Genomic DNA, 55,993 nt, shown 5'->3' on the forward strand with positions numbered 1-55,993 from the left:
CTCTCCGTGCTTCTCATCGTCGGCTTTGCGTACTTCTACACCTCCATGGTGTTCAACCCCGATGAGACGGCCGACACGCTGCGCAAGCAGGGCGGCTTCATCCCTGGCGTTCGTCCGGGCTCAGCCACCTCGGCCTACATCAAGAACGTGTTGAACCACATCACGCTTCCTGGTGCCATCTTCATCGCGATCGTGGCCGTCGTTCCGTCGATCATCTTCACCTTCACTGGCAACTCGCTGGTGCAGGCCTTTGGCGGCACGTCGATCCTGATCATGGTTGGCGTGGCCCTCGACACGATCTGCCAGATCGAGAGCCAGCTCAAGACCACCAACTACGAGAACCTGCTTATCAAGTAGGTCTCGGACAAAGAGTCTTTGCGGGGTCGTCGCCTTCGGGCGGCGGCCCCGTTTGTTTTGCGGTAGGCTGGAGGGACGGAATTCTCTGATGCGCATCGGCGCAGAAAGAAGGCACGCATGAACATCGTTCTGCTCGGCGCCCCCGGTGCCGGTAAGGGTACTCAGGCCCAGAAGCTCGTCGAGGAGTATGGCGTTGCCCACATCTCCACCGGCGATCTGCTCCGCGCTGCCGTCAAGGCCGGCACCAAGCTGGGCATCAAGGCCAAGTCCTACATGGACAACGGCCAGCTCGTTCCCGACAAGCTCGTCGTCGACCTCGTGACCGAGCGTCTCGACGCCGATGACGCCAAGAAGGGCTTCATCCTCGACGGCTTCCCGCGCAACACCGCTCAGGCCGTGACGCTCGACTCCGCTCTTGCCGAGATGGGCCGCAACCTCGACGCCGCTCTGCTCGTCGACGTTGCCGCCGACGTCATCGTCAAGCGCCTGTCCTCGCGTCGCACCTGCAAGGAGTGCGGCTACACCGCTCCCGCCGGCGTCGACACCTGCCCCTCCTGCGGCGGCGAGATGTACCAGCGCGACGACGACAAGCCCGAGACGATCCAGAAGCGCCTCGACGTCTACGAGACGCAGACCTCTCCGCTCGTCGAGTACTACCGTGGCAAGGGCCTGCTCAAGTCCGTCGACGGCGACCGTCCGGTCGACGAGGTCTATGCGGACGTCAAGGAGCTCCTCGGTCTATGCTAAAGATCAAGACCACGGCAGAGATTGAGGCCATGAAGCCGGCCGGAGCCCTCTCCAAGCTGGCACTTCGTCGCGTTGGCGCGATGATTCGCCCGGGCGTCGACACCCTCGAGCTCGACCGCGTTGCCGAGAGCATCATCCGCATGCACGGCGGCACGCCCGCCTTCAAGGGCTACGGCGGATTCCCTGCCAGCATCTGCTGCTCGGTGAACGACCAGATCGTCCACGGCATCCCGTCTGCGGCCACCGTGCTGCAGGAGGGCGACATCGTCTCCATCGACACGGGCGCCATCGTGAACGGCTGGGTGGGCGACAACGCCTGGACCTTCTACTGCGGCAATCCCAGCGTGGCCGACAAGGGCCTGTGCGAGGTTACCCGCGACTGCCTCAAGGCCGGCATCGCGGCCGCCGTCCCCGGCAACCGCCTGGGTGATGTGGGCCATGCCGTCCAGAGCCTTGCCGAGGCCAATGGCTACGGTGTGGTACGCGACTACGTGGGGCACGGCGTGGGTCGCGCCATGCACGAGGAGCCCAACGTCCCCAACTACGGCAAGGCCGGCAGGGGGGTCAAGCTTCAGGTGGGCATGGTCATCGCCATCGAGCCCATGATCTGCCTCGGCGGCTACGAAAGCCACGTGCTCCCCAACCGCTGGACCGTCGTCACCAACGACGGGCTCGCTGCGGCCCACTACGAGAACACGATTGCCATCACCGAGGATGGCCCCGTGATCCTCACGGCAGACGCCGACGGCCCCTGGTGCGACATGATGGGTGGTACGGGCAGCGACGTGGGCGAGCACTAGCCACGCCTGGCTACAGAAGTTGTGGAGAACCCGCGCTGCATGGACGTAGCGCGGGTTTTTCGTTATGATGTTCAGTCGCTGTGTCATGTATCGAGGAGAAGGTAGCACGCAGTGAGCAAACAGGATGCAATCCAGCTTGAGGGCAAGGTGCTCGAGCCGCTGCCCAACGCGATGTTTAACGTTGAGCTCGAGAATGGCCACACCATTCTCTGCACCATCTCGGGAAAGATCAGGATGAACTACATCCGCATTCTTCCCGGCGACAAGGTTGACGTGGAGATCTCCCCGTATGACCTGCAGCGTGGCCGCATCACCTACCGCTACAAGTAGGGGTTCGGCAGGACCACCCGGTCCAAACCGCCGCGCAAGCGGCACACAGCCTTGGATATTCTCGCCAGCGGCTGGGCGTTCATATAGGAAAGCAAGACACACCGAGAGGAAGAACGATGAAAGTACGTCCTTCGGTCAAGAAGATGTGCGACAAGTGCAAGATCATCCGTCGCCACGGTAAGGTGTACGTGATCTGCGAGAACCCGCGCCACAAGCAGCGTCAGGGCTAGGAGAGGAGCACAAGTTGGCCCGTATTAACGGCGTCGACCTCCCGCGCGAGAAGCGCGTTGAGATCGGACTTACCTACATCTACGGCATCGGCCGTACCGCCGCTTCTAAGATCTGCGCCGAGACTGGCGTTGACCCCAGCACCAAGGTGCGTGACCTCACCGAGGATGAGGTCTCGAAGATGCGCGATTACATTGACGCTAACTACACCGTCGAGGGCGACCTCCGTCGTGAGACGCGTCAGAACATTGCCCGCCTGATGGAGATCGGCTGCTACCGCGGCCTCCGTCACCGCAAGGGCCTCCCCGTCCGCGGCCAGCGCACGCACACTAACGCTCGCACCCGCAAGGGCAAGAAGCGTCAGGTCGGCGGCAAGAAGAAGAAGTAGGGGAGACTGACTAATGGCTACTGCTAAGAAGGGCGCCCAGGCTCGCGGGCGCATCAAGCGTGCCGACCGTAAGAACATCTCTGTCGGTCAGGCTCACATCAAGAGCACCTTCAACAACACGATCATCTCGATCACCGACCCCCAGGGCAACGTGATCTCCTGGCGCTCCGCCGGCATGGTCGGCTTCAAGGGCTCCCGCAAGTCCACCCCGTTCGCCGCTCAGATGGCTGCCGAGGCTTGCGCCAAGGAGGCCATGGAGCACGGCGTCCACAAGGTCTCCGTCTTCGTCAAGGGCCCCGGCTCTGGCCGCGAGACCGCCATCCGCTCCCTCCAGGCTGCCGGCCTCGAGGTTTCGAGCATCCAGGACAAGACCCCCATCGCGCACAACGGTTGCCGTCCGTGCAAGCGTCGCCGCGTGTAGGTAAGGAAGGAATCTAACTATGGCAGTGGATAGGACTCCTGTCCTTAAGAGGTGCCGCGCGCTCGACATTGACCCGATCGTGATGGGCATCAACAAGAAGTCGAACCGCCAGCCCAAGCGCCAGCGCCGCAACGAGAGCGAGTACGGCCGTCAGCTCCGCGAGAAGCAGAAGGCCAAGTTCATCTACGGCGTGCTTGAGAAGCAGTTCCACATGTACTACGAGAAGGCTCTGAAGATCGAGGGCATTACCGGTGACAACCTGCTCACCATCCTCGAGAGCCGCCTCGACAACGTGGTCTTCCGCCTTGGCTTCGCCCGCACCCGCAAGGAGGCCCGTCAGACCGTCCGTCACGGCCACATCACCGTGAACGGCAAGCGCGTCGACATCCCCTCCTACCGCGTGAAGGCCGCCGACGTCGTGGCTGTCGCCCCCAAGTTCAAGGACCTGCTTCCCATCAAGGAGGCCCTGATCTCCTCTGAGCACATGGCCGTGCCTGCTTGGCTCGAGGTCGACATCGAGAAGCTGACGGGTACCGTCCTGCAGCTCCCGACGCGTGACCAGATCGACCTTGATCTCGACGCCCAGCTCATCGTCGAGCTCTACTCCAAGTAGTAGAGACCGGTTGGAGGTTTCTATGTCCGATTTCATCCGTCCCAACGTGACGGTAGAAGAGGTCAGCGACAACGTTGCCCGCGTCGTTGCCGAGCCGCTTGAGCACGGCTATGGCGATACCCTGGGCAACTCGCTCCGCCGCGTGCTGCTCTCCTCGCTCGAGGGCGCCGCTGTGGAGGCCATCCAGATCGACGGCGTACAGCACGAGTTCACGACGGTCGAGGGCGTCTATGAGGACGTCACCGACATCGTGCTGAACGTCAAGGGCCTTGCTTTCAAGAGCCTTGGCGTTGGCGACGAGGCCACGGCCACCATCTCCATCGATGGCCCGGCCACGGTGACTGGCGGGGACTTTGACATCCCCTCCGAGTTCAACCTCGTTAACCCCGAGCACGTGATCTGCACGCTCTCTGAGGGCGCCCACCTTACGATGTCGATGCGCATCGGCACCGGTCGTGGCTACGTCTCTGGCGAGGACAACGAGCATGACGACGACCCCATCGGTCTGATTCACGTCGACTCGCTCTTCTCGCCCGTGCGCCGCTGCGCCAAGGCCGTCGAGCCTTGTCGCGTGGGCCAGCACACCGACTACGACAAGCTCGTTCTCGAGATCGAGACGAACGGTGGTGTGTCTCCCCGCGAGGCCGTCGTCGAGGCCGCGAACATCATCAACCAGCACATGGCTGCGTTCATGTCCCTGGCCGATGAGGGTGAGCAGGCCGAGGAGCCGTCGATCTTCGCCGCTGGCCAGACCGATGACAACACCGAGCTTGACAAGCAGATCGAGGACCTGGACCTGTCCGTGCGCTCCTACAACTGCCTGAAGCGCGCTGGCATCCACTCCGTCCGTCAGCTCGTCGAGTTCTCCGAGAACGACCTGCTCAACATCCGCAACTTCGGCGTCAAGTCCATCGAGGAAGTCAAGGACAAGCTTGAGTCGATGGGCCTGAGCTTCAAGGCTTAAGCGCCGCTACATCGCATAGGAGTAACTGACTATGAGGCACTACAAGAAGAGCGGGATGAAGCTTGGCACCGACGCCGCCCACACCAAGGCTATGAAGAAGAGCCTTTGTCAGGCGCTGTTCGCCAACGACCGCATCAAGACGACCCTGCCGCGTGCGAAGGCCATCCGCACCGACGTGGACCGCATCATCACCTGGGCCAAGCGCGGCGACCTTCACGCTCGTCGTCTCGCCATCGCCAAGCTCGGTGACAAGGAGCTCGTCCGCGAGGTCTTCGAGAAGGCTGCTCAGGGCATGTGGGCCGACCGCAACAGCGGCTACACCCGCATCATGAAGCTCGGCCCCCGCAAGGGTGACAACGCCGAGGTCGCCATCATCGAGATCATCACCGAGCCGGTTGCTGCCAAGGCCCCCAAGGCCGAGGCCACCAAGGTGACCAAGGTGGAGGAGGCTCCCGCCGAGGAGCAGTCTACCGAGGAGACCGCCGAGTAGGCGAGGCTCTCGCAACGAGGCAACTCGTAAGGTACTGTAGGAGGGTCCGGACGCTTCGTTCGGACCCTCTTTTGCATTGAGCCCTGCTTCTTGCTCCGCCACGTGGACTGGAATGGTTGGTCTTTGGGTACGCTGGCGGGCTGCGGGCTGTCTACCCGTCGCACCCGTGCGGCTGAGCCTGGCTCGGCCAAGAAGCATGCGTCTTGCCGAGTCTACGGAAGGCATTCCGCAGACCTGATGTTTGGAGCAACCATGTTCGACCCCGCGATCGTCCAGCCGCCTCACCGCCCCTCGCTCGAGGAGCGCGCTCTCGAGGAGGGCACGCTCGACGGCACGCTTGTGCTCAAGCTTGGCTATCGCGGAGCGGGCTTCGCGGGCTTTGCCGCACAGCCCACCCGGCGCACGGTGGCGGGCGAGGTCACGCGCGCGCTCGAGACCCTGCTCCGGCGCGAGGTGGACCTTACCTGCGCGGGCCGCACCGACGCGGGCGTCCATGCCATCGCCCAGTACGTGAGCGTCCCCGTCACGGTCGAGGAGCTCGCGCTGCCCGACCGCAGGCTCATGCACGGGCTGGGCGCCCTGCTGCCCGACGACATCGCCCCCCAGGCCCTCTATCAGGCTCCCGCGGGCTTCTCGGCACGCTTTGACGCAACTTCGAGGAGCTACCGGTACCGCATCGTAGACGGGCCCGCCCGCCCCGTGCTTGCCTGGGACCACGCGTGGTGGCTCAAGAGCACCCTTGACGAGGTGGCCATGTACGAGGCGGCTCAGGCGCTGGTGGGGGAGCATGACTTCAAGAGCTTCTGCAAGGCCACGAGCGCCGAGGGCAAGCCCACGCATCGATATGTTTCGCGCGTCGACGTTACGCGCGAGGTCGAGTGCGGCGAGAGCGTCGTGTGTATCGACGTCGTGGGCAATGCGTTTCTTCATTCGATGGTGCGCACCATCACGGGCACGCTCGTCGAGGTGGGCCGCGGTCATCGCGACGCCCCCTGGGTGGCTGAAGCCCTGGCCGCGTGTGACCGCAAGGCGGCGGGCCCCTGCGCTCCGGCGAAGGGACTCACCTTCGTGGGGGTAGACTATCCCCAGAATTTGCTCACGCCCTGGGAGTAGGGGCGCCGTGCGAGGGGAGCCATCATGTACGAGAGGCCCGACGTTCCCAAGGACAACCCCAATCGCAACAAGGTCGCAGCGGTGGTGCTGTTCGTCGTTGCCGTGGCTCTTGCCCTGCTTGTCTCGACGCTATGGAGGCTCGCCAACTCGTCGAGCGCGCTGGGAAGCCATGAGGTGAGCGACGCGCTTGCGTCCGCGACGGTGCAGGAGGGCGGCGCGCGGGCCCTAGCAGACGCCGCGGGCGCCACGGTCACGGGCGACGAGGTCGAGACGGTCCTGTTCGTGATCGTGCCCGACTCCTCCTCGACAGACCTCTCGGGCCTCTACGTGGCCTCGATCGACTCCACCCAGGGGGCGGCCAAGCTCACGTCGCTTGCTCCCGAGGCGCAGCTTGCGCTCGACTCCGGCATCGCCTCGTTGCATGAGGTCTATGCCTCGCAGGGGCTCGGAGGCCTTGCGGGCGGCATCGCCTCTACCTGCGCCGTGCCCATGGACCACGCGGTGACGATGACGCAGGTGGGCTGGGACGCCTTTCTGCAGACGGCCGCGGGCGGCAGCTCGGCGCTCGCAAGCCATGCCACCGAGCTTCTGGGCGGCATCGTCTCGAGCGACCTCGACGCCACGGGCCTGCTCGACATCGCCAAGCGCGCCGTCTCGCTGGGGCTCTCCGCCTCGGACGTGGCGAGCGTGGGCGCCACCGAAGACGGCCAGCTCGACGCCGTCGCGCTGGCGAGAACCGTGGGTGTCATCGCCTAATCTTTGATGTGTGCGCCTTGCGCAACAAATGCGCAGATTAACTGGACATACCCCAAGGGGATGTGGCTGGAAGTGCGTCGATGGTAGTCTTCCGTGTGGGCAGAAGCGCCCACGAACCACGCGTGAAAGAAGACTTGATGGCACACAGCGAGAAGAGGGTCCCCAAGGTTTCGGTCATCATCCCGGCCTATAACGTGGACCGCTTCATTGGGCGAGCCATCGAGAGCCTCCAAAACCAGACGATGCGCAACTTCGAGCTGCTCATCGTCGACGATGGCTCCACTGACCGCACCGGCGAGGTCGCCGACCGCATGGCCGAGCGCGACATTCGTATCGACGTCATCCACACCAAGAACCAGGGGGCCGCCGCTGCGCGCAACACCGCGCTCGACCGCGCCCGCGGCGAGTTCGTGCACTTCGTCGACGGCGACGACTGGGTGGAGCCCACGATGCTCGCCGACCTCGTTAAGATCGCCGAGGCGGATGACCTCGATCTCGTGATCGCGGGCTTCTACATAGAGACCTACTACGGCAGCGGCGACCAGCACACCTCCGAGCTCAAGAGCCAGCCCTCGTGCACCTTTGGCTCCAAGGAAGAGTTCCGCGCCTGCGCCTGGCGCCTCTTCGACACGAATCTGCTCTACACGCCGTGGAACAAGCTCTTCCGCCGCTCGTACCTCGAGCACATCCACGCGCGCTTCAAGCCCACGTTCTGGGACGACTTCCCCTTCGTGCTCGACGTCATCCGCGACATCGAGCGCGTGGCCGTGACCGAGCGCGCCTACTACCACTTCATTCGCCTGCGCGCCGAGAGCGAGACCGCCCGCTGGCGCTCGAACATGTACGAGAAGCGCGAGGAGGAGCACGGCTGGATGCTCGACCTCTACGAGCACTGGGGGCTCGCCGGCGACCCGGCGAGCACCGAGATGGTGCAGCGCCGCTACGTCGAGCGCCTGGTGGGCTGCATCGAGAACGTGTGCAACCCCAGCTGCACCCTCTCTGAGGCCGAGAAGCTCGAGCAGATCGACGCGATGATCAGCAGCGAGCGCGCCCAGCTGGCCGTCTCCATCGCCCAGCCGCACTCGAAGATGATGGGCCTCATGCTCATCCCCGTGAGGCGCCGCGACGCGCGCATGGCGCTTGCCGAGGGCCGCTTCATCTCGTTCGTGAAGCGCCACAACACCAGGCTCTTTGCCACGCTCAAGGCAAATCGCTAGGAAGGGCCGCCTCCGGGCGGCTTTTTCATAGGCACCGGTCGTATTAATATGCAAAATATTGCATGAATATGATATCGATATACAGATTCGCGCAAATCGATACGGCCGCGCTCCTCCACAATGGCTATAATCGAAAAGCATTGCGTCCCGAGCGGGCGCAAGGGACGCCTGAGCGCTCGGCCACGTGGCCGGGTTTCGATAGTGAGGAGCGCTGCATGTCGTACAAGGTTGGAGTTGTGGGAGCGGCGGGGTACGCGGGAGCCGAGCTCGTGAGGCTACTGCTGGGCCACCCCGAGTTCGAGCTGTCGGTCATCACGTCGAATGCCGACGCGGGCACGCCGCTCGCCGCCGAGTACCCCGCCTTCGCTGGCGCAACCGACCTCGTGTTCACCACGCACGACGACCCCGCGGTGCGCGCGTGCGATCTGGTCTTCCTGGCCGTGCCCCACACGGCCGCGCTTGCCCAGGTGCCGTCGCTGCTCGAGGCGGGCATCACGGTCGTTGACCTCTCGGCAGACTACCGTCTGGCCGACAAGGACGTCTACGAGCAGTGGTACAACGCCAGGCACACCTCGCCCGAGTTGCTCTCCACGCGCGCCTTTGGCCTGCCCGAGCTCTTTGGCGACGACCTCGCGCGCGCCCACGAGCTGCACGAGGCCGGCAAGCCCGCCCTCGTCGCCTGCGCCGGCTGCTATCCCACAGCCACCTCGCTTGCGAGCGCCCCGGCCGTGCGCGCCGGCTGGACCCACGGCCTCGTCATCGTCGACGCCAAGAGCGGCGTCACGGGCGCGGGCAAGGGCTGCAACGCCAAGACCCACTTCTGCAACGCCGACGAGGACGTCATGGCCTACAACGTGGGTAAGCACCGCCACACGCCCGAGATCGAGCAGATCTTGGGCAAGCCCGGCGAGGTCGTCTTTACCCCACACCTCGTGCCGCAGAAGCGCGGCCTGCTCTCGACCGTCTACCTGCAGCTCACCGACGAGGCCGCCGGCATGAGCCTTGACGACATGCTGGCCTGCTACCACGCGCTCTACGATGGCCACCCCTTTGTCCAGGTGCTGCCGGCTGGCACCCAGCCGCGTACCGCGAGCGTCGTGGGCACCAACGTGGCCCAGGTGGGCCTGGCCATCAACGCCCGCACCAATACGCTCATCTGCACCGGCGCCATCGACAACCTGTGCAAGGGTGCCGCCGGCCAGGGCGTGCAGTGCGCCAATATTGTCTTTGGCCTCGACGAGAAGGCCGGCCTGTCGAACATCGGCATGGCTGTCTAGCTCGCATCCATTCGTCCTGTCCGTCTTAGCTACCGGAGGAGCGCCATGCAAGAGACTCCCATGCCTAGCCTCAGGGTCATCGAGGACGGAGGCGTTGCGAGCCCCGCGGGCATCTACGCGGGCGGCATCCACGCCGGGTTCCGCGCCGACCCCAACCGTCTCGACCTGGCCCTGGTCGAGGTCGACGAGGGCGCCGTCGCCGCAGGCGCCTTCACCACCAACAAGTTCTGCGCCGCTCCCGTGACCGTCTCGCGCGGCCACCTGGGCGAGGACGGCTGCGCCGCCGTGCGTGCCGTCTGCATCAACTCGGGCAACGCCAACGCCGCCACGGGCGAGGAGGGCCTGGAGTGCGCCGAGGCCACCTGCGAGCTCGTCGCCAGGGAGGTGGGCTGCGCGCCCGAGCAGGTGCTCGTTGCCTCCACGGGCGTCATTGGCCAGCTGCTTGACCTTTCGCCCTTCAAGACCGGCGTGCCGGCCCTGCACGAGAAGATTGCCGCGGCTGCCGCTGCGAGCGAGGACGAGGACGACGAGGCCCGCCTGGCTGGCGGCCACGACGCCGCGCACGCCATCATGACCACCGACACCCACCCCAAGGAGTACGCGGTTTCCTACGAGGCCACGGGCGCCCTTGCGGGCCAGACCATCATCGTGGGCGGCATGTGCAAGGGCTCGGGCATGATCATGCCCAACATGGCCACGATGATCTCGATTATCTCGACCGACGCGCTCGTCGAGCCCGAGCTGCTCCACGAGGTCCTGGTGAGTGTTGTCAAGAAGACCTTCAACAAGGTGACGGTCGACTCCGACACCTCGACCAACGACACCTGTATCGCCATCGCCACGGGCAAGGCCGCTCTGGACGGCTGCTCCATCGAGGCCGGCACCCCCGAGGCCGATGAGTTCGCCGCCGCCGTGAACGCCGTGTGCCAGCACCTCGCCCGCGAGATCGCGGCCGACGGCGAGGGCGCGAGCAAGCTCGTGACCGTGACCGTGGCCGGCGCCGCGACCGACGAGGACGCCGACACCGCCGCGCGCGCCATCGCCAACTCGCCGCTGGTCAAGACAGCCATCTACGGCCACGACTGCAACTGGGGTCGCATTGCGATGGCCCTGGGCAAGTGCGGCGTTGCCTTTGACCAGCGCGACGTCGACATCGACATCATGGGCATGCCCGTGTGCCGCGACGGCCTCACGGTTGCCTTCGACGAGGACGAGGCCCTGCGCCGCTTCGAGGAGCCCGAGATCACCATCTGGGCAGACCTGGGCGCCGGCACCTGCGAGACGACCGTCTGGACCTGCGACCTCACGCACGAGTACGTCACGATCAACGGAGACTACCGCACGTAGGGCGCACCCCGCCCGGGCCGCCTGCGCGGCCGCCAAGAACCCAGCTCCCGCAAGGAGGGACGCATGAAGTACGCAATCGACACGAGCAAGCGCGCGAAGGACACCGACGAGCGCACCGGCCAGGTGCTGTTCGAGGCGCTGCCGTGGATCAAGAACATCACGGGCAAGACCGTCGTCATCAAGTACGGTGGCGCGGCCATGGTCGACGAGAAGCTGCGCGCCGACGTCATGAGCGACATCGTGCTGCTCAAGATCCTGGGCGTGAACGTCGTGATCGTCCACGGAGGCGGCAAGGCCATCAACCGCGCCTTCGACGCCCTCAACTTCCCCGTCGAGTTCAAGGACGGCCAGCGCGTCACGACGCCCGCCGCCATGGACGTGGTGCGCCAGGTGCTCGTGGGCGAGGTCAACCAGGACCTCGTGGCCTCGATCAACCGTCACGGCAACCTTGCCGTGGGCGTCTCGGGCGCAGACGCGGGCACCATCCTGTGCTCGACGCTCAACCCCGACCTCGGCCGCGTGGGCAAGATCGAGCACGTCGACACCACCTATCTCGAGACCCTCATCAAGAGCGAGTACATCCCCGTGGTGGCCACGGTGGGCGTGGGCGAGGACGGCGGCTACTACAACATCAATGCCGACGTCGCCGCCGGCTACGTCGCTGCCGCCATCGGAGCCCAGAAGATCGTCTACCTGACCGACGTCGACGGCGTCTACATGGACTTCTCCGACAAGAACTCGCTCATCTCCAACATGAGCCTGCGCGAGATGGAGGAGATGCTCGCGAGCGGCACCGTTGACAAGGGCATGATTCCCAAGCTCGAGAGCTGCTGCTACGCGCTGCACGCCGGCGTCTTCCGCAGCCACGTCATCAACGGCAAGACCCCGCACTCCCTGCTCATCGAGCTGCTCACCGACAAGGGCATTGGCACTACGATGCACTCCTCCGAGGAAGCCCTCGAGTACGACGCCCACCCGCTGGGCACGCTCGCGAGCCGTCTGGCCGTGAACAACTAGCAGGTAGATGCCGCGTGTGGGCAGCGCCCGCGCGCAAGACGAAAGGACCACATATGTCCCTGGAAGAGGCTAAGAAGCTAGACGACGCCTACGTGATGCACACGTTTGGCCGCTACCCCGTCGAGTTCGTGGGTGGCCACGGCATGCGCGCCGTCGACTCCGAGGGCCGCGAGTACCTCGACTTCCTTGGCGGCATCGCCGTGAGCTGCCTGGGCTACGCCCACCCCGTGCTCGAGGCGGCCGTGACCGAGCAGGCCTCCAGGCTGCTGCACATCTCGAACTACTTCCACATCGAGCACCGCGGCGAGGTGGCGAGGCGTCTCTCGCAGCTCGCCAACGCCGGCGACGGCGACCCGGCCGCCGCGAGCCCCGACGCGCCTCAGCAGTGGCGCGCCTTCTTTGGCAACTCGGGTGCCGAGGCCAACGAGTGCGCCATCAAGCTCGCCCGCCTGTGGGCCAAGCGCGGCGGCAACGGCGGCTTTGACATCATCTGCCTCAACAAGAGCTTTCACGGCCGCACGATGGAGACCATCGCGGCCACGATGCAGGGTTGGGCCCAGGACCCGTTCCAGCCGCTGCCCGGCGGCTTCATCGCTATCGACGCCAACGACGTCGAGGCCCTGCGCGAGGTGTTTGCCCAGCGCGGCTCCAACATCTGCGCCGTGCTCCTCGAGCCTATCCAGGGCGAGAGCGGCGTGCACCCCATGACGCAGGAGTTCATGGAGGAGGTGCGCCGCCTCACGAGCGAGAACGGTGCTCTCATGATGTGCGACGAGGTCCAGACGGGCCTGTTCCGCACGGGTCACGCGCTTGCCTTCCAGGGCTACGGCGTGACGCCCGACGTCTTCACGCTGGCCAAGGCCATCGCCGGCGGCCTGCCGATGGGCGCCTGCGTCGCCAGGGCCGAGATCTCCGAGGCCTTCCACCCCGGCGACCACGGCTCCACCTTTGGTGGCGGCCCGCTTGTCTGCGCCGCGGCCGACGCCGTGCTGGGCGAGCTCACGACTGGCACAGCTCCCGAGGGTAAGCCGGGCGAGGGCTACCTGCCGCACGTGTGCGAGGTGGGCGCCTACCTGGCCGACAAGCTCGCCGAGCTGCCTGGCGTGGCCGAGGCGCGCGGTGCCGGCCTCATGCTTGGCGCCGAGCTGGCCGAGGGTCTGCCCGACGCGCACGACCTCGTGGCCCGCGCGCTCGAGCGCGGCGCGATTATCAACGCCACCGGTCCCACGACGCTGCGCTTCCTGCCACCGCTGGTGTGCACGAAGGCCGACGTCGACGAGCTCGTCTCGATCCTGGGCGACATCCTGGCCTAGACGGCTTCCTGCGCGCCTGCGTGGGTGTCCCGCGTGCCCAGCGCGACAGACTGGCTCCCCTGGAGGGCACAGGTAGTCGCGTTGGACGCGCAAAAACGAAATGGACGGCCCCGCAAGCGCGAATGCTTGCGGGGCCGCTTTGCGTTACAGGCTGTTGGTAAAGGCATGGAAGGCCTGCTCGCCCGCCTCGTTCCACTTGAAGACGCCGGCGTCCTCAAGCACGTGCGAGAAGACCTGGCCCACTTCGTCTTGCAGCACGGCGTCGGCCTTGCCCGCGGCGACGTCTGCCCCGCGGCGTGCGGCGACCTCGCGCGCCCATGCGGCGTGGGAGGCCGTGAGGGGGTTGGCATCCAGGGCGTCGAGCTGGCCCGCCTCGAGCAGGCGGCTCACCTCGGCAAGCTCGCGCGAGAGGCGAGGCGGCAGGATCGCGAGGCCCATGACCTCGATGAGGCCGATGTTCTCGCGCTTGATGTGGTGGTACTGCGCATGGGGGTGAAAGACCCCCAGCGGGTGCTCCTCGCTCGTGACGTTGCAGCGAAGGGCGAGGTAGACCTCGTAGATGGCGCCCCCGGGCTGGCCGGCCTCGCCCACCCTGCGCACGACGGGCGTTACGGTGTTGTGGGGCGTGCCGTCCGTGCCGGCCGCGATGACGCCCGCGGCCTCGCTGCTCCAGCCGCGCCAGAGGTCGATGACGTGGACGGCCGCGTCGAGCGCCTGCTCGCGGCTGCGGGTGCGCAGGCGAATGACGCTGAGCGGCCAGTGCAGCACCTCGGCCGAGACGTCGGGGAAGGCATCCATGGCAAACGTCCAGGCGGTCGCGGCCCGCATCATCGCGAACTCGTGGGCGCCTCCCTGGAAGTGGTCGTGCGAAAGGATCGAGCCGCCCACGATGGGCAGGTCCGCGTTGGAGCCAAAGAAGTAGTGGGGGAGCAGGTCGACAAGCTCGAGCAGGTTCGAGACGGTGGCGCGGTCGATGTGCATGGGGCGGTGGGCCGCGCTCATGGCGATGCAGTGCTCGCCAAAGTAGGCATAGGGGCTGTACTGCAGGCCCCAGCGCTCTCCGCCCAGCTCGAGCGGCACGATGCGCAGATTCTGGCGCGCCGGGTGGGCGCCGCGCGGCGAGTCGTCGCCGCGACCGGCATAGCCCTCGTTCTCGATGCAGAGCTGGCAGGCAGGGTACCTCTCGCTGTCTTGCGGGGCGGCGCCGGCACGGGCGATGGCACGCGGGTCCTTCTCGGGCTTGGAGAGGTTGATCGTGATCTCGAGGTCTCCCCAGGTGGTGGGGGTCTTCCACTTGATGTTGCGCGCGATGGCCGACTGCCTCACGTAGCCGTTGGCGCAGCACAGGGCGTAGAACCAGTCCGTCGCGGCCTTGGGGCCACGGGCGCTTTCGAGGGCGTGGAACTGGCACGCGACCTCGCTGGGGCGGGGCGTGAGGGCGCCCATGACCTGGCAGGCGAGGGCGTCGCAGGCGCTGGGCGAGCGCTCGATGACGCCGTTCATCAGGGCGTGGTGCACGAGCGTGTTGAGCAGGTCGTCGAGCGTAAGCCCATCTGCGTCCTGCTCGGCCGGCTGGTCCTCGTCTGCGGGCTGGGTCCAGGGCCTGGGCGCGGCCGGACCCTCGGCGTCCACGGCGGCGAGGACGGCGTTGTAGGCCCAGATGCGGTCGGCCGCCTCGATGAGGCGGTGGCGCGTGGCGTACTCGACGAGCTCCTGGGCGGTGGTGGCCAGCACCTGTTCGTTGCCTACAGCCATGCCGCGCTCGCCCCCTCGCCGCTCACGACGTAGCGACGGCACGACCTCTCGCCCAGCCAGGCGTCCATCTGGGCACAGAAGGCGTCGAGCTGCTCGAGCGGCACGAAGGCCTGGATGGTGCCGCCAAAGCCGCCGCCGTGGATGCGCACCGCGCCGTCGCCCTCGAGCAGGTGCTCGGCCGCGCCCAGGGCAAACATCGCGGGCTGCTCGTGGCCAAGATCGGCCGCGACGTTTTGCAGGTACATCGCCGAGCTGGCGCCGCTCTCGCGCGTGAGCTCGAGGAGCGCCGCGACGTCGCCGATGTTGAGGGCTCGCCAGCGCCTCTCGACCAGCTTGTCCTCGTGCCAGTAGTGGATGCAGCGAAGGACGGCGCGGTCGCCAAACTCCTGGCGAAGGGCGGGCAGCGCCGCGTCGAAGTCCGCGCGGCTCACCTCGCAGAGGCGCTCGTGGCCCAGCCGGACCGCGATGGCCTGCATCTCGCCGGGGATGGCGGCGTAGTCGGCGGTCGAGGCGGCGTGGTCTGCGCCCACCTTTACGAGGACGAGCGCGTAGCCAAAGTCCTCGAAGGCGAGGTCGAGCTTCTTGGTGTCGGGCTCGTGGGCGTTCGCGAAGTCCATGAGGGCGAGGCCGCCCAGGCAGACGGCGGCCTGGTCCATGAGGCCGCAGGGCTTGCCGTAGTAGGCGTTCTCGGTGCGCTGGCACATCTGGGCGAGGGCCACGGGCTCGGCTGCCTGAGCGCCCCAGAGCGCCTCCATGGTGCGCCCGAGCAGCGCCTCGACGGCCGCCGAGCTCGACAGGCCGCCGCCCGAGGGGATGTCGCAGCACATCGCGAGGTCAAAGCCGCGCGGACTGATGCCGGTCGCGGCTGCGATCTCGTGGGCCATGCCGCGCACGAGACTTGCGGTGGTGCCGCGCTCGTCCTCGCGCGCGTCGGTGCTCACGAGGTCGAGCTCGAAGGCGGGGTAGCCCTCAGAGGCCACGCGCACGAGCGTGTCGGTGCGCGGGCGGGCGACGGCGTGCGCGGCGACGTCGAGCGCGCAGGCGATGACGCGGCCGCCCTCGTGGTCGGTGTGGTTGCCGGCGATCTCTGAGCGGCCGGGTGCGTAGGCGGCGACGGCGGGCGCGTCGCTTGGCCCAAAGGCTGCCGAGAAGAGCTGCTCGAGGTGGGCGAGGGTTGTGGGCACGATGACGTTGGACATGGCTGGTCCTTTCTTGCGCTTTGGCCGCTTGCGGCCGTGAGCTGGTGTTCATTGCGGGGCGTGGCGTTGCCGCGTGTGGTCGCTGACGATCGCAAGTGGCTGTGGTCGCTGTGCCGCGCCGCCCCTCGCTAGCTGGCCGAGATGCGGTAGACGATGGTCTGCTCGTAGGGGTGGCCGGGCTCGCAGGTGGGTTGCTCCCACGCGGGGTGGTGGATGGCGTCGGGCCAGAACTCGGGCTCGAAGGCAAAGCCGCTCTGGCCGCGGTAGGAGGCGCCGTCCTTGGCGTGGTCGTCGCCCAGCCAGTTGCCGGCGTAGAGGTGCGCCCCGGGCGTGGTGATGGCGACGTCGAGGGTGCGGCCGCTCGCGGGGTCCTCGGCGTGGAGGGTGGGTCGCGGCCTGCCGTTGGGCTCGTAGCCGTCGACGCACAGGCAGTGGTCGTAGCCGTGGGCTATCGCGAGCTGCGGGTCATCTGCGTCGATGTCTTGGCCGAGCGGCTTGGGCACGCGGAAGTCGAACGGCGTGCCTGCTACCTCGCGCACCTCGCCGGCGGAGACCGAGTCCTCGCGAAGCGGCAGGTAGCGGCTGGCGTTTATCTGGATGAGCTGGCCGCGCGCGCTGCCGCTCGCGTGCCCCGCGAGGTTCCAGTACGTGTGGTTGGTCATGTTCACGTAGGTGGGCACGTCCGTCTCGCACCGGTAGCGCACGGTGAGCGCGGCGCCGCCCTCTTGCGCGGGCACGAGGGCGTAGGTGGCCGTGAAGGTGCGCGCGCCCGGAAGGCCCAGCTCGCCGTCGTTGAGCGTGGTCGAGAAGGTCACGGCGTTGGCCTCGTTGTCCATACGGGCGGCCCAGACGCGCTTGTGTAGGCCCGCGGTGAGGCTCGTGTGCAGGTTGTTGCGCTGCTCGGGGCCGTCGTTTTGGGGCAACTGGTAGGTGTTGCCTTCCAGGGGCACCTCGCCCGCGTCCGTGCGGTTTGCCACGGGGCCGATGGTGGCGCCAAAGCAGGCGGGGTTGTCGAGGTAGCCGTCGAGGCTGCCAAAGCCCAGGACGACGTCTGCGACCCTGCCCGCGCGGTCGGGCGCGGTGAGCCCCAGAAGCGTTGCGCCAAAGTCGCTGACGCGGGCCGTGACGCCCGCGCACGCGAGCTCGTAGGCGCGGACGGGCGTGCCGTCTGGGGTGGTGCCAAATGCGAGCGTGCGAACCATGCTGCCCCTCTCGACGGATGCGCCAGCGCGCAGGTGCCGGCGCCGTTGTTCTCACTTGATATATTAAATTTTAACGAGAAGGAAGGGACATACAACGCCCGCGCGGCGAGCGTGCGTGCCGGGCGGGCGAGCGCGAGCTCTTCTCGGCCAAAGAAAGCGCCCACCTCGCGTGTGCGAGACGGGCGCAGGCGTGCGTTATGCGGCTTGCAACGCGTGGTGGCCTAGAAGTCGGCGTTGCCCACGGTGCGCGGGTGCGGCAGGACGTCGCGGATGTTGCCCACGCCGGTCAGATACATGACCAAGCGCTCGAAGCCCAGACCGTAGCCGGCGTGCTTGCAGGAACCGTAGCGGCGCAGGTCAAGGTAGTACTTGTACTGCTCGGGATTCATGCCCAGGTCCTTGATGCGGGCCTCGAGCAGATCCAGGCGCTCCTCGCGCTGGGAGCCGCCGATAATCTCGCCGATACCGGGCACCAGGCAGTCGGCGGCGGCGACGGTCTTGCCGTCCTCGTTCATGCGCATGTAGAACGCCTTGATCTCGGCCGGGTAGTCGGTCACGAAGGTCGGGCGCTTAAAGTGCTCCTCCGTCAGGAAGCGCTCGTGCTCGGTCTGCAGGTCGATGCCCCAGCTGACGGGGTAATCAAACTGGTGGCCAGCAGCGACTGCCTGCTCCAGGATTTCGACGGCCTCGGTATAGGTAACGCGGGCAAAGTCGGAGTTGGCGACATGGTCCAGGCGCTCGAGCAGACCCTTGTCCACAAACTTGTTGAGCATGTTGAGCTCGTCGGGGCAGGTGGCCATAACGTCCTTAAGGACGTACTTGAGCATGGCCTCGGCGTTATCCATGTAGTCGTTAAGGTCGGCAAAGGCCATCTCGGGCTCGATCATCCAAAACTCGGCGGCGTGGCGCGTGGTGTTGGAGTTCTCGGCGCGGAAGGTGGGGCCAAAGGTGTACACGTCGCCAAAGGCCATGGCAAAGTTCTCGGCATTGAGCTGGCCGGACACGGTGAGGCTTGCATGCTTGCCAAAGAAGTCCTGACTCCAGTCGACCTCGCCGGACTCGGTGAGGGGCGGATTTTTGGGGTCGAGCGTGGTCACGCGGAACATCTCGCCGGCGCCCTCGCAGTCACTCGTGGTGATGATGGGGGTGTTGACGTAGACAAAGCCCTGCTCCTGGAAGAAGCGGTGGATGGCGGCAGCCGCGACAGAACGGATGCGGAAGACGGCGCGGAACAGGTTGGTGCGCGGGCGCAGGTGCTGTTGGGTGCGCAGGAACTCGACCGTGGCGCGCTTCTTCTGCAGCGGATAGTCGGCCGCGCAGGTGCCCTCGACGGTGATGGTTTGGGCGGTGAGCTCGAAGGGCTGCTGGGCCTCGGGCGTGAGCTTGAGCGTGCCGGTGCAGATGAGTGCGTTGTAGCCCGACAGATGCGAGATCTCGTCGTAGTTGGCGAGCGTCTCGCGGTTCATGACAACCTGCAGGTCCTTGAAGCAGCTACCGTCGTTGAGCGTGACGAAGCCAAAGTTCTTCATGTCGCGGACGGACTTGGTCCAGCCGGCGACGGTGACGGTGGTGCCGCCGAGCTGCTCGGCGGTGCGGTACAGCTCGACGATCTTGGTGCGGTCCATGTCTTCTCCCTTTTGTGACGGGCGGCGGTGCCGCCCGATACCCGCGAACGGGTGTGAATTCCGAAGAGAATGATACCAGCGAGGGGCCGATGAGGCTGCTCTCGCTGGCATCTGGCCGCGCGCAGGATATAATGCGCCGCGGATTTTAAGCTTTACGAGGGAGAATGCATGGCTACAGGACTCGAGGGAAACATCAGGCTCGTGGCGACCGACCTCGACGGGACGCTGCTCATTGGCGGGCGCAACCTGCCCAGGCCCGAGGCGTTTGCCGTGATCGAGCGCGTCTGCGACGCCGGCGCGCTGTTCATGGCCGCGAGCGGCAGGCAGTACGCGAGCCTGCGCCACCTCTTCGAGCCGGTGGCCGATCGCATTGGCTACCTGTGCGAGAACGGCGGCGAGGTCGTCTGGCAGGGCGAGACGCTCGTGCGCCACACGATGCCGCGCGAGCTCGCGCTCGACATCTGCCACCTCATCGACGAGACGCCGGGCGCGGCCTACGTGCTGTCGGGCGAGCGCCACGCCTATGCGAGCGAGAAGACGCCCGAGCTCATCGAGCACATGCGTACCGCGAAGGGCTACGACATCAGCGCCGTGAGCCGCCCCGAGGACGTGCGCGAGGCGCTCATCAAGGTGTCGTTCACGGTGGACCCCGAGCGCAACGAGCAGGTGCGCGAGATGTTCGCCGACTGCTTTGGCCGCGACTGCGAGGTCGTAACCTCGGGCGCCGAGTGGATCGACGTGATCATGCGCGGCGTCAACAAGGGCTCGGCCATCCGCGAGCTGGGCGAGGTGCTGGGCATCGACCTGGCCGACATGGCCGCTTTTGGCGATGCCGAGAACGACCGTCAGATGCTCGAGGCGGTAGGCCACCCCTACCTCATGGACCCGTGTTTCGACACGATGCTCGACCTGGCGCCGCGCTGCCGTCGAGCCAAGACGGTCGAGGAGGAGCTCGAGCGCCTGCTGGCCAAGTTCGAGAAGCGCGCGTAGGGGCTTGTAGCCATAAATCTGCGAATGGCCCTGCCACATGTGAGAACGCCGGGAGTCCGCGATGCGGGCTCCCGGCGTTTTTGGCTAAGACGGGCCAGACGGCTAGTGCGAGGCGCGCTCGAAGAAGGCGAGGGCGTTTCCGTAGCAGAGCTTGGCCGTGATGGTGGCACCAAAGCGCTGCTCGAGGAGCTGCTGGAAGGCCCCCATCTTGTCGGTGCCGTCGAGCAGGCTGGGCACGGAGGCGCCGTCGAGGTCGCCGCCCAGCGCCACGACGTTCTCGCCACCCAGGTCAAGCCAATGCTCGACGTGGGCCGCTATCTCGTCGAACGACACGTTGGTGGCGTGCCCCTCGAGCACCTCGGTCGAGAGGAACTTGTCGCAGTAGTTGAGGCCCACGACGCCGCCGCAGTCGCGGATGCGGGCAAACTGTTCGTCGGTGAGGTTGCGCTTGTGCGGGCACACGGCACGGGAGTTGGAGTGGCTCGCCACGATCGGGCGGCTGCTCGCGGCCGCGACGTCTGCGAAGCATTCGTCGTTGAGGTGGCTCACGTCGAGCACGATGCGGTTGCGCTCCATCTCGGCGAGGGCGTCGCGGCCCAGTTCGGAGAGGTGCTCGTGGGTATCGTGGCCGCTCGCGAGCGGGCCTGCGGCGTTCCAGCTGAGCGATGCCATGAGCACGCCGCGAGCGGCGTAGCGCTCGACGAGCCCGAGGTCTGCGGCGAACATACGGGCGTTCTCGATGGTGCGGACGGCGGCCACGTGCGGCTCGCCGGCGCCCTCGAGCACCTCGCGAACCTGCGCGGCAGACGTGACGGGCAAAACGACCGCGGCGTTCGTGGCGACCTCGGCGTCGAGGTGGGCGTTCACCGCGTCGTAGAACGCGGTCGCCTGTGCGGGCGTCAGGGCGTCGGGGACGTAGCAGGCAAAGCACTGGGCCCACGGCGTGGCGCCGATCTTCTCGAGCGAGATGTGGCAGTGGCTCTGGGCGAGCGAGCGGCAGCCCTGCGGGTCGTCTGCGTCGCCGGGGCCGTAGAAGTCCATGCCGCAGGCCTGCTTGAGGTCGTCGCTGAGAAACTGCCAGGCCAGGCGGTCTGCCGTGTCGCAGTGCATGTCAAAGACGGGGTAGGTCATCAGTGCTCCTCGGGTTGCGGGTGCTTGGGGCGCGGGCTCGCGGCGTGCGCGTGGTGCGTGCGTGGTGTCTGCGCGGCGTGCGCGGGATAGCAAAATGCGTGCGCGCCCAAATGGGACGCGCACGCATCCGTTTTACTCCGTTGGCGGCTCTTCTCCAAACAGCGGCAGAATCGCGCGCAGGTAGTTGAGCGCCACGTCGTGCGCGCTCATCGCAAAGTCGTGCCAGGCCCACCAGCGCACGAGCCCCACAAAGCTCGCGGCGATGTGGTGCTCGAGGATCGAGCGGTTCATCGAGGCCGCGGGGCCCGCCGGGCACGCCGGGATGCGCTCGCTGGCGCGCCGCACGATGGCGTGGCGCAGGCAGTCGGCGAAGCGCTCCGAGCCGTTGCCCGAGACGAGCTCACGCAGGCCGCTCTCGCTTCTGTGCAGGCCCGCGAGGACGTGCTCGGTCTGGGCGAGCGGGCTGGCGCCCACCTCGCCGCTTGGCTCGAACGCTTGGCAGCACACGTCGCAGACCTGGGCCTCGAGTAGGTCATCCTTGCTGTGGAACTGCGCGTAGAACGTGGCGCGCCCCACGCCCGCGCGGCTGATGATGTCCTGCACCGTGGTGCGCGAGTAGCCCTGCTCGTCGAGCAGCTCAACGAACGCCTGCTGGATGGCCTCGCGGCTGCGCCGCCTCCTCTTGTCCACGGCTAGCCCCGCCTGCCGTCGCCGGGCGTGGGCGAGTCGGGTCTGGCCCCGCCTGCCTTGGCAAAGAGCCCCGCGGCCTGCGTGGCGGCGAAGACGTCCTGGAACGACGCGCCCGTGCGCTCGCTGGCGGCGACGACGCTCGCGTACTCGGGGTAGGCGCGCACGCTGCCGTCGGGCATCATGACGCGCTTGGTCTCGACGCGGCCAAAGGGCGTCTCGACCGTGCTGGGCGTGCGCGGCAGCGCGTGGCGGCGCTCCTCGTGTGAGCGAATGCCGATGGTGGTGGTGTTCTCGAAGATAATGCGCTCGAGGGCGGGCGCGAGCTCGTCGTTGCAGATGACCTCGAGCTGGTGGCCCGGGCGCCCCTTCTTCATGACGAGCGGGATGGCGTGGGCCTCGCGGGCGCCGGCTGCCATGAGCAGCTCGATGACGTGGCCGAGGGCCTCGCCCGTGCAGTCGTCGAGGTCGCACTCGAGCTTGGTGACGACGCCGCGGTCGCCGTCACCGGCGTCGGCGCTCCCGGAGTCGGCGAGCAGCATTGCGCGCAGCACGCCCGAGCAGCCCTCGTAGGGGCGCTTGCCCGCGCCGTAGCCCACGCGCTCGATGGCGTAGGAGTGGGGCAGACGGCTGCCCGTGCGCAGCGCGGCCACGACGGCGGCGCCCGTGGGGGTCACGAGCTCGCCGGCGACGTCTGCGGGGACAAGCGCGATGCGCGCGGCGGCGCACAGGTTGGCGACGGCGGGCACGGGGATGGGCATGACGCCGTGGGCGCAGCGGATGGTGCCGTGGCCCTCGGAGAGGCTCGTCACGATGACGTCGGTGACGTCGAGGTCGTCGAGGCAGATGGCGACCGAGCAGATGTCGACGATGGAGTCGATGGCCCCCACCTCGTGAAACATCACAGTGTCGGGTGTGGCGCCGTGCGCGGCGGCTTCGGCTTCGGCAAGCTTGCCAAAGATCGAGAGGGCGAGCGCCTGGGCGCGCGCGGTGAGTTGGGAGCCCTCGATGATAGCGCGGACGTCGGCCATCGAGCGGTGCGCGTGCGCGTGGCCGTGGTGGTGATGGTGGCCGTGGTCGTGCTCGGCCAGGTGGTCGTGGCCGAGCTCGACGGTGCACGCGTGCTCGTGGTGGTGCGTGTGCTCGGCATCGTGCTCATGCGCGTGCTCGTGCTCTGCATCGTGTTCGTCCCCGTGATCGTGCGCGTGCTCGTGAGCGCCCTCGTGCCCGTAGAGCCAGGCCATGTCGTGGTCGTGGTTCTCAAGGCCGTGGGCGAGGCGCACGTCAAAGTCGCAGGCGGCAAGGCCGCTCTTGCTCACGCGCGTCACGACGACGTCAAAGCCGCTTACCGGTAGCGTTGCGAGCTGCTGGCGCAGGTGCTCCTCGCTGGCCCCCAGGTCGAGAAGCGCGGCGACCGTCATGTCGCCGCTGATGCCGGAGCTGCAGTCGAGGTATAGGGTCCTTCCCATGATGCTCCTAACGGTTGTTGCCGGGCGCGGCCGCGCCCGGGAGGTGGTTGATGAGGCTTGCCTGGTAGCCGGCGCCAAAGCCGTTGTCGATGTTGACGACGCTCACGCCGCTCGCACAGGAGTTGAGCATCGACAGCAGCGCCGCGACGCCGCCCAGGCTCGCGCCGTAGCCAACGCTGGTGGGCACGGCGATGACCGGGCAGCTCACGAGGCCGCCGATGACGCTCGCAAGCGCCCCCTCCATGCCGGCGACGGCGATGATGACCTGCGCGCGGGCGAGCTGCTCGGTGTAGGCGAGCAGGCGGTGCAGCCCCGCCACGCCCACGTCGCAGATGCGCTCGACGCGGTTGCCGAGAAACTCGGCGGTGAGCGCCGCCTCCTCGGTGACGGGCAGGTCGCTCGTGCCGGCACACGCCACCACGACGGTTCCATTGCCGCTGGGCTCGGGAAGGCCGCCCACGATCGCCAGGCGCGAATCCTCGTGGTAGTCGAGTAGGTCCGCGCGGGCGGAGAGAGCCCGCACGCGCTCGCACTTCTCGGGGGAGAGGCGCGTCACGAGCACGCGGCGCTGGCCCGCCCCCTCGAGGGCGTCGACGATGCCTGCGATCTGCTCGGCCGTCTTGCCCTCGCCGTAGACGACCTCGCCCGCGCCCTGGCGAACGCCGCGGGCAAGGTCGAGGCGCGCGTAGCCCACGTCTGCCACCGGGGCGGTCTGGATGCGTGCGAGGGCGTCGGCCACGCTGGCGCTGCCTGCGGCGACACGCCCCAGCAGCTCTTCGAGCTCTGCCTTGTCCATCTAGTTCTCGCCGCCCTGCTCGCCCTTGGCGGTCGCGGCCTTGGCGGCGTTGCGCTCGCGGGCCGCGCGGGCGCGCTCGTTCTCGCGCCTCAGGGCCTTGGCCTCTGCGGGGCTCGGCTCGATGTTGCCGTCGGTGCGCACGCGGTCGGCGGCGTCGGGGTGCGAGCTCATGAACTTGTCGACGGTCTTGCGCAAAGACTCGGGCGTGATGGCCTCGCCTTGCTCGAAGTAGGCCCCGTAGCAGGCATAGCTGGGTTTGTTGGCCGTGGGCAGGCCCAACTTGGCAGACTCCTTACGCACCATGTCCTTGGTGAGGCCGGCCGCGCGCAGGGGCGACACGATGCCCAGCTCGTGGATGGCGCGAAAGCCCGGGCGGCGGTCCTCGCGGTCGCTGGCGTTTGTGCCGTCGAGCAGGACGGTTCGGCCGTCTGCGCGCATGTGCTCGAGGATGGTGCCAAAGACCATCGACTTGCAGTGGTAGCAGCGGTCATGCGGGTTGGCGCGCAGGTCCTCGTGGCCCTCCCAGATGTTGATGGGGATGATCTGCTGCTCGGCGCCGAGCATCTTGGCGATGGTCACCGAGTCGTCGGTGTCGCGGGTGATCTGCAGGTCGTCGAGGATGGTGTAGGCCTTGACGTCGTAGCCCTCGCGCAGAAGCTCCGCGAGCAGGTAGCACGAGTCGACGCCTCCCGAGTAGGCGAGGCCATAGCGAACGCTCTTGTCGAGGTCAAACTGCATGGTGGTGGCCCTTCTCGTTTCGCAGCTGGCGTTCAGCTTTGCGCGAGCGCAAGTTACGGAACATTTCGTTCTCTTTGTTCAGATACTATCGAACGATAGTACAGATTCGTTCTGAAAGTTACTTTAAGGGACATAATTGGCGTCACAACGCCACAGTCGTGGCAAGGACGCCGAAGACATGGGTGAGACGGGGCAGTCCCCTCGTCTCATTTGGGAGGAGCTAGCATGGACGAGAAGAGACTTGTGGGTAGGCGCACGTTTGTCGGGGGGGCCGCGCTGGCCGTGGCGAGCGCGCTCGCGGGCTGCGGCGGGTCCGGCGCTACCGGCGCGCCCGCGGCCACGAGTGTTGACCCCACGCGCCAGGTCACGATTGCCATGAGCTCGGAGAACGAGCCGTCCGCCGGCTTTGACCCCTGCGTCGACTGGGGCTGTGGCGAGCACGTGCACGAGCCGCTCATCCAGTCGACCCTCATTGCCACCGACGAGGACATGAACTTCGTGAACGACCTCGCCACCGAGTACTCCTGCTCGGACGACCACCTCACCTGGACGTTCAAGATTCGCGGCGACGTCACCTTCAGCGACGGCGAGCCGCTCACGGCCTCGGACGTCGTCTTCACCGTGAACACGATTAAGTCCTCGCCCAACGCCCAGGCAGACCTCTCGATGGTGGCGCAGGCTGCCGCGCCCGACGACACGACCGTGGTGCTCACCCTCGCCAAGCCCTTTAACGCGCTGCTCTACACGCTGGCCGTGATGGGCATCGTGCCCGAGCACGCCTACGGCGACGACTATGGCGCGAACCCCATTGGCTCGGGCCGCTACCAGCTGGTTCAGTGGGACCGCGGGCAGCAGGCCATTTTCGAGGCCAACCCCTCCTACTATGGCGACGCCCCGCAGATCGAGCGCGTCGTGGTGGTCTTCATGGGCGAGGACGCGGCCCTTGCGGCCGTGCGCGCGGGACAGGTCGACATGGCTTACACCTCGGCCACGCTCGCGAACCAGAACATCGACGGCTACGCGCTCGACGCCTACGAGTCCGTTGACTCGCGCGGCATCCAGCTGCCGGTGATACCTGCCGGCTCCACGCGCCAGGACGGCGAGGCCACCTACCCGGCCGGCAACGACGTCACGGCAAACGTCGAGGTGCGCCGCGCCATCAACCTCGCGTGCGACCGCCAGGGAATCGTCGACGAGGTGCTTGGCGGCTACGGCAGCGTGGCTTACAGCATTGGCGACGGCATGCCCTGGGCCAGCGCCGACATGCGCTGCGACTACGACCCCGACCACGCCCGTGAGCTGCTCGAGGCGGCGGGCTGGACCCGCGGCGACGACGGCGTCTACGCCCGCGGGGGCCTGCGCTGCTCGCTCGACCTCTACTATCCCGCGAGCGACTCGGTGCGCCAGGCCATGGCGGCTGCCTTTGCCGCGCAGATGGGCCAGGTGGGCATCGAGGTCAACGTCCATGGCGGCTCGTGGGACGACCTCTACCCCCACGAGTTCAGCGATCCCATCATGTGGGGCTGGGGCTCCAACTCGCCCATCGATGTCTACGAGCTGAGCCACACGGACGGCACGATGAACTATTCCTGCTACAGCAACCCCACGGTCGACGCCGCACTCGACGCCGCGCTCGCCACCGACGACGTGGAGAGCAGCTACCCGCTGTGGCAGAGCTCGGAGTTCGACGGCACGGGTGGCATCGCGCCCTCGGCCGACGCCACCTGGGTGTGGTTCGCCAACGTGAGTCACCTCTACTGGCGCCGCGACAACCTCGTGGTTGCCCGCCAGAAGCTGCAGCCCCACGGCCACGGTTGGAGCGTGCTCAACAACGTTGACCGCTGGAGCTGGCAGTAGGTGGGTACTTGCGTGGACGATAGGGACGAGGGGGACGTGCGCGAGGCGGACGTCGCGGCTGCTGGCGAGTCCGCCACGGCCCTCGCGACCGTGCGCGCTGGAGCCGTGGCTGCCGCGGGGGCTGGCGAGCCGGACATGCCGCCGGCTGGGGCGGGCCCGCACTGCAGCCGCATGCCCCGCCTGCTTGCGCGCGCCCTGCGCTTCGCTCTGCTGCTCGCGGCCACGAGCGTGGTGAGCTTTGCGCTGGTGGCGACCTCGCCCGTCGACCCGGTGCGTGCCAACGTGGGGCAGGTCTCCTACGCGCGCATGCCGGCCGAACAGCGCGCTGAGCTCGCGCGCTACTGGGGCCACGGCACGCCGCTGTGGGAGCGCTACGGTCACTGGCTCGCGGGCGCCCTTCGCGGCGACTTTGGCGAGAGCCTGCGCTTTGGCGAGCCCGTGGTGCAGGTCGTGGGCGAGCGCTTCGCGAGCTCGGCGGCGCTCATGCTCGTGGCGTGGGCGCTTGCGGGCGCGGGCGGTCTCGCGCTGGGTGTCGCGGCGGGGGCCCGCCAGGGCGGCGCGCTCGACCGCGTGGCCTGCGTCCTGTGCTACCTGCTCTCCTCGACCCCGGCGTTTTGGCTGGGGCTCGTGGCGCTCGTCGTGTTCTCGGTGTGGCTCGGGTGGTTCCCGCTGGGCTTCTCGGCACCCGTTGGCGTGGCCGCCTCCCAGGTGAGCCTGTCCGCGCACCTGTACCACCTCATCCTGCCGGCGCTGGTGCTGGCCGTCTCGAACATGCCGAGCATTGCTCTGCACACGCGCGAGAAGACCATCGAGGTCATGGACAGCGACTACGCGCGCTTCGCGGCGAGCCGCGGCGAGAGCCGTGCGAGCGTGCTTCTTCGCCACGGTCTGCGCAATCTCGTGCTGCCGGCGCTCACCATCGAGCTCGCCTCGGTGAGCGAGGTCTTTGGCGGCTCGGTTCTGGTCGAGCAGGTCTTCTCGTACCCGGGGCTGGGCCAGGCGGCCGTCACGGCGGGGCTGGGTGGCGACGCGCCGCTGCTCGTGGCCATCGCGCTCGTCTCGGCTGTGGTGGTCTTTGGTGGAAACCTGCTGGCAGACGTGCTGTACGGCGTCATCGACCCGCGCATCCGAGAGGGGAGGGCAAGCCGCCATGCCTAGCGAATCCGCAGGCCTCACGACCTTCCACGTGCCCGCTGTCCGCGGCGCGGGCAATCGTCGCCGCGCGCTCCTTGGCATCATCGCCCTTGCGGTGGCCCTGGCGCTCGTCGTGGGGGCGGGCCGAGCCCTGTGGGATGTTGCCAGCCAGACCGACTTTGCTGCGCGCAACCTCGCGCCCAGCCCGGCGCACCCCTTTGGCTGCGACTGGATGGGCCGAGACATGCTTGCGCGCACCCTCGCGGGCCTCTCGACCTCGGTCTTGGTGGGGCTTGTTGCCGCCGCGTGCTCGAGCGTGGTGGCGTGCGCCCTGGCCCTCGTGGCGGCGCTGGGTGGACGCACGGCCGATGCGGCCGTCTCGTGGCTCATCGATCTGGTGATGGGCGTGCCGCACCTCATATTGCTGCTTCTCATCAGCTATGCGCTGGGCCGCGGCGTCACGGGCGTGGCCGTGGGCGTGGCGCTCACGCACTGGCCGAGCCTCGCGCGCGTGCTGCGCGCCGAGGTGATGCAACTGCGCGAGCAGCCCTGGCTTGCGGCGGCGCTCGGGTCTGGCGCCAGCGCCTGGCGCATCGCTTGGGGCCACGTGCTGCCGGCCCTGGTGCCGCAGCTGCTCGTGGGCACGGTGGTGGCGTTTCCGCACGCGATCCTGCACGAGGCGTCCATCACGTTTTTGGGCTTTGGCCTGCCGCCCGAGCTGCCTGCGATTGGCGTGATCTTGTCCGAGTCGATGCAGTACCTCTCGGCCGGCTACTGGTGGCTCGCGGTGCTGCCGGGCGCGGCGCTGCTTGCCGTGGTGCTCGCGTTTGCGGGCCTGGGCTCGCTCGTGCGTGCGCTCACGAGCGCCCGCACGGTACAGGAGTAGGTGGTGCGGCTGATGAATAACATGCAGGTAGATGATGCTGAGGTGCTTGGGTCTGCTGCTGCCAAGAAGAACGGTGACGCCGGGTGCGACCACGCCGACGGCGAGCGTATCGCGCCCGTCTGCAACCATGGGCGCAGCGGCGACCACGCCGACGGCGAGTACCACCACCATCACACCCACGCGGCGCACTCGCATCACGCGGGCGGCCACCACCTGCTGTCGGTCGAGGACCTCACCGTGGCGTTTGATCTCTACGACGCCAGCGCCCCCTACTTTGCGGCGCCTCGCGTGCGCACCGAGGTGCTGCACGGGCTGTCACTCTCGGTCCATGCGGGCGAGGTGCTTGCTGTGGTGGGCGCGAGCGGCTCGGGCAAGAGCGTCCTGGCCGACGCCCTGGTGGGCCGCTACGAGAGAAACTCCGAGGTGACAGGCCGTATCTGGTTCGACGGCGAGCGCATGGACGCGGGGAGGCTGGCCGCGCTGCAGGGGCGGGGCGTCTCGCTCGTGCCCCAGGGCGTGGGTAGCCTCGACCCGCTCATGCGCGTGGGGCAGCAGGTCCGCGGCGTGCCGTGCGGGGCCACCCGGGCGCAGCGTCGCGAGGACGCGCGCCGTCGCATGAGCCGCCAACGCGAGCTCTTCTCGGCCTATGGGCTTGCGCCCGAGGTCGAGCGGATGTACCCGCACGAGCTGTCAGGCGGCATGGCGCGCCGAGTGCTGCTGATGTGCGCGCTCATGGAGAACCCTCGGCTCATCATCGCCGACGAGCCCACGCCGGGCCTGGACCTCGAGCTGGCGGTCCACGCCCTCGACGACCTGCGGTCGTTTGCCAGCGCGGGCGGCGGCGTGCTGCTCATTACGCACGACATCGAGCTGGCCCTGCGCGTGGCCGACCGCGTGGCGGTCTTTCGCGGCGGCACGGTGGTGGAGGAGACGGGCGTGGAGAGCTTTGCCGCGCCCGAGCTGCTGCGTCACCCCTTCTCGCGCGCGCTGTGGCACGCGCTGCCGGGCCATGACTTTGCGGTGACTGACGAGCTGGGGGAGGGTGAGCGCCATGGCGCTTGAGGCGCGTGACATCGTGTATCGCTATCCGTGCGGCAGGCGGACGCTGCGCTATCCCGGCGTGAGGGTGGAGCCGGGCGAGCGCGTGGCACTTGTGGCGCCATCGGGCGCGGGCAAGACGACGCTGTGTCGGCTGCTTGCGGGCTATCTCGTGCCCACGGCTGGCAGGGTCTTGGTGGACGGCGAGCCGCTCGCGCGCGTGGGGGCGCTGCGCGAGGGAGCGAGCCCCGTGCAGCTGCTGCTGCAGCATCCCGAGGAGGCGTTCGACCCGCGCATGCGCATGGGGGCGAGCCTGGCCGAGGCGTGCGTTGCGCCGGGTGTCGACGTGGTGGCGCTGCGCCGTGCGTTTGGCGTGCGCGACGAGTGGCTGGCGCGCCTGCCGCATGAGCTCTCCGGCGGCGAGCTCATGCGCTTTGCCATGGTACGGGCGCTGTCGTGCGGGCCGCGCTACCTCATCGCCGACGAGTCGACCGCGATGCTCGACGCCGTGACCCAGGCGGAGCTTTGGGGTGTGCTGCTTGACCTGCAGGAACGCGACGGCTGGGGCATGGTGCTCGTCTCGCATTCGCCCGCACTTCTCGCCCGCGTCGCCACCAGGCAGATTGCTCTGGCGTGACAGGGGGCCAGAGCTCTTTCGCAGAATCCTAGGAAAGTGACGTTATAGCTATCCGCAAAATGCGGTTAACGGCATTTTCCTAGGATTCTGTGGCAGGGCCTGGGGACGAGGCCCCGTAGCGCGATGCGGGGCTCTGACCCCTTTGTCACGCTGCAACGAAAACGCCGCGACGCCGATCGCTCGGTCGCCGCGGCGCGTGCGCTCGCATATGTCAGACGGTTGCGCTAGGCGCACCGGGCCGCTCGCGCTTCTCGCACAAGGACTAGGCCTGCAGCGCGGGATCGTTCTCGGCAGGCTCGCGACGGGCCGTGGCCTGCTCCCAATCCCTCGTGCCCTTGAAGACGTCCTGCTTGTAGGGGTTGACGCCCAGCTTCTTGGCGCGGTAGACGATGTAGACAATCGCCGCGACGTTGGCCACGAGCGCCATGACCGACACGACGGTGGCCGTGGTGGGGTTGAGCGTCGAGTGCGTCACGAAGACGCTCTTTTCCTGGAAGGCGGGGAAGACCTGCGCGAACATGCACCAGATGGCCAGCGTGTAGGCGCGGTTCTGGATCCAGCCGCCCTTGTTCCAGAAGAAGTTGGCGACGGTGGGCGCAAGCAGCAGGGCCAGGCCGCAGTACCAGGCGTGGTGCGGCAGGCAGTTGTAGGTGTAGCAGAAGTTCCAGATGTCGTAGGCAATGATGTAGACCCACGTCATGTCGGGCCACAGCATGTCGGCCTCGTCCTTGGAGGCGTAGACGCTCCACCAGCCGGTCATGCAGAAGATGTTGATGATGCCGGCGATGCCGTTGAAGACGTTGTTCCAGCCAGCGAGCTGCGTGGCGCCCTCGGAGGTGACCCAGGTCGTCTCGCCCAGGGCAAAGAAGTGGTAGGCGCTCTCGAAGTCGGAGCCAACGGCGATGAGGATGTTGATGGCCACGATCACGAACGGCCAGGCGCGGAACCAGTGCGCGCGGCCCAGCTTGCCCCACTTGTACTTGATCATCATGAAGCCGATGCAGCCGGCCAGCGCCGCGTACACCTTGGCGTAGTGGAACCAGCTGTTCTGGTAGATGTGCGTGGGGTTGTTGAGGGCCCACTCGGCACCCTGCGCCACGCCGATGCCGATGGCCACGCAGTAGATGGTCATCGCCAGGGGCAGCACGCCAAACATGATGAGGCCGCCAACCTTGGAGCGACGGGCGATCTCGTTGGCGAGGATGAGGCCCACGAACACGAGGGCCCAGCCAAGCCACTGGAACGGTGCGGTGGCGCCATAGACGTCAAAGAGCATCGTTACCTCCCTTTCCCTGCGCCCGGCTGCGGACCGGGCGCGATACGTGTGCGGCGGGCGCGGCCGTGAGGCGGCGTCGCTCGTGCGGACAAAAAGCGGGACGCAGCGCTCTCCCCAAGCTACGTCCCGTAAATCATATGGTATGGAGCGGCCGAGCCAGGCGCTCGTTGCCGTTTTGGTTATGTAAAGTGCCGGGTGTTCGGCGTCTGGTGCCGTGGCCGGCGCGGGCGGCACATGGTTGGACGCAGCGCCGACGTGGGGCGCGGGCGGCACGTGACCGCGAGCGGGCTCGGGCCGTGCGTGGCCATGCGTGGACGTGGACCCGGGCCGTGCGTGACCGTGCGCGCAGCGGCACCCGAGTGCCTACTTCTCGGCGATCTTCTTGACGTCGCCGGACTTCACGAAGCCAACGAGCGTCACCGCGAGCGAGAGGTAGACGACGAAGCTCGCGGGCTGGGCGAGGGCGCCGGGGTTGGTCATCGCGGACGACGCGATGTTGAGCACGTCAAAGGCCAGGGCGAACACGGCCATGACGCGGAAGCCCCCGATGTTGCGCGGGTTGTTGGCCCCGCGGATGCCCAGCGCGGCAAACACGATGTTGAACGCGGCCATGATGAAGAACATGATGGCGACCATCGCGGCCGTGCCCTGCGTATCGCCGTTGGTGAGGCCAACGCCTGCGATCATGAAGCCGGCGCCCACGAGGTCGAGGATGCCGAGGGCGAACAGGACAAAGCTGACGATCTTGACGACCTTCTGAGAAGAGGACATGGGAAACCCTTTCTTGTTGATGACCCCACAACTATACCCAACTGGGCTTTTGCTAGGCGGCGAGGGTGCTATGCTTGCACGGTTGAATTTCTTGGCGGCCGCCCCTGCGCCGCCCGACTGAGAGCGAGGACGCATGTCCAACATTGGCAAGAAGGTCAAGGTCAACTACCGAGGCACCCTTGACGACGGCACGCAGTTCGACAGCAGCTACGACCGTGGCGAGACCCTCGACTTCACCTGTGGCGCCCACCAGATGATCCCCGGCTTCGACTACGCCGTGGCCGACATGGCCGTGGGCGAGAAGAAGACCGTGCACCTGGCCCCCAAGGAGGCCTATGGCGAGCACGATGACAACCTCGTCTTCACCATCCGCCGCGAGCAGACCCAGGGCGTGGAGCGCATCTCCGTGGGCGACCAGGTGGGCCTGCACGGCCCGAACGGTCAGCTCGTTCCCGCCCGCGTGGTCGAGGTGACGCCGTCCAAGATCATCGTCGACGCCAACCACGAGCTCGCCGGCAAGCCCCTCAACTTCGAGATCGAGCTCGTTGAGGTCGAGGAGAAGTAGCGCGCGCCCGCCATTGCCTTCACGCGTTTGCGCTGTCTTTGAGCCGCCGCCTGTGTCCGTTTGGATGCGGGCGGCGGCTTTTGTGAAGCGGCGGTGTCTGCTTTGTGGCGGCGGCGTGATGGGGGCGTGGCGGCTGCGTGAAGGCGCTCGGCTGGTGGTTTGGCGCCGCCGCCGTGGGTATCAGAACAGTACCTTCCTTCCTTTCGTTCCCGGCGTGCCCCCACACGCAGGGAACACCCAAGACGGGCCTCCGCAGCGACTCGCGGAGGCCCGTCTTGTTGTGTGGGCGAGACGCCCTGTGCGCGTCAACGTCGATTTGCCGTCCGTCTTTCCGCCTGGTTCAACGGCGAACAACTCATCTACCGAAGCTGTCGGATAAATTTTGGTTATTCGATCGAGTTCTGAACGATTACTTGGCCAAAAATGGCGTCCGGCCAAGTACTGGAATTTGGTCCCGATTGATTTACCTGCGGTTTTTGCGAGGCTGTAATCAAGACATATCCGCTAATAACCGCCAAGGTCGTTCAGAACTCGGTCGAATGGCCATTTGTCCCGGTTTACCTTCGGTAGATGGCCTGTTTGGTTGCGCGGAAGGGCCAGCCCCTTGAGGAGACGCCGCGCCCCACCCACACCTGTGCGCTGTCTAGAGCCGCGCCGCCCGAAGCTGCGCACCGCCCGGAGTCGTCCAGCCCAGCAAAAAGGGGCGCCGATGCCCGTGGACACCGGCGCCTATTGGGCGCTGCCGGGATATGTTGCCAAGAGCTGTGGCCTGAGAAGCGCGGCCGCTACCTGCTGCCCTCGACGCGCATGGCGCGCATGGCATTGAGGATGGCGATGATCGCCACGCCCACGTCGCCAAAGACGGCAAGCCACATGTTGGCGATGCCAAGCGCGGCGAGCACCAGGATGATCAACTTCACTGCCAGCGCAAACACGATGTTCTGCCACACGATGCGCATGGTCTTGCGGGCCACGCGGATGGCGCGGGCGATGTTCGACGGCTTGTCGTCCATGAGTACGACGTCGGCCGCCTCGATTGCGGCGTCGCTGCCCATGGCGCCCATCGCGATGCCCACGTCGGCGCGGGTGAGAACGGGCGCGTCGTTGATGCCGTCGCCCACAAAGGCGAGCTTCTCGCGCTTGCCCTCGGCAGAGATGAGCTGCTCGACCCGGGCCACCTTGTCGGCCGGCAGCAGCTGCGCGTGGAACTCGTCGATGCCCAGCTGCTCTGCCACTGCGGCCGCGACCTCGGCGCGGTCGCCCGTGAGCATCACGGTCTTGCTCACACCGCAGCCGTGGAGCGCCTCGATGGCCGCCTGGGCATCGTCCTTCACCACGTCGGCGATGACGATGTGGCCCACGTAGCGCCCGTCGACGCTCACGTGCAGGATGGTGCCGGTGAGCTCGCAGTTGCTCCAGGAGATGCCATGTCCGTCCATGAGCTTGTCGTTGCCCACGAGCACCACGCGCTCGCCGGCGTTGGTCTCGTCGACGATGCGGGCGCACACGCCGTGGCCGCTCTCTTCCTGAACGTCGCGGATGAGCTCGCGGTTTATCTGTCCGCTATATGCGGCCTTCACCGAGATGGCAATGGGGTGGTCGCTGAAGGCCTCGGCGTAGGCAGCGTGGCTCAGCACGTAGTCGGGGTCGATGCCCTCCTCGGGGTGGATCGCCACGACGTCGAAGGTGCCGTTGGTGAGCGTGCCGGTCTTGTCGAAGACCACGGTGTCGACCTCAGAGAGCGCCTCGAGGTAGTTGGAGCCCTTCACGAGCACGCCGATGCGGCTGGCCCCGCCGATGCCGCCAAAGAACGACAGCGGCACCGAGATGACGAGGGCGCAGGGGCACGACACGACAAGGAACGTGAGGCCGCGCAGGATCCAGTCGCTCCAGGCGCCGGTGACGAGGCCGCCGATGAGGGCGAGTGCCGCGGCCGCGCCAGTGACGGCGGGGGTGTAGACGCGGGCGAAGCGCGTGATGAAGTTCTCGGTGCGGGCCTTCTTCTCGCTGGCGTTCTCGACCAGCTCGAGGATGCGGCTCACGGTGGACTCGCCAAACGGCTTGGTCGTGCGCACCTTGATGAGGCCCGTCATGTTGATGCAGCCCGAGATGACGTCGGCGCCGACCTCGGCGTGGCGCGGCACGGACTCGCCGGTGAGCGCCGCTGTGTCGAGCTGCGTGGCGCCCTCGACGATGACGCCGTCGATGGGCACGCGCTCGCCGGGCTTGATCACGATGACGGTGCCGGGGGCCACGTCGTCGGGCGAGACCTGGGCGAGCACGCCTTTCTCGTCCTCAACGTTGGCGTAGTCGGGGGCGATGTCCATCATGTCGGCGATGGACTTGCGGCTCTTGCCCACGGCGTAGGCCTGGAACAGCTCGCCCACCTGGTAGAACAGCATGACGGCCGCGCCCTCGGCCATGTGAGGGTCGGTGTTGGGGAACAGCACCATCGCGAAGGCGCCAAGGGTCGCCACGGCCATGAGGAAGTTCTCGTCGAAGACCTTGCCGTGACGGATGTTGTTGAACGCCTTCCCGAGCACGTCGTGGCCTGCGATGGCGAACGGGACGAGGTAGAGGACAAAGCTGGCGTAGACGTTGCCGGGGGTGCCAAATGCGGCGCGCAGCAGACCCGTCTCGTCGAGGGCGAAGATGACGAAGAAGATCGCGAGGGCAAGCAGGACGCGCTTCGTCTTGTGCTGCTGGCTCTCCTTCTTGCGGCGCTTCTTCTTGGGCTTTGCCGCCGTGCCCTTTGCCTGTGCCATGGTGACTCCTTGGCGCCGATGGTTGCCCTGGTCCGCGCCGGTCGCGCCGGCGCATTTTTGATGAACGTATGAGCAACCGTTCATATAATGTGCGGAAAGAACCCCTGCCGCGACACGTGGCCTGCGGCAGGGGAGGGATACGAGGGGATTAGAGCAGGATCTCGCAGTCGGGCTCGACGTCTGCCGTGTAGTCGACGACGCGCTGGAGCACCTCGTCGAAGCGGTCATCGTCGGCCTCGAGGGTGAGCTTCTGGGTCATGAAGTTCACGGAGACCTTCTCGACGCCGTCGAGCTTGGCAAGGCCGTCCTGCAGCTCGCGGGCGCAGTTGGCGCAGTCGATCTCGTCGAGCTTGTAAGACTTCTTCATGGTGGTGCCCTTCTCTCACGGGGTGTCCCCGGCTGTTAGACGCGCTGCGAGGCCGTGCCTCTGTGTGGAGCCGTTCGTCTGAGTGAACATCTGAACGGACGCTCATATGTGTTGCTACAAATGATTATGCCCATGCGCGTGGACGTGTCAACGATTGATGGGGAGAAATGCGCGAACGGTGGAGAGACGGGTGCGAGGTGTCGCACTGGGCGGCGTGAGGCGTACCCGCGCGGGTCGTGGCGCCCCGGGACCGGGGTCGCGTTGTCCTGATGGGTCGGGGCGGCTCAGGGCCGTGCCTCCTCGCTTGCCCTACTCGCAGATGTGCGAGAGGCCCACGTTGAGCATCGTGTAGACGTGGTCGTCTGCGAGGGAGTAGACGATGTTGCGGCCGTCACGCTCGAACTTCACGAGGTGGGCCTGCTTGAGGGTGCGCAGCTGGTGCGACACGGCGCTCTGCGTGGTGCCCGTCTCGTCGGCGATGTCGGCCACGCACAGCTCGCGGCCCATGAGGGTGAACAGGATCTTGATGCGTGTGGTGTCCGAGAAGACCTTGAACAGGTCTGCCAGGTCGTAGAGCAGCTCCTCCTCGGGGATGCTCTCGGGCGCCTCGCCCACGGGGATGTGGCAGCCCTCGGTGGCCGCGCAGGCGTGCTCGTGCGTGTGTTCGTGGGTCTCTGCCATGTGTTGCTCGATTCTGTGGACGAGGCGGGCTGGGCTGGTGCGGTGCGGGGATTGAACGGATGCGGGCGCCAGGAACGTGCGGGTGCGGCCGTTGGCGCCGTGCCGGAGGCGCCGCGGCCGCTAGAGATCGCTGAGCGTCACCTGGCGGTAGCTTACGCCGCAGGTGTCGAGGATGCGCTTGGAGATGAGGTTGTCCTGCGTGCCCTCGTACTTGTCGCCCAGGTAGACGACTTCGCCGATGCCCGCCTGCACGAGGGTCTTGGCGCACTCGTGGCAGGGGAAGAGCGTCACGTAGACGGTGGCGTGGTCGAGGTCCTTGAGCGAGCCGCGGTAGTTGAGGATGGCGTTGGCCTCGGCGTGGATGACGTAGCTGTGCTTGTCGAACAGCGGGTCGTTGACGGTCTTCCAGGGAAACTCGTCGTCGTTGATGCCGGTGGGCGTGCCGTTGTAGCCCACCGACAGAATGCGGTGGTTGGCGTCTGCGATGCAGGCTCCCACCTGCGTGTTTGGGTCCTTGCTGCGCAGGCTCGCCGCAAGGGCCACGCGCATGAAGAACTCGTCCCAGCTGATGACGTCGGTGCGCTTGCCTGGCATGGTGGCTCCTCTCCGGGCGGCCTTGGCCGCCGCGATTGCATTCAATCCACGATGACGCATCCCACCTGCGGATTCAAGTGTCCGCTTATTGCTTGTGAACGGGAGCATGATGGGGAGAGAAGCACGGGGGCGACAGCGAAGGCGATGGGGGCACGGCGATAGGCGGTGAGCGTGGCCGAGAGGGGCGGGGCGATAGACGTCGCGGCGCGGAGCGTGGCCGAGAAGGGCCGGCCCTACCTCCCCAGCGGCGGCTGGCGCAGACGTGCCCGCACCTGCGCCTCGTCTGGGATGGCGCGGGCCACCACGGCGTGGAAGCGCGCGTTGTGCGAGGGCTCGATGAGGTGGGCGAGCTCGTGGACAACCACGTACTCGAGGCACGCGGGCGGGTAGGCCGCGAGCCTCACGTTGATGCGGATCGACGCGCGCGTCGGCGTGCACGATCCCCACCTGCTGCTCATGGCCCGCAGCTGCCAGCTTGTGGCGTGAGCGCCCACGAGCGGCTCGATGCGCTCCACCACCTGCGGCAGCGCTTGCTCGAGCTCCCGGTGCCGTAGACGGTCGAGCTCGGCGGCGCTGATTGTATGCCCGTCCTCGCAGCGAACCTCTCGTCCCCAGAGGGCGTAGCCGTCCATGCTGCCGTCGCTGGCGCCGCCGCCCTGCCCGGCATCATCCGCGCCCGTGTCCCGTACGGCATCGCGGATGGCACGCCGTGAGAGCGCGCTCGCGATCCACTCCGCGTGGGCGTCGAGAAACTCCTGCGTGCGGGCCTGCGAGCAGCGCCAGGGCACGCTCGCCACCACCGTATTGTCGCGGCGCACGCGCAGATTGAGGTTCTTGACCCGCTTGCGCGTCACGAGAACGGGGACGGAGCCCAAGGCACCGTCCCCGCAGCGTACGTGGAGTATGTAGCTCTGCTCGGCCATGAGATGGCTACCGCGGCGTGCGCCCCTGGGGCAGCCCGCAGCTCGCTAGGCGAACTCGATGTCGCCGGTGGCGGCGTCCATCGAGTTGACGATGGCCAGGCTCTCGACCTGGTAGCCGCGCTCGCGCAGCTCCTTGCCGCCCGGCTGGAAGCCCTTCTCGATGGCGATGCCAATGCCCTCGACGATGACGCCGGCCTCCTCGCAAATCTCGAGCAGGCCGTTGAGGGCGCAGCCCATGGCCAGGAAGTCGTCGAGGATGATGACGTGCTCGCCGCGCTCGAGGAAGCGCTTGGCCACGATGACCTCGTAGGTCCGGCCCTTGGTGTAGCTCTTGATCTGCGTGCGGTACTGCTCGCCGTCGAGGTTCTTGGACTCGGTCTTGCGGGCAAAGACCACGGGCACGTTGCCAAAGTGGGTGGAGGCCACGCAGGCGATGCCAATGCCCGAGCTCTCGATGGTCAGGATCTTGTCGACCTGCTTGCCGGCGAACAGGCGCGCCCACTCGGTGCCCATCTTGTCGTAGAGCGACACGTCGCACTTGTGGTTGAGGAAGCTGTCCACCTTCAGGACGTTGCCCTCGCGAACGATGCCGTCCTGGCGTATGCGATCCTCGAGCTCCTTCATGCGGCGTGTCCTCCTGACGTCTCGGTTTTTCGGCCGGGCATGCGCTCCGGCGCGACTGAGTTTTCTGACCATTATGCCGCCTTTTTGACCGTTTGCGGGCGAGCTTCTTGCATCCGCGCCACTTTGGCGCAAAACACGCGAAACGCATCGGCAACGTGGGGCGGCTATCGTGGCCTCACTAGCAGTTGCCCCGCGCGGTGGCGGCGTGACGGAGGGGCGTGCCTTCTGTCACGCTTGGGACGTGACAAAAGACACGTCCCCCTGTCACGCTGCGGGGCTTGTGGCGAGAGGTGCCGCAATGGCGCAGATCATTTCGTTTGGCCCCGAGCTCGAGGAGTACGTGCGCGACGAGTCGCGCACGGTGGGCGAGGCCGACTCCATCTCATTTCCCACCAGCGAGGACGACGTGCGAGACGTGCTGCGAAGCCTGCACGCCGCCGCGGCCCCGGCGACGGTGCAGGGCGCGCGCACGGGCCTTGCCGCGGGCGCCGTGCCCCACGGCGGTCACGTGATGAACCTCTCGCGCATGGACCGCGTTCTGGGGCTTCGCCAGGACGACGATGGCCGCTTCTACGTGCGTGTGCAGCCGGGCGTGGTGCTCGCCAACCTGCGCAAGCAGCTCGCGGGCAAGTCGCTGCCCACCGTGGGCTGGAGCGACGAGAGCCTGGCGGCGCTCGACGCCCTCTATGCCGGCCCCGAGCAGTTCTTTCCCACCGACCCCACCGAGACGAGCGCCTGCATCGGCGGCATGGTGGCCTGCAACGCCTCGGGCGCGCGCAGCTACGGCTACGGCCCCGTGCGTCCGCACGTGAGCGCCCTGCGCGTGGTGCTGGCAGATGGCGACGTGCTGTCGCTTGCCCGCGGCCAGGTGCGCGCGAGCGGCCGCACCCTGCGCCTTTCCACCGAGGGAGGCCGCGAACTTGAGCTGCACCTCCCCACCTACCAGATGCCGCGCACCAAGAACGCCTCGGGCTACTACGTCGCCGACGACATGGACGCCCTTGACCTGTTCGTGGGCTCAGACGGCACCCTGGGCGTCGTGACCGAGGTCGAGCTTGCCCTTACGGTCGCGCCCGCCGTGGTGTGGGGCATAAGCTGCTTCTTTGAGAGCGAGGAGGCGGCCCTGGACTTCACCTGCGCGGTGCGCCCGACTCTGGCCCGCGCCGCCGCGATCGAGTACTTCGACGCGGGAGCCCTCTCGATCCTGCGCACCCAGCGCGAGAAGAGCGCCGCGTTCTCGAGCCTGCCCGCCGTCGACGAGCGCTTCGCCTGCTGCGTCTACCTCGAGCTCGACTGCGAGAGCGAGGACGAGGGCACGGCCGAGCTCTATGCCATCGGCGACGCGATGGCGGCCGTGGGCGCGAACGAGGCCGACACCTGGGTGGCCCGCACCGACGTCGACCGCGAGTGCCAGCGCTTCTTCCGCCACGCGGTTCCCGAGAGCGTCAACATGCTCATCGACGAGCGACGCCGCACCAACCCCGCCATCACCAAGCTGGGCAGCGACATGTCGGTGCCCGACGAGCGCCTGCACGACGTGGTGGCGCTCTACCGCACCACGCTTGCCGAGGCGGGCCTCCAGAGCGCCGCGTGGGGCCACATTGGCAGCAACCACCTGCACGTGAACGTCCTGCCGCGCGACGACGAGGACTTTGCCGCCGGCAAGGGCCTCTTTGCCCGCTGGGCCGCCGAGGTCACCTCGATGGGCGGCGCGGTCTCGGCCGAGCACGGCGTGGGCAAGATCAAGCGCGGCTTCCTCAAGACCATGTACGGGGCCAGGCACATCCAGGAGATGGCCGCCCTCAAGCTCGAACTCGACCCGGCGGCGCAGCTGGGCCGTGGCAACCTGTTTGGCGAGGACCTGCTTGACGCCATGAGGGCCGAGAAGGGCGAGGCGGCGGGCGCGAGCGGCGATGCTGCCGCCGTGGCCACGCCCGTTGCCGGCGAGGTCGCGCCCATGCCCGGCGAGGCCAAGAGGGGAGGCGAGGGCGCATGAGGAGCATCGTCTGCATGAAGGCCGTGCCCTCCACCACCGAGGTGCGCATGGACCCCAAGACCAACACGATCGTCCGTGACGGCAGGCAGTCTGTCGCGAACCCCTTCGACACGGCGGCGCTCGAGGTGGCGCTTGCCATAAAGGACGAGCTGGGAGGCACCGTCTCGGTGCTGTCGATGGGTATCCCCGACACGGCGCGCCTGCTGCGCGACGCCATCGCCCGCGGCGCCACCGACGCGCTGCTCCTCTCGGACCGCGCCTTTGCCGGCGCCGACACCCTTGCCACCTCCTACGCCCTGTCGCTGGGCATCGAGCGGCTGGGCGGCTGCGACCTGCTCGTGTGCGGCAAGATGGCCGTCGACGGCGACACGGCCCAGATTGGCCCCGAGCTGGGCGGCCTTCTGGGCGTTCCCTGCGTCACGAGTGTCACCGAGGTGCTCGTGGCAGACGACAAGCACCTGGTGGTGTGCCACGACACCGACGAGGGCTCCGAGGTGGTCGCGGTGCCGCTACCGGCCGTGATCACGGTGACCAAGGACATCGCGACCCTGCGCATGCCCAGCATCACCGGAGTGCGTGCGGCTGCCGCGGCCGAGGTGTGCGTGCTCGACGCCGCCGCGGCCGGTGCTGACCGCTCCCGCTGCGGCCTGGACGGCTCGCCCACGCAGGTGGTGCGCTCGTTTGTGCCCGAGCGTACGAACGAGGCGCACGAGGTTGCGGGCACGCCAGACGAGCAGGCCGCCGAGCTGCTCCGAGTCTTTGAGGAGGTCGCGCGATGAGCGGTCTTGTGGTCGATGAGAGCAAGTGCGTGGGCTGCCGCCGCTGCGAGCGCGTGTGCGCAAACGCCGGCATCGAGGTCGTGGAGCGCCGCGCCCACGTGCTGGACGGCTGCGTTAGCTGCGGCATGTGCGTCGATGCCTGTCCGGTGGGCGCCCTGTCCATCGAGAAGGACGTTGCCGCTGGCGTCTCCCTCGACGAGTACGAGAACATCTGGGTGTTTGCTCAGGTAGACGCTGCGGGCACGGTGCTTCCCGTGGCGCTCGAGCTGCTGGGGCGCGCCCGCGAGCTGGCAGACGAGCGCGGCTGTGGCCTCGCGGCCGTGGTCGGCGAGGCCGCCGAGGCAGACGACGACAACGCCCGCACCCTCATGGGGGCGGGCGCCGACGAGGTCATCCGCACCTGCGACGACCGCCTGGCCCACGCGGACGCCGAGGTCTTCGCTGCGTGGCTCGCAGACCTTGCCAACACCTACAAGCCCGAGGTCATCCTCTACGGCGCCACGAACTTTGGCCGCGAGCTTGCCCCGCGCGTGGCGGTGTTGCTCCAGACGGGCCTCACGGCAGACTGCACGGTGCTCGAGATGGACGCCGAGGCGGGCTTGCTGCAGCAGACGCGCCCGGCCTTTGGCGGCAACCTCATGGCCACGATCGTGTGCCCGAGCCACCGTCCGCAGATGGCCACCGTGCGCCCCGGCATCTTTGCCGCGCCCGAGCCGCGCGAGGTGCGCAGCGCCATCGTGACCGACGTTGACCTCGACCCCGAGGTGTACGGGCGCGTGCGCGTGGTGAGCCGCGAGGCCAGCGGTGCGGACGCCTCGATCACCGATGCCGACGTGCTCGTGGTGGTGGGCCGCGGCATCGGCAGCAAGAAGGAGCTCGTCCGCGTGAGGCGGCTCGCCGAGCTTCTGGGCCAGCACCTGGGTTGCAGCGCCGAGATTGGCTGCACGCGCCCCGTGGTGGAGGCCGGCTGGCTCGACTACGCCCACCAGGTGGGGCAGACGGGCGTCTCGGTGGCGCCGCACCTGCTCGTGAGCCTGGGTGTCTCTGGTGCCATCCAGCACCTCGCGGGCATCTCCGGCGCGGGCACGGTGGTGGCCGTGAACGAGGACGCCGACGCCCCCATCTTTGGTGTGGCCCAGTACAAGGTCGTGGGCGACTGCCACGAGGTCGTGGAGACCCTCATCTCCCAGCTCGAGGCCGCGGAGTAGGGCAGCCCGCCGCTGAGTTCTTCTCGGCCGGCTTGTCCTTGTCCGACGCATCGCTGGCCTGCTCGGTGCCCTTCTCGCCCAAGGGATGGGCGCGCCTGACGCGCTGGCGACGCCGCACACCCCGCCCCCCCTGGCGCGTGCGGGCCAATCCAACTCCAGCTCAAACTCAAAAAGAACGGCCCCCGAGGCCGCGTGGTCTCGGGGGCCGCCTCATGCGTGCGATGGCGTGGGCGATATCGCCTAGGCCTCCAGGGCCTCCATCATGGAGTGGGCGGCCTTCTTGCCGGCGCCCATGGCCAGGATGACCGTGGCGGCACCGGTGACGATGTCACCGCCGGCCCAGATGCGCGGGTCGGACGTGCGGCCGTTCTCGTCGGCCTCGATGTAGCCCCACTTGTTGAGGGCCACGTCCTCGGCGGCGAGCTTCGGGAACGGGTTGGCGTTCGTGCCGATGGCCGTGACGGCCACGTCGCACGGAATCTCGAACTCGGAGCCCTCGACCGGATGCGGACGGCGACGACCGCTCTCGTCGGGCTCGCCAAGCTCCATGCGCTCGAGCTTGACCTTTGAGACGAAGCCGTTCTCGTCGGCCTCGAACTCCAACGGCGAGACGAGCGGCAGGATCTTGACACCCTCCTGCTTGGCGTGGTGGAGCTCCGCCTTACGAGCGGGCATCTCCTCCTCGGTGCGGCGGTAGGCCAGCGTCACGGTGTCGGCGCCAAGGCGCAGCGCGGTGCGGGCCGCATCCATGGCGACGTTGCCGCCACCAAAGACGACGACGTTCTTGCCGTGCTTGGTGGGGGTGTCGAACTCGGGGAACTTCTCGGCCTTCATGAGGTTCACGCGCGTGAGGTACTCGTTGGCGCAGAAGACGCCGGGGAGGTTCTCGCCCGGAACGTTCAGGAACTTGGGCAGGCCGGCGCCCACGGCGAGGTACATGGCATCGAAGCCCTGCTCCTCGAAGAGCTCCTTGGCGTCGGTGATGCGGCCCACGACGCTGTTGTACTCGAACTTGACGCCGAGCTTCTCCAGGCCGTCAATCTCGCGCTTGACGATCTTCTTGGGCAGACGGAACTCGGGGATGCCGTAGGTCAGCACGCCGCCGCCGGTGAAGAAGGCCTCGAAGACCGTGACCTCATAGCCGTTGCGGGCGAGCTCGCCGGCGCAGGCGATGCCGGAGGGGCCGGAACCCACGACGGCGACCTTCTTGCCGTTGGACGGCTTGATCTCGGGATCATGGGCGAGCTCGGTGGCGTTGTCGCCGAGGAAGCGCTCGAGCTGGCCGATGGCGATGGCGCGGTCCTTGTTGTTGAGGACGCAGTTGCCCTCGCACTGGTTCTCCTGCGGGCACACGCGGCCGCAGACGGAGGGAAGCAGGCTCGCCTCGCGAATGATGTCGAGGCCGCCACCGAAGTTGCCCTCGCGGATCTTCTCGATGAAGCCGGGGATGTTGATGTTGACGGGGCAGCCCTGGACGCACTTGGGGTTCTTGCAGTCGAGGCAGCGGTTGGCCTCGGCCACGGCGTCAGCCATGGAATAGCCGCGGTCGACGGGACGGAAGTCCTGCGCACGCTCCTCGGGAAGCTCCTCGACGTAGGGGGTGCGGGGAGCCTTCATGTTGGGCTTGTACTTACCGTTTACCTGTGGCATGCGCAGCTCTCCTCCTTGTAGGCCTCCATGGCCTGGCCCTCTTCGGTGCGATACGAGCCCTGGCGGGCGCGAAGGTCATTCCAGTCGACCTGGGTGGCGTCAAAGTCCGGGCCGTCGACGCAAGCGAACTTGGTCTTGCCGCCAACCTCGACGCGGCAGCAGCCGCACATGCCCGTGCCGTCAACCATGATGGGGTTGAGGGAGGCAACGATGGGCAGGTTGTACTTCTCGGCCGTGAGGGCGGAGAACTTCATCATGGGAACGGGGCCAACGCAGAAGGCGGCGTCGACGGCGCCCTCCTGGCAGAGGCGCTCGAGCGGGGCGGTGACGACGCCCTTCTCGCCCTCGGAGCCATCGTCGGTGGTGATGTAGAGGCCCTCGAGCGGAAGCGCCTTGAACTGGTCGGTGAGGATCAGCAGGTCCTTGGTGCGGGCGCCCATGATGACCGAGACCTTCTTGCCCTGCTCGCAGAAGGTGCGGGCAACGGGGTAGGCGATGGCCAGGCCAACGCCGCCGCCGAGCACGACCACGCGGTCGCCCTCGAGCTCGGTGGGGTTGCCCAGCGGGCCGGTGACGTCCTGGAGCTCGTCACCCTCGTTGTACCGCGAGAGCATCTCGGTGGTCTTGCCGATCACCATGAAGATGAACTCGATCCAGCCCTCCTCGGCGTTCCAGCCGGCGAGGGTGAACGGGACGCGCTCGCCCTGCTCGTTCGCGCGGACCATGAGGAACTGGCCGGCGTGGGCCTTCTTGGCCATTTGCGGGGCCTCCACGCGGAACTCGAACACCTTCTCCGAGAACTGCGTCTTTTTGAGGATCTTGTACATGCAGATCTCCTCTCCTGTCTTGCGCCTTGCGCCTGAGCGGCGGCCATATGCCCCGAGCCGCCACGCGTTGGCGCGTGTTTGCACACACCGGGTAATTCTATCGCGGCTGATAGGTTGTTGCCGCTGTGTTTCGGTGTGGGTAATGCCTCTGAGCTGCGGATATTCAGCGGAATGACCACTGTAGAGAAGTCAACTTATTAGGGGTCGGCGCGCGTAGCTGCGGTTGTGCGGGCGGGGTGTATCTGCGAGCGGTCGAGGTCGCAAGGGGCATTTTGCGCGATGTACCGTTCGCAGGTGTATTTCTACCGTTTGCGGGATGCGGTTCCGCGGGGGTGTGGTGTGGCGCCGCGAGCAGCGGAGGCGGGTGTGTGCGGGCGTGGCGAGTGCGCGGGGGCGTGCGTGCGCGGGGGCTGGTGGGTGTGTGGCGTACGGGGGCTGGCGTGCGCGGGGTGACGGGCTCGTCTCCTCCTCAAGTCCGCAGAATCCTAGGAAAATGCCGTTAATGCTATCCGCTAAATGCAGTTAACGACAGAATCCTAGGATTCTGCGAAAAGGCTGCCGCGAGTCGCGCCCGGGACGTCCAGCGCGGGCGAGAGAGTCGCGTGCGCGGGCGAGAGAGTCGCGTGCGCGGGACGGGTGCGCGAGGCGCGCGGGCAGTGCGCCCATCGGATGCAAAAGTGGGACAGTTGCCCGGAGCAACTGTCCCACTTGGCCTACCTGCTGCCGGGCTTGCCGGCGCCGTTGACGTGGTCGCGCGCGTAGATGACGCCGTGCTCGATCGCGAGCTCGACGGCGTCAGCGGCGTCGCTGGCGGCGCGGCGCACGTCCTCCATCTCGGCGTTGCGGTACTCCTTGAGCACCCAGTCGACCACGGGCATGCGTCCCGGGGGCATGCCAATGCCCACGCGCACGCGGGTAAAGTCCCTGCTTCCGAGCTTGTTGATGATCGATTTGAGGCCGTTGTGGCCTGCGTGGCCGCCACCCACCTTGACGCGCACGTCGCCCGGCTCGAGGTCGAGCTCGTCGTGCACCACGAGCAGCTCCTCGGGCTCGATCCTGTACTCGCGGCACAGCTTGGAGATGGGGCCGCCGCTTGTGTTCATGAAGTCCTGCGGCATCGCGAGCAGCACCTCGACGGGCCCCTCTGCCCCACGCACCTTGACCGTGGCAACCTTGGCGCCGCACTGGCTCTTCCAGTACCCCGCGCCCAGGCGGCTTCCCAGCTCCTCGACCGCGCGGAAGCCCGCGTTGTGGCGGGTGTTCTCATACTCCTCGCCGGGGTTACCCAGCCCCGCCACGAGGCGAATCTGCTTTGGCTGCGCTGCTGCCATGCTGCTCCTTCACAAACGGGCCGCGCGCCCATGAGGAACGCGCGGCCCAGACTAACAAACTGCTGCTAAGACCACTCAGCCCTAGAGGTTGAAGCGGCCACCCACCATGCCGGAGACGCTCGTCTCGGTGAAGACGTGGTAGATGCACTCGGCGATCTCGTTGGCGACGGAGATCGTGTTGATCTTGCCCGTGAGGTTCTCCTCGGGCTGGGGCACGGAGTCGGTGACGACGCACTCCTCGATCGGGGCGTCGTTCAGGCGCTCCACGGCGGGGCCGGAGAAGATGCCGTGGGTGGCGCACACGTGGATGTCACCGGCGCCCATGGCCTTGAGCTCTCGGATGGCGGCGCACAGGGTACCGGCCGTGTCGATCATGTCGTCGTTGATGATGCAGGTCTTGCCCTTGATGTCGCCGATGATGCCCATGACCTCGGCCTGGTTGTGGTGCGGACGGCCCTTGTGGGCGATGGCGAGGTCGCAGCCGAGCATGTCGGAGAGCTTCTTGCAGGCCTTGGCACGGCCCACGTCGGGGGAGACGACGACGGTGTTCTCCCAGTCGAAGTTCTTGTTCTTGAAGTACTCGCCGAACAGCGGCAGGGCCGTGAGGTGGTTCACGGGGACGTCGAAGAAGCCCTCGATCTGGCCCTGGTGCAGGTCGAGCGTGATGACGCGGTCCACGCCGGCCGTCTCGAGCAGGTTGGCGACGAGACGTGCGGTGATGGGCTCGCGCGGGCCGGCCTTGCGGTCCTGGCGGGCGTAGGCGTAGTGGGGGATGACTGCGGTGACGGAGCGGGCCGAGGCGCGGTGCGCGGCGTCGGCGACGATGAGCGTCTCCATCATGAGGTCGTTGACGTTCTTGCCCACGATGGACTGCACGAAGAACACGTCGCAGCCGCGGACCGTCTCGTCAAAGCGGGCGTAGATCTCGCCGTTGGCGAACTGCTCGAGCACGAGGCCGTCGACCTCGACCCCCAGGATGCCGGCGATGTCGGCCGCGAGCTTGGGGTTGCTCGAGCCGGAGTAAATCCTCAGCCGCTTCTTAATCGGGACGAGTTGATCGAGGTCTTCGTACATCTGGTTGCCGCCCTTCCGTCGACTCTTTGCTGGTTGCGCGCGGTGCCGGGCCCAAAAATGGGGGTTGGGCAGGCGGCGCCGTGGTCGCACGTCATCACATGGTACTTCATGAAGGTCGCCGCGAGCGCGTGCCCGCGGCGACTGGCTGGTTATTTCTGTGCGCGGAGCTTCTCGAAGTGGACGGGAGCCCAGTCCTCGATGACCGTCTGGCGGGCGCGGCCCAGGGCCAGCGCGTCTGCCGGGACGGGCTCGGTGATGACCGAGCCGGCGGCCACGAGAGCGCCGTCGCCAATCTCGGCGGGGGCCACCATCATGGTGTCGGAGCCCACGAAGACGTTATCGCCGATGACGCTCTTGTGCTTGTGCACGCCGTCATAGTTGCAGGTGATGGAGCCCGCGCCGATGTTGACGCCCTCGCCCATCGTGGTGTCGCCGATGTAGGAGAGGTGCGGCACCTTGCTGCCGCGGCCAATCGTGGACTTCTTGATCTCGACGTGAGTGCCGGCCTTGGAGTTGTCGAGCATGTGGGTGCCGGGGCGCAGGTAGGCGCGCGGGCCACAGTCGACGCCGTTCTCGAGCACGGCGTCGATGGCGACCGTCTCGTCGATGACGCAGTCGTTGCCGGCGCTCGTGTTGGTCAGGCGCGTGTTGGGGCCAAGCTGGCAGTTCTGCCCCACGTGGCAGGTGCCGATGAGGTGGGTCTGCGGCCAGACGATGGTGTCGCGGCCAATGGTGCAGTCCGGGCCGATCCAGGCCTGCGCGGGGTCGATGAACGTGACGCCGGCGGCCATGAGCTGCTCGTTAATGCGGTCGCGGGCGATGGCCGTGAGCTGGGCGAGCTGTGCGCGCGAGTTGACGCCCAGGCCCTCGCGCCAGTCGTCGCAGTGGAAGGCGCGCACGGCGTGGCCGTGGGACTTGAGGATCTCAAGCATGTCGGGCAGGTAGTACTCGCCCTGGGCGTTGTCGCAGCCAACCTCGCCGATGTGGGCCGCGAGCAGCGCGCCGTCGAAGGCGTAGCAGCCGGCGTTGCACTCGGTGAGCGTGGCGGCCTGCTCGGGCGTGCAGTCCTTCTGTTCGATGTTGCGCTCGATGGTGCCGTCGGCGGCCAGTACGATGCGGCCGTAGCCAAACGGGTCGGGCGGCACGATGGTGAAGGCCGTGGCCGCGGCGTTGCCGCCGCTCACGGACTCGGCGAAGGCGGCGACGGTCTGGCCGGTCACGAGGGGCAGGTCGCCGTTGAGCACCACGACGGGGCCGTCGCTGATGCCGGTGGCCTCGAGGGCAACCTTGACGGCGTGGCCGGTGCCCAGGCGCTCGGCCTGCTCGACGCACTCGACCGTGGCCGTGGCGCCTGCGTAGGCCTCGCTCACGATGGCGCGGACCTCGTCTGCGTGGCTACCCACGACGACGATGACGCGCGTGCAGCCGCCGGCGATGGCGGCGTCTGCCACCCACGAGATCATGGGCTTGCCCAAGATCTTGTGCGAGACCTTGGCGTGGTTTGACTTCATGCGGGTGCCCTCGCCGGCGGCGAGGATGATGGCGGTGGCGTTTGCCATGGATGCCTCCGTTGGTGTGGTTTCACAACAGAAGGCCATGATAACTCAGGGATGTGGAGCGCCCGAGGGGTGGGGGAGGGCGAGGGCCCGCGGCGCTGGTACGCGGCGTGGTTCTCGGCCATGTGATGGAGGCGGGCACGCCCCCACTGTCATGGCAGCAAAAAGCCAGCGCATCGCTGGGGTACTAGGATTCGAACCTAGGTAACGGGAATCAAAATCCCGGGTCCTAACCACTGGACGATACCCCAGCGACGAGCTGGCGAAGGTAAGTGTAGCAGCTCGGCCCGCCTTTGGGCGAGCGCGAGGACTGGGACGGTTGCTCAGGCAGGTATTGTCCCACTACAGAAGGTAGCGCTCGACGAAGTCGGCGAGACCGTCCTGCTCGTTGGTGAGGCCCAGCACGTAGTCGGCTGCCTCGCGGGCGACGGGCGTGGCGTTGCCCATCGCGATGCCCAGGCCCGCGGCGCGCAGCATCTCGACGTCGTTTCCCGAGTCGCCGATGACGCAGACGTTGTCGAGCGTGCAGCCCAAGCGCCGGGCGAGCAGGTCCAGGCCGCCCGCCTTGCTCACGCCCGGCACGTTGAACTCGACGTTGTTGGGGCCGCAGGCGTTGGCCGTGAGGTCAAGCTCGCGGCCAAGGGCCAGGAAGTCGTCGTCCGTCCAGGGGCTTGCGTAGCGCACGCCCACCTTGGTGACGCCCCAGCGGTTGGCCTCGATGAGGGCGGGCACGTCGCAGCAGGTGAGCGGCTCGCTCCAGCGCTCGGGGCCGCGCACGCGCACGTACTCCTCGCGGCTGATGCAGTCGCCCAGGCGCGTGCCGTAGGGGTCGTCGAGGCACAGGTAGATGACCACGCCGGGCTGCTTGAGCCGGCGGATGAGCTCCGCGGCCTTGGCGGGGCCGATGACCTCGTGGTCGAGGAAGGTGCCGTGCACAAGGTTGCACACGGCGGCGCCGCACGCGCACACGGTGTAGTGGAAGTCGTCCATGCCCAGAACGCTCTGGGTGAGCCGCTGCCAGGTGCGGCCGGTGGTGGGCACGGGCTCGATGCCATGGCCGAGCAGGGCGCGGACGGCTGCCTTGGTGCGCGGCGCCACGCTCTTGTCGTCCCTCAGGAAGGTCCCGTCGAGGTCGAAGCCAAAGATCTTGATGTCGGCGGCCTTGGCCGCGACCTCTTCTGCCGTCATGCCCATGCGTTGTGCCCCTTTCGTGTCGTTGCTCCCCATGATAGCGGCGGCGGGCGCGGGACGCGGGGCGGACATCCGTGCCGCCCGCAGGTGCTCGCCGCCCACGACAACGCCGCTCACATCTGCTTGCCGCCCGTGCCGGCCGCATACGCTTGCCGCCCGCCGCCCGCAACGGCCTTGCCCCCCCGCAGCCGCTCCTCGAAGCCTCGCTTGCCAACGCCCGCGCGTCTGCTACAGCGAGCAGACCAATGAATTGAGAGGACGAGATGGACGCACGCGTTAACATGAGCGCACTGCTTCTGGGCCTAGGTCTACTACCTGCGGGTACGCGCTAGGGCCATCTCTCTTATCCATTTGTTTGGCACCCGTGCGCGTTCGCAACTTTGGCGACTGCTGCGCATGGGTATTTTTCTTTTTCCAGACCCATAGGCTCCCCGCACGCGGTCGCCCTGCCCACGAGAGACGCACCACAGCGAAGGAGCACACCATGACCCGCAAGATCGCAATCTTTGACACCACCCTGCGCGACGGCGAGCAGTTGCCCGGCGCAAGCATGAACACCGAGGAGAAGCTCATCATCGCGCGCCAGCTCGAGCGCATGAACGTCGACGTCATCGAGGCGGGCTTCCCCATCTCGAGCCCGGGCGTCTCGCCCTCGCATAGAGGGCGACTTGGGCCTGCGCGACCTTCTCGCGTTGGTGCTTCTCGCGCTGGTGCCTCGCGAAACGAAAACGGGCGTCCGTCTCGCATGAGGCGGTCGCCTGTTGCATGGCAAACGAAGAGAGGCGCGACCCCGACTGCCGGGGCCGCGCCTCTTTGTGTGTTGGTCGATGGAGGTTGCGCTAGTGCTTCTTACCCCGCGCGGCCCTAACGATTGCCACGACTATTCCCACAAGGACGATGGCGGCAATAACGTAGATCACCGGAAGCTCGGGAAATCCGATTCCATAGACCATGACTCCTCCTTCTTCCTCTGCCTTGTCAGTGTCCGCTAAATTGTGGACACCTGCAGAATAGCAGGAGCGGGACGGGCCGTGGGGCTCGATGGGCAACGAAGTCGGCGAGCGCTAGGCCTGCTCGGCCTCCTTCTTGTCCTGGATCTTGCGGATCTCGGGCAGGATGAAGCCCAGGGCGATGAGCACCACGGGCGTCACCACGTTGAGGATCATGGTGAAGGGGTCCTCGGAGTACATGCCAAAGACGCAGCAGGCAAGCGTCACGAACAGGCACCAGGCGCCCAGAACGATGCCCAGGACCTTGCCCTTGGTGAACTTGTACTCCTGGCCAAAGCGGTCGCCCGCCTTCTTGAGCAGGATGTAGGCAACGAACACCCAGATGTAGCGCAGCGGCATGCAGACCGAGTTGAGCTTGTTGAGCTGGGTGAGGACGGCCGCGGCGCCGGGCACCACGATCTGGGCGAGGATGATCGAGCCACTGAGCACCACGACCATCTTGATGCCGTTGATGTAGGCGCCCTTGTCGTTCTGCTTGAGTAGGCCCTTGGGCACGAACTGGCGGGCGTTCTCGTCGCCCAGCAGCATGCGCAGCGGCGCGTCGATGGAGACGACGAGCGTGGAGAACTGGCCGATGGCGTTGCAGGCGGCGTAGATGACCATGAGCAGATTACCCACGCCGTAGTAGTTGCCCAGCTTCTGGAAGGCCCAGTAGGAGCCGTTGGCGACGTAGGAGTTGAAGTTGGCGTTGACCTCGGCCGGGTCGAACATCATGCCCATGGCGACGGTGCCGAGCAGGGCACACACTAGGACCATGACCACGGTGAAGATGATGCTCTTGGGGAACTCGCGGGCGGGGTTGCCGTCGGTCTTGTTGACGTAGGGGCTGATCTTCTCGATGCCGCCCACGGCAAACACCAAGATCGACAGGTTGGTGATGTAGGTGAAGTCGATGTTGGGCACGAGCTTGTCGGGCGACAGGTCGATGGGCAGGTAGCCACCGTTGGGGTTGATGGCGGGCGCGGCGAACATCATGAGGATGTAGAGCAGACTCATGACGAACATCGAGGAGCCGGCGATGGCCGCGAGCTTCTTGAGCGGGTTGAGGCCGCGGCTTGCCACCCAGCAGAAGATGAGGAACACGGCGAGCGTCGCGAGCTGGATCGCGATCGTGGGGAACGAGTCGTACGTCTCGGCGTTGCCAAAGACCATCCAGCTGAGGGCCTTGAGGCCGCCGGAGCCCTTCGATGCGATGTAGGAGACGTGCACGGCCCAGTAGGTCCAGCCGGCGAAGTAGGCGATCTTGGCCGTGGACGTGCCCTTGATCCATGACGTGACGCCGCCGCCTTCGTTCTTGAAGGCACTGCCGAGCTCACCGACCATGAGCGCGTAGGGGATGAAGTACAGGACGAACATGAGGACCCAGGAGAAGATGACCTGGGTGCCGTTGAAGTACATGTAGCCGTTGCTGACGTTGCCGAAGCTCCAGAGGGTCGAGAACGTCATGAAGCTCAGGATGTACCACTTGATCTTCCCGTTGCTTTCCTTTTGCATAAACACCTCTTTTGATAAAACGCCGTACCTGAAAACAGAAATTATAAGTATGTTAACTTGCAGGTTAAAATGGTGCAATTGAGAGGGCGAGCGGCCGGTATTTGCCGGTGAAGGCTGCAAGAAATGCATAATGTCGACAGGCTATGAATATAAGGGACACTTTGGGCGCGCGAGGGGCTGCGTGCGATGTGGTCGCGCCGTGCGACCCCTCGCACAGGCCTGCCGATGGGTGCTAGCATGGCTCGCGAAACCAAACATCGGAGGTTGGAATGAAGATCTGTGACAGCATCGCCTACGTGGGCGTGAACGACCACGACATCGACCTGTTCGAGGGTCAATACGACGTGCGCGAGAACGGCATGTCGTACAACTCCTACGTGGTCCTGGGCAGCGATAAGGTGGCCGTGACCGACACGGTCGACGCCCACTTCGTTGACGAGTGGCTGGCCAACGTCGAGGCCGCGCTCGCGGGCCGCACGCCCGACTACCTGGTGGTTCACCACATGGAGCCCGACCACTCCGCCGGCATCGCCGCCTTTATGGAGCGCTACCCGGCCGCGCAGGTCGTGGCCTCCGCCGCCGCTTTCAAGATGGTGGTCGCCTACTTTGGCACCGACTTCGCCGACCGCAAGATCGTGGCCAAGGAGGGCTTCGAGCTCGAGCTTGGCGACCGCAGCCTCACCTTCGTGGGCGCCCCCAACGTGCATTGGCCCGAGGTGCTCTTCTCGTATGACGCCGCCGACAAGACGCTCTTCTCGGCAGACGCGTTTGGCAAGTTTGACGCGCTCGACGTCGAGGACCCCGAGGGCTGGGCGTGCGAGGCCCGTCGCTACTACTTTGGCATCGTGGGCAAGTTTGGCAAGAACGTGCAGGCCGTGCTGAAGAAGGCCGCGGCGCTCGACATCGAGCGCATCTGCCCACTGCACGGTCCCGTGCTCGACGAGAACCTGGGCTACTACCTGGGCCTCTACAACACCTGGTCGAGCTACGAGCCCGAGGACGAGGGCGTGACGATTGCCTACTCGTCGGTCTACGGCAACACCCGCGCGGCCGCCCTGGCGCTCGCCGACGCGCTCAAGGGCCGTGGCGTCGCGGTGTCGACGTTTGACCTTGCGCGCGACGACATGGCCAAGGCCGTCGAGGACGCCTTCCGCTATGACCGCCTGGTGCTCGCGAGCATCACCTACGCCGGCTCGATCTTCCCGCACATGAGCACGTTCATCCACACGCTCGCCGAGCACGCCTACCAGAACCGCCGCGTGGCGCTCATCGAGAGCGGATCGTGGGCGCCGACGGCCGCCAAGGTCATGCGTGCCGAGCTCGAGCAGATGAAGGGCATCGAGGTCGCCGACACCGTCGTGACGGTGCGCGGCGCGCTCGACGACGCCTCGCGCGCCCAGATCGAGGCCCTGGCAGACGAGCTGGCCGCACCTGCACGCGCCGAGTAGGGACAAGCAAGAGTTGCGGGGCCCGCGCGCGGCTGCGACGCCGTGCACGGGCCCCTTCGTGAGAAGGAGAAGGTCGTGGCCGGAAAGACCTCCCGAAGCGCCGCCGACCTGTCGAAGCCCCTGCGCCTCGTGTGCGTGGGGCTGCTCGTGCTGCTTGGGTTCTCCCTGGGCTGCTCGGAGTTCGTTGTCATTGGCATCGAGCAGAACATCGCCGACTCGTTTGGCGTGACGCTTGCCCAGGCGGGCGAGCTCATCAGCGTCTTTGCGCTGACCTATGCCGTGATGACGCCCGTCCTGGCCATTGCGACCGGGCGCTTCAGGCGCTTCCAGCTGCTGGTTGTCTATGCCGCGGTCTTCTGCGCGGCCAACCTCGTGCAGGCGCTGGCCCCCACGTTCACGGTGCTGCTGGTCTCGCGCGTGCTGATCGGCGCGGTGTCGGGCGCCTTCCTGGCCGTGGGCGTGACGTTCATCCCTGAGCTGCTCGACCCCAGCCGCATGTCGATGGGCATCTCCGTGGTGTACGCGGCGTTCTCGGTGGCGATGGTCATCTCGACCTCCGCTGGCAAGATGGCCGCCGAGCTGCTCGACTGGTGCGTGGCCCCGTGGGCGACGTTCGTGCTGGCGGTGGTGACGTGCGCGCTGCTGCTGGCGCTGCTGCCGCGCGAGGGTGCCACCGACGAGCCCGCCACGATGCGCGACCAGGCGGGCCTGCTCGCCGAGCCGCAGGTGCTCACGGGCATCCTCATCTTCGTGTTTGGCGTGGGCTGCGTGTACGTGTTCTACGGCTACGTGACGCCCTACCTCGAGCAGGTGCTGGGACTGGCCCCCATGGAGGCGTCGGCCGCGCTCATGTGCTACGGCGTGGTGTGTTTCTTCTCGAACCTGCTGAGCGGCTGGATTGACGCGCGCTTTGGCATGAAGGCGCTCGTTGTGACGTTTGCCCTGCTCTCGGCCCTGCTCTTTGGCCTGTGGGCGCTGGGTTCCACGATGCCTGCGGCCCTTGGCGTGGTGATGGGCGTCGCGCTGCTCATGTACGTGGCCTCGGTGCCGTGCATCTCGGCGTTCATGGAGTGCGCGAGGCGCAGCCACCCCAAGGCGCTGACGCTCGCGAGCTCGCTCGAGCCGATGGCGTTCAACATTGGCATCGCGTTTGGCACGGCCGTGGGCGGTGCCGTGGTGAGCGGCCCCGGGCTTGCGAGCGTGGGCCTCGTGGGCGGCGCGTTTGCCCTCGTGGCGTTGGCGCTGGTGGCCATCACTTGCAGCCTTGCGAAGCGCGCACGCCGCGCGGCGGCGTAGCGCGGAGGCTGTTGCGGACCGGATGCTCTGCAACGGCGTAGCGCG

Annotated in this window: 54 protein-coding genes and 1 tRNA gene (1 of these 55 cut by a window edge); 30 read left to right on the forward strand and 25 right to left on the reverse strand. The window is 67.1% G+C overall.

From position 1 onward, the window contains the following. The 17 genes from secY to Q3866_RS01380 all read left to right on the forward strand — a co-directional run. A protein-coding gene (gene secY / locus Q3866_RS01300) for a preprotein translocase subunit SecY (protein ID WP_293673117.1) crosses the window boundary here: on the forward strand, positions 1-357 show its 3' end. It extends 933 nt beyond the left edge of the window; the window shows 357 of its 1,290 coding nt (coding positions 934-1,290); the start codon falls outside the window, past its left edge; it ends in the stop codon at positions 355-357. A gap of 117 nt (positions 358-474) precedes the next feature. Further along, positions 475-1,104, forward strand: coding sequence for an adenylate kinase (locus Q3866_RS01305; protein WP_293673118.1), 630 nt, complete (start codon positions 475-477; stop codon positions 1,102-1,104). Beyond that, the gene (gene map / locus Q3866_RS01310; protein ID WP_301828994.1) at positions 1,098-1,904 is read left to right on the forward strand and encodes a type I methionyl aminopeptidase; all 807 of its coding nucleotides are present in this window, start codon (positions 1,098-1,100) and stop codon (positions 1,902-1,904) included. The genes Q3866_RS01305 and map overlap by 7 nt, the downstream gene beginning before the upstream one ends. 111 nt (positions 1,905-2,015) lie before the next feature. Further along, positions 2,016-2,234 (forward strand): translation initiation factor IF-1, encoded by a 219-nt coding sequence (infA, locus tag Q3866_RS01315; RefSeq protein ID WP_073296232.1) that lies wholly within the window; start codon positions 2,016-2,018, stop codon positions 2,232-2,234. A 116-nt stretch (positions 2,235-2,350) separates the two neighbouring features. Further along, entirely contained in the window at positions 2,351-2,464 is a 114-nt protein-coding gene (gene rpmJ, locus Q3866_RS01320; RefSeq protein WP_013252436.1) for a 50S ribosomal protein L36, read from the forward strand. A gap of 14 nt (positions 2,465-2,478) precedes the next feature. Then, entirely contained in the window at positions 2,479-2,850 is a 372-nt protein-coding gene (gene rpsM / locus Q3866_RS01325; RefSeq protein WP_293673120.1) for a 30S ribosomal protein S13, read from the forward strand. Between the two features lie 13 nt (positions 2,851-2,863). Next, positions 2,864-3,271: a 30S ribosomal protein S11 gene (rpsK, locus tag Q3866_RS01330; RefSeq protein WP_073296226.1), complete on the forward strand. Its 408-nt coding sequence runs from the start codon at positions 2,864-2,866 to the stop codon at positions 3,269-3,271. A gap of 19 nt (positions 3,272-3,290) precedes the next feature. After that, positions 3,291-3,884, forward strand: coding sequence for a 30S ribosomal protein S4 (gene rpsD, locus Q3866_RS01335; RefSeq protein WP_301829014.1), 594 nt, complete (start codon positions 3,291-3,293; stop codon positions 3,882-3,884). A 22-nt stretch (positions 3,885-3,906) separates the two neighbouring features. After that, positions 3,907-4,848 (forward strand): DNA-directed RNA polymerase subunit alpha, encoded by a 942-nt coding sequence (locus Q3866_RS01340; RefSeq protein WP_293673122.1) that lies wholly within the window; start codon positions 3,907-3,909, stop codon positions 4,846-4,848. 31 nt (positions 4,849-4,879) lie between these two features. Then, the gene (gene rplQ, locus Q3866_RS01345) at positions 4,880-5,338 is read left to right on the forward strand and encodes a 50S ribosomal protein L17 (protein ID WP_301829019.1); all 459 of its coding nucleotides are present in this window, start codon (positions 4,880-4,882) and stop codon (positions 5,336-5,338) included. Positions 5,339-5,590: 252 nt separating this feature from the next. Continuing rightward, positions 5,591-6,451: a tRNA pseudouridine(38-40) synthase TruA gene (gene truA, locus Q3866_RS01350; RefSeq protein ID WP_301829021.1), complete on the forward strand. Its 861-nt coding sequence runs from the start codon at positions 5,591-5,593 to the stop codon at positions 6,449-6,451. 24 nt (positions 6,452-6,475) lie between these two features. Continuing rightward, on the forward strand, positions 6,476-7,207 hold the full coding sequence (locus Q3866_RS01355) for a hypothetical protein (RefSeq protein ID WP_301829023.1): 732 nt from the start codon (positions 6,476-6,478) through the stop codon (positions 7,205-7,207). A 137-nt stretch (positions 7,208-7,344) separates the two neighbouring features. Continuing rightward, the gene (locus Q3866_RS01360) at positions 7,345-8,424 is read left to right on the forward strand and encodes a glycosyltransferase (RefSeq protein ID WP_293673127.1); all 1,080 of its coding nucleotides are present in this window, start codon (positions 7,345-7,347) and stop codon (positions 8,422-8,424) included. A gap of 215 nt (positions 8,425-8,639) precedes the next feature. Further along, positions 8,640-9,701 (forward strand): N-acetyl-gamma-glutamyl-phosphate reductase, encoded by a 1,062-nt coding sequence (argC, locus tag Q3866_RS01365; RefSeq protein ID WP_301829025.1) that lies wholly within the window; start codon positions 8,640-8,642, stop codon positions 9,699-9,701. 60 nt (positions 9,702-9,761) lie between these two features. Then, complete coding sequence (gene argJ, locus Q3866_RS01370; RefSeq protein ID WP_301829027.1) at positions 9,762-11,048, forward strand: bifunctional glutamate N-acetyltransferase/amino-acid acetyltransferase ArgJ; 1,287 nt, start codon at positions 9,762-9,764, stop codon at positions 11,046-11,048. Between the two features lie 63 nt (positions 11,049-11,111). Further along, positions 11,112-12,065 carry an acetylglutamate kinase gene (argB, locus tag Q3866_RS01375; protein WP_293673130.1) on the forward strand — a complete coding sequence of 318 codons (954 nt, stop codon included), beginning with the start codon at positions 11,112-11,114 and terminating at the stop codon, positions 12,063-12,065. A gap of 53 nt (positions 12,066-12,118) precedes the next feature. Beyond that, entirely contained in the window at positions 12,119-13,378 is a 1,260-nt protein-coding gene (locus Q3866_RS01380) for an aminotransferase class III-fold pyridoxal phosphate-dependent enzyme (RefSeq protein WP_301829030.1), read from the forward strand. A 144-nt stretch (positions 13,379-13,522) separates the two neighbouring features. On the opposite strand, the gene Q3866_RS01385 is transcribed toward Q3866_RS01380, so the two are convergent. The 4 genes from Q3866_RS01385 to asnS form a co-directional block, all read right to left on the reverse strand. Then, positions 13,523-15,133, reverse strand: coding sequence for a UDP-glucose--hexose-1-phosphate uridylyltransferase (locus Q3866_RS01385; protein ID WP_301829032.1), 1,611 nt, complete (start codon positions 15,131-15,133; stop codon positions 13,523-13,525). Further along, the gene (locus Q3866_RS01390; protein ID WP_301829033.1) at positions 15,124-16,332 is read right to left on the reverse strand and encodes a galactokinase family protein; all 1,209 of its coding nucleotides are present in this window, start codon (positions 16,330-16,332) and stop codon (positions 15,124-15,126) included. Before Q3866_RS01390 ends, Q3866_RS01385 begins: the two co-directional genes overlap by 10 nt. Before the next feature lie 128 nt (positions 16,333-16,460). Further along, on the reverse strand, positions 16,461-17,534 hold the full coding sequence (locus Q3866_RS01395; protein WP_301829035.1) for an aldose epimerase family protein: 1,074 nt from the start codon (positions 17,532-17,534) through the stop codon (positions 16,461-16,463). A gap of 221 nt (positions 17,535-17,755) precedes the next feature. Then, on the reverse strand, positions 17,756-19,159 hold the full coding sequence (gene asnS / locus Q3866_RS01400) for an asparagine--tRNA ligase (protein WP_301829037.1): 1,404 nt from the start codon (positions 19,157-19,159) through the stop codon (positions 17,756-17,758). Between the two features lie 168 nt (positions 19,160-19,327). On the opposite strand from asnS, the gene Q3866_RS01405 reads away from it, so the two are divergent. Further along, positions 19,328-20,149 (forward strand): HAD-IIB family hydrolase, encoded by an 822-nt coding sequence (locus Q3866_RS01405; protein ID WP_293673136.1) that lies wholly within the window; start codon positions 19,328-19,330, stop codon positions 20,147-20,149. Between the two features lie 102 nt (positions 20,150-20,251). Here the strand turns inward: Q3866_RS01405 and Q3866_RS01410 are convergent, their stop codons facing one another. From Q3866_RS01410 to Q3866_RS01430, 5 genes are all read right to left on the reverse strand, one after another. Continuing rightward, positions 20,252-21,280 carry a dipeptidase gene (locus Q3866_RS01410; RefSeq protein ID WP_301829039.1) on the reverse strand — a complete coding sequence of 343 codons (1,029 nt, stop codon included), beginning with the start codon at positions 21,278-21,280 and terminating at the stop codon, positions 20,252-20,254. A gap of 132 nt (positions 21,281-21,412) precedes the next feature. Beyond that, a complete protein-coding gene (locus Q3866_RS01415; RefSeq protein WP_301829041.1) occupies positions 21,413-21,970 on the reverse strand; it encodes a TetR/AcrR family transcriptional regulator in 558 nt (185 codons plus the stop codon). A gap of 2 nt (positions 21,971-21,972) precedes the next feature. Continuing rightward, positions 21,973-23,436, reverse strand: coding sequence for a LarC family nickel insertion protein (locus tag Q3866_RS01420; RefSeq protein WP_301829043.1), 1,464 nt, complete (start codon positions 23,434-23,436; stop codon positions 21,973-21,975). A 7-nt stretch (positions 23,437-23,443) separates the two neighbouring features. After that, positions 23,444-24,232, reverse strand: a complete 789-nt coding sequence (gene larB / locus Q3866_RS01425; RefSeq protein WP_301829045.1) for a nickel pincer cofactor biosynthesis protein LarB — start codon at positions 24,230-24,232, stop codon at positions 23,444-23,446. Next, positions 24,233-24,970, reverse strand: coding sequence for a hypothetical protein (locus Q3866_RS01430; RefSeq protein WP_301829046.1), 738 nt, complete (start codon positions 24,968-24,970; stop codon positions 24,233-24,235). It lies immediately after the preceding gene. A 225-nt stretch (positions 24,971-25,195) separates the two neighbouring features. Between Q3866_RS01430 and Q3866_RS01435 the strand changes: the two genes are divergently transcribed. The 5 genes from Q3866_RS01435 to Q3866_RS01455 are packed head-to-tail and all read left to right on the forward strand — an operon-like array spanning position 25,196 to position 30,522. Next, positions 25,196-26,827 (forward strand): ABC transporter substrate-binding protein, encoded by a 1,632-nt coding sequence (locus Q3866_RS01435; protein WP_301829048.1) that lies wholly within the window; start codon positions 25,196-25,198, stop codon positions 26,825-26,827. A 12-nt stretch (positions 26,828-26,839) separates the two neighbouring features. Beyond that, positions 26,840-27,985 carry an ABC transporter permease gene (locus Q3866_RS01440; RefSeq protein WP_301829049.1) on the forward strand — a complete coding sequence of 382 codons (1,146 nt, stop codon included), beginning with the start codon at positions 26,840-26,842 and terminating at the stop codon, positions 27,983-27,985. Beyond that, positions 27,978-28,847 (forward strand): ABC transporter permease, encoded by an 870-nt coding sequence (locus Q3866_RS01445; RefSeq protein WP_301829050.1) that lies wholly within the window; start codon positions 27,978-27,980, stop codon positions 28,845-28,847. Before Q3866_RS01440 ends, Q3866_RS01445 begins: the two co-directional genes overlap by 8 nt. 12 nt (positions 28,848-28,859) lie before the next feature. After that, a complete protein-coding gene (locus Q3866_RS01450) occupies positions 28,860-29,909 on the forward strand; it encodes an ATP-binding cassette domain-containing protein (RefSeq protein ID WP_293674284.1) in 1,050 nt (349 codons plus the stop codon). Further along, the gene (locus Q3866_RS01455; RefSeq protein ID WP_301829052.1) at positions 29,899-30,522 is read left to right on the forward strand and encodes an ABC transporter ATP-binding protein; all 624 of its coding nucleotides are present in this window, start codon (positions 29,899-29,901) and stop codon (positions 30,520-30,522) included. The genes Q3866_RS01450 and Q3866_RS01455 overlap by 11 nt, the downstream gene beginning before the upstream one ends. A 262-nt stretch (positions 30,523-30,784) precedes the next feature. Here Q3866_RS01455 and Q3866_RS01460 read toward each other — a convergent pair whose 3' ends face one another. Further along, a complete protein-coding gene (locus Q3866_RS01460) occupies positions 30,785-31,798 on the reverse strand; it encodes a DUF5692 family protein (protein WP_301829053.1) in 1,014 nt (337 codons plus the stop codon). A 363-nt stretch (positions 31,799-32,161) separates the two neighbouring features. Beyond that, a complete protein-coding gene (locus Q3866_RS01465) occupies positions 32,162-32,569 on the reverse strand; it encodes a hypothetical protein (protein ID WP_293673963.1) in 408 nt (135 codons plus the stop codon). A 133-nt stretch (positions 32,570-32,702) separates the two neighbouring features. On the opposite strand from Q3866_RS01465, the gene Q3866_RS01470 reads away from it, so the two are divergent. After that, positions 32,703-33,134: a peptidylprolyl isomerase gene (locus Q3866_RS01470; RefSeq protein WP_301829056.1), complete on the forward strand. Its 432-nt coding sequence runs from the start codon at positions 32,703-32,705 to the stop codon at positions 33,132-33,134. 785 nt (positions 33,135-33,919) lie between these two features. Here the strand turns inward: Q3866_RS01470 and Q3866_RS01475 are convergent. The 6 genes from Q3866_RS01475 to Q3866_RS01500 all read right to left on the reverse strand — a co-directional run bounded on the left by Q3866_RS01475 (position 33,920) and on the right by Q3866_RS01500 (position 39,088). Further along, a complete protein-coding gene (locus Q3866_RS01475; RefSeq protein WP_293673965.1) occupies positions 33,920-35,899 on the reverse strand; it encodes a heavy metal translocating P-type ATPase in 1,980 nt (659 codons plus the stop codon). Between the two features lie 148 nt (positions 35,900-36,047). Then, positions 36,048-36,266, reverse strand: a complete 219-nt coding sequence (locus tag Q3866_RS01480; RefSeq protein WP_293673966.1) for a cation transporter — start codon at positions 36,264-36,266, stop codon at positions 36,048-36,050. A 309-nt stretch (positions 36,267-36,575) separates the two neighbouring features. After that, entirely contained in the window at positions 36,576-36,947 is a 372-nt protein-coding gene (locus Q3866_RS01485; protein ID WP_293825216.1) for a metalloregulator ArsR/SmtB family transcription factor, read from the reverse strand. A gap of 120 nt (positions 36,948-37,067) precedes the next feature. Next, a complete protein-coding gene (locus tag Q3866_RS01490) occupies positions 37,068-37,541 on the reverse strand; it encodes a dCMP deaminase family protein (protein ID WP_293673968.1) in 474 nt (157 codons plus the stop codon). 233 nt (positions 37,542-37,774) lie between these two features. Then, positions 37,775-38,464 (reverse strand): M48 family metallopeptidase, encoded by a 690-nt coding sequence (locus Q3866_RS01495; RefSeq protein WP_301829059.1) that lies wholly within the window; start codon positions 38,462-38,464, stop codon positions 37,775-37,777. A gap of 45 nt (positions 38,465-38,509) precedes the next feature. Next, a complete protein-coding gene (locus tag Q3866_RS01500; RefSeq protein WP_301829060.1) occupies positions 38,510-39,088 on the reverse strand; it encodes a xanthine phosphoribosyltransferase in 579 nt (192 codons plus the stop codon). A 298-nt stretch (positions 39,089-39,386) separates the two neighbouring features. Here Q3866_RS01500 and Q3866_RS01505 point away from each other — a divergent pair, with 298 nt between their 5' ends. The 3 genes from Q3866_RS01505 to Q3866_RS01515 are packed head-to-tail and all read left to right on the forward strand — an operon-like array spanning position 39,387 to position 43,071. Then, a complete protein-coding gene (locus Q3866_RS01505) occupies positions 39,387-41,084 on the forward strand; it encodes an FAD-binding oxidoreductase (protein WP_301829062.1) in 1,698 nt (565 codons plus the stop codon). Beyond that, a complete protein-coding gene (locus Q3866_RS01510; protein WP_293825206.1) occupies positions 41,081-41,863 on the forward strand; it encodes an electron transfer flavoprotein subunit beta/FixA family protein in 783 nt (260 codons plus the stop codon). The genes Q3866_RS01505 and Q3866_RS01510 overlap by 4 nt, the downstream gene beginning before the upstream one ends. Next, complete coding sequence (locus Q3866_RS01515; RefSeq protein WP_301829065.1) at positions 41,860-43,071, forward strand: electron transfer flavoprotein subunit alpha; 1,212 nt, start codon at positions 41,860-41,862, stop codon at positions 43,069-43,071. The genes Q3866_RS01510 and Q3866_RS01515 overlap by 4 nt, the downstream gene beginning before the upstream one ends. A 240-nt stretch (positions 43,072-43,311) precedes the next feature. Here the strand turns inward: Q3866_RS01515 and gltA are convergent, their stop codons facing one another. The 7 genes from gltA to Q3866_RS01550 form a co-directional block, all read right to left on the reverse strand. Beyond that, positions 43,312-44,721 carry an NADPH-dependent glutamate synthase gene (gene gltA / locus Q3866_RS01520; protein WP_301829066.1) on the reverse strand — a complete coding sequence of 470 codons (1,410 nt, stop codon included), beginning with the start codon at positions 44,719-44,721 and terminating at the stop codon, positions 43,312-43,314. Further along, a complete protein-coding gene (locus Q3866_RS01525) occupies positions 44,709-45,548 on the reverse strand; it encodes a sulfide/dihydroorotate dehydrogenase-like FAD/NAD-binding protein (protein ID WP_293673975.1) in 840 nt (279 codons plus the stop codon). The genes gltA and Q3866_RS01525 overlap by 13 nt, the downstream gene beginning before the upstream one ends. 713 nt (positions 45,549-46,261) lie before the next feature. Further along, a complete protein-coding gene (gene pth, locus Q3866_RS01530; protein WP_301829067.1) occupies positions 46,262-46,879 on the reverse strand; it encodes an aminoacyl-tRNA hydrolase in 618 nt (205 codons plus the stop codon). Between the two features lie 81 nt (positions 46,880-46,960). After that, positions 46,961-47,953, reverse strand: coding sequence for a ribose-phosphate pyrophosphokinase (locus tag Q3866_RS01535; RefSeq protein WP_293674250.1), 993 nt, complete (start codon positions 47,951-47,953; stop codon positions 46,961-46,963). Positions 47,954-48,102: 149 nt separating this feature from the next. Beyond that, positions 48,103-49,512 carry a bifunctional UDP-N-acetylglucosamine diphosphorylase/glucosamine-1-phosphate N-acetyltransferase GlmU gene (gene glmU, locus Q3866_RS01540; RefSeq protein ID WP_301829068.1) on the reverse strand — a complete coding sequence of 470 codons (1,410 nt, stop codon included), beginning with the start codon at positions 49,510-49,512 and terminating at the stop codon, positions 48,103-48,105. 176 nt (positions 49,513-49,688) lie between these two features. Continuing rightward, positions 49,689-49,760: transfer RNA gene (locus Q3866_RS01545), tRNA-Gln, on the reverse strand. 91 nt (positions 49,761-49,851) lie between these two features. Continuing rightward, positions 49,852-50,697 carry an HAD family hydrolase gene (locus tag Q3866_RS01550; protein WP_301829069.1) on the reverse strand — a complete coding sequence of 282 codons (846 nt, stop codon included), beginning with the start codon at positions 50,695-50,697 and terminating at the stop codon, positions 49,852-49,854. Positions 50,698-51,184: 487 nt separating this feature from the next. On the opposite strand from Q3866_RS01550, the gene Q3866_RS01555 reads away from it, so the two are divergent. Further along, positions 51,185-51,568: a hypothetical protein gene (locus tag Q3866_RS01555; RefSeq protein ID WP_301829071.1), complete on the forward strand. Its 384-nt coding sequence runs from the start codon at positions 51,185-51,187 to the stop codon at positions 51,566-51,568. 196 nt (positions 51,569-51,764) lie between these two features. On the opposite strand, the gene Q3866_RS01560 is transcribed toward Q3866_RS01555, so the two are convergent. Continuing rightward, positions 51,765-53,204, reverse strand: a complete 1,440-nt coding sequence (locus Q3866_RS01560) for an APC family permease (protein ID WP_301829074.1) — start codon at positions 53,202-53,204, stop codon at positions 51,765-51,767. Positions 53,205-53,473: 269 nt separating this feature from the next. Here Q3866_RS01560 and Q3866_RS01565 point away from each other — a divergent pair, with 269 nt between their 5' ends. Further along, positions 53,474-54,652, forward strand: coding sequence for an FprA family A-type flavoprotein (locus Q3866_RS01565; RefSeq protein ID WP_301829076.1), 1,179 nt, complete (start codon positions 53,474-53,476; stop codon positions 54,650-54,652). Between the two features lie 75 nt (positions 54,653-54,727). Continuing rightward, positions 54,728-55,948, forward strand: coding sequence for an MFS transporter (locus Q3866_RS01570; RefSeq protein ID WP_293674166.1), 1,221 nt, complete (start codon positions 54,728-54,730; stop codon positions 55,946-55,948). Positions 55,949-55,993: the final 45 nt, after the last annotated feature.

Source organism: uncultured Parolsenella sp. (assembly GCF_958346945.1).
Taxonomy (GTDB): domain Bacteria; phylum Actinomycetota; class Coriobacteriia; order Coriobacteriales; family Atopobiaceae; genus Parolsenella.

Coding starts and splice junctions, on each gene's coding strand:
- Q3866_RS01305 (WP_293673118.1), top strand. CDS start 475: ATGAACATCGTTCTGCTCGGCGCCCCCGGTGCCGGTAAGGGTACTCAG.
- map (WP_301828994.1), top strand. CDS start 1,098: ATGCTAAAGATCAAGACCACGGCAGAGATTGAGGCCATGAAGCCGGCC.
- rpmJ (WP_013252436.1), top strand. CDS start 2,351: ATGAAAGTACGTCCTTCGGTCAAGAAGATGTGCGACAAGTGCAAGATC.
- rpsK (WP_073296226.1), top strand. CDS start 2,864: ATGGCTACTGCTAAGAAGGGCGCCCAGGCTCGCGGGCGCATCAAGCGT.
- rpsD (WP_301829014.1), top strand. CDS start 3,291: ATGGCAGTGGATAGGACTCCTGTCCTTAAGAGGTGCCGCGCGCTCGAC.
- Q3866_RS01340 (WP_293673122.1), top strand. CDS start 3,907: ATGTCCGATTTCATCCGTCCCAACGTGACGGTAGAAGAGGTCAGCGAC.
- rplQ (WP_301829019.1), top strand. CDS start 4,880: ATGAGGCACTACAAGAAGAGCGGGATGAAGCTTGGCACCGACGCCGCC.
- truA (WP_301829021.1), top strand. CDS start 5,591: ATGTTCGACCCCGCGATCGTCCAGCCGCCTCACCGCCCCTCGCTCGAG.
- Q3866_RS01355 (WP_301829023.1), top strand. CDS start 6,476: ATGTACGAGAGGCCCGACGTTCCCAAGGACAACCCCAATCGCAACAAG.
- Q3866_RS01360 (WP_293673127.1), top strand. CDS start 7,345: ATGGCACACAGCGAGAAGAGGGTCCCCAAGGTTTCGGTCATCATCCCG.
- argC (WP_301829025.1), top strand. CDS start 8,640: ATGTCGTACAAGGTTGGAGTTGTGGGAGCGGCGGGGTACGCGGGAGCC.
- argJ (WP_301829027.1), top strand. CDS start 9,762: ATGCCTAGCCTCAGGGTCATCGAGGACGGAGGCGTTGCGAGCCCCGCG.
- argB (WP_293673130.1), top strand. CDS start 11,112: ATGAAGTACGCAATCGACACGAGCAAGCGCGCGAAGGACACCGACGAG.
- Q3866_RS01380 (WP_301829030.1), top strand. CDS start 12,119: ATGTCCCTGGAAGAGGCTAAGAAGCTAGACGACGCCTACGTGATGCAC.
- Q3866_RS01385 (WP_301829032.1), bottom strand. CDS start 15,133: ATGGCTGTAGGCAACGAACAGGTGCTGGCCACCACCGCCCAGGAGCTC.
- Q3866_RS01390 (WP_301829033.1), bottom strand. CDS start 16,332: ATGTCCAACGTCATCGTGCCCACAACCCTCGCCCACCTCGAGCAGCTC.
- Q3866_RS01395 (WP_301829035.1), bottom strand. CDS start 17,534: ATGGTTCGCACGCTCGCATTTGGCACCACCCCAGACGGCACGCCCGTC.
- asnS (WP_301829037.1), bottom strand. CDS start 19,159: ATGGACCGCACCAAGATCGTCGAGCTGTACCGCACCGCCGAGCAGCTC.
- Q3866_RS01405 (WP_293673136.1), top strand. CDS start 19,328: ATGGCTACAGGACTCGAGGGAAACATCAGGCTCGTGGCGACCGACCTC.
- Q3866_RS01410 (WP_301829039.1), bottom strand. CDS start 21,280: ATGACCTACCCCGTCTTTGACATGCACTGCGACACGGCAGACCGCCTG.
- Q3866_RS01420 (WP_301829043.1), bottom strand. CDS start 23,436: ATGGGAAGGACCCTATACCTCGACTGCAGCTCCGGCATCAGCGGCGAC.
- larB (WP_301829045.1), bottom strand. CDS start 24,232: ATGGACAAGGCAGAGCTCGAAGAGCTGCTGGGGCGTGTCGCCGCAGGC.
- Q3866_RS01430 (WP_301829046.1), bottom strand. CDS start 24,970: ATGCAGTTTGACCTCGACAAGAGCGTTCGCTATGGCCTCGCCTACTCG.
- Q3866_RS01435 (WP_301829048.1), top strand. CDS start 25,196: ATGGACGAGAAGAGACTTGTGGGTAGGCGCACGTTTGTCGGGGGGGCC.
- Q3866_RS01445 (WP_301829050.1), top strand. CDS start 27,978: ATGCCTAGCGAATCCGCAGGCCTCACGACCTTCCACGTGCCCGCTGTC.
- Q3866_RS01450 (WP_293674284.1), top strand. CDS start 28,860: ATGAATAACATGCAGGTAGATGATGCTGAGGTGCTTGGGTCTGCTGCT.
- Q3866_RS01455 (WP_301829052.1), top strand. CDS start 29,899: ATGGCGCTTGAGGCGCGTGACATCGTGTATCGCTATCCGTGCGGCAGG.
- Q3866_RS01460 (WP_301829053.1), bottom strand. CDS start 31,798: ATGCTCTTTGACGTCTATGGCGCCACCGCACCGTTCCAGTGGCTTGGC.
- Q3866_RS01465 (WP_293673963.1), bottom strand. CDS start 32,569: ATGTCCTCTTCTCAGAAGGTCGTCAAGATCGTCAGCTTTGTCCTGTTC.
- Q3866_RS01470 (WP_301829056.1), top strand. CDS start 32,703: ATGTCCAACATTGGCAAGAAGGTCAAGGTCAACTACCGAGGCACCCTT.
- Q3866_RS01475 (WP_293673965.1), bottom strand. CDS start 35,899: ATGGCACAGGCAAAGGGCACGGCGGCAAAGCCCAAGAAGAAGCGCCGC.
- Q3866_RS01480 (WP_293673966.1), bottom strand. CDS start 36,266: ATGAAGAAGTCTTACAAGCTCGACGAGATCGACTGCGCCAACTGCGCC.
- Q3866_RS01485 (WP_293825216.1), bottom strand. CDS start 36,947: ATGGCAGAGACCCACGAACACACGCACGAGCACGCCTGCGCGGCCACC.
- Q3866_RS01490 (WP_293673968.1), bottom strand. CDS start 37,541: ATGCCAGGCAAGCGCACCGACGTCATCAGCTGGGACGAGTTCTTCATG.
- Q3866_RS01495 (WP_301829059.1), bottom strand. CDS start 38,464: ATGGCCGAGCAGAGCTACATACTCCACGTACGCTGCGGGGACGGTGCC.
- Q3866_RS01500 (WP_301829060.1), bottom strand. CDS start 39,088: ATGAAGGAGCTCGAGGATCGCATACGCCAGGACGGCATCGTTCGCGAG.
- Q3866_RS01505 (WP_301829062.1), top strand. CDS start 39,387: ATGGCGCAGATCATTTCGTTTGGCCCCGAGCTCGAGGAGTACGTGCGC.
- Q3866_RS01510 (WP_293825206.1), top strand. CDS start 41,081: ATGAGGAGCATCGTCTGCATGAAGGCCGTGCCCTCCACCACCGAGGTG.
- Q3866_RS01515 (WP_301829065.1), top strand. CDS start 41,860: ATGAGCGGTCTTGTGGTCGATGAGAGCAAGTGCGTGGGCTGCCGCCGC.
- gltA (WP_301829066.1), bottom strand. CDS start 44,721: ATGCCACAGGTAAACGGTAAGTACAAGCCCAACATGAAGGCTCCCCGC.
- Q3866_RS01525 (WP_293673975.1), bottom strand. CDS start 45,548: ATGTACAAGATCCTCAAAAAGACGCAGTTCTCGGAGAAGGTGTTCGAG.
- pth (WP_301829067.1), bottom strand. CDS start 46,879: ATGGCAGCAGCGCAGCCAAAGCAGATTCGCCTCGTGGCGGGGCTGGGT.
- Q3866_RS01535 (WP_293674250.1), bottom strand. CDS start 47,953: ATGTACGAAGACCTCGATCAACTCGTCCCGATTAAGAAGCGGCTGAGG.
- glmU (WP_301829068.1), bottom strand. CDS start 49,512: ATGGCAAACGCCACCGCCATCATCCTCGCCGCCGGCGAGGGCACCCGC.
- Q3866_RS01550 (WP_301829069.1), bottom strand. CDS start 50,697: ATGACGGCAGAAGAGGTCGCGGCCAAGGCCGCCGACATCAAGATCTTT.
- Q3866_RS01555 (WP_301829071.1), top strand. CDS start 51,185: ATGACCCGCAAGATCGCAATCTTTGACACCACCCTGCGCGACGGCGAG.
- Q3866_RS01560 (WP_301829074.1), bottom strand. CDS start 53,204: ATGCAAAAGGAAAGCAACGGGAAGATCAAGTGGTACATCCTGAGCTTC.
- Q3866_RS01565 (WP_301829076.1), top strand. CDS start 53,474: ATGAAGATCTGTGACAGCATCGCCTACGTGGGCGTGAACGACCACGAC.